Here is a 56,889-nt window from a genome sequence, read left to right on the forward strand (position 1 = left end):
TTTTGATACCTAATTTTCAACCTGTATAAAATTTTCAATGTTCTTCAATTTAGCCTTGACTTTTTATTTGCAGGCTTAATTAATGTCCCTTGACAAAATATGATGCCAGGGTCAAAAGCCTGAAACCACGATGTGCTTGCACAGGAGTGGTTTTATGGCTTAATGACCCGCCCCGATATGAGCATAAAAGTGGAGCGTAAGCTTCACGATATGCGAATATTTGGTAGAATTGTGGGAGTACGAAGTACGGAACAATTCGTATGGCATCTTTTGACCCCAACATCCAAAATATTTTACTATAATTTCTGATGAAAAGCAATGTATTCCTTACACCATTTCATGGTTTTGGCAAAAAAGAAGCAGAACAGTGGACAAATAGGTTTTCTTGCCGTATAATTGTTTAGAATGGGTCAAGGGAGAAACAGGTGCAAAACAGATGTCTGTATACGCACCTGTGTTTCTGGGATTTGCAAAAGTGCCACCTATGGCTCACAGAATGATGTCAGCCGCATCATTCACTATATTTCAAAGACAGGAGAAAACAAAATGAATGTGCCAAATACGTTAACGGTTCTTCGCGTCATTATGATTCCGTTTTTTGTACTGTTTATGCTCGGCGATATCACAAGTGTGGATAAGTATATTGCACTCGGTATTTTTATTGCAGCGAGCCTGACCGATACTCTGGACGGTTATCTTGCAAGAAAGAACAATCAGGTCACAAATTTCGGAAAATTTATGGATCCGCTCGCAGATAAACTGCTGGTATGTGCTGCAATGATCTGCCTTATGGATCTGGATCGCCTTCCAAGCTGGATCGTGATCATTATCATCAGCCGCGAATTTATCATCAGCGGATTCCGTCTGATCGCAGCAGATAATGGCATTGTGATTGCCGCAAGCTGGTGGGGCAAAGCAAAAACAATCTCTCAAATGATCATGATCATTCTTCTGGTTGCAGACTTTGGCGGTGTTTTTGATATGATCGGTCAGGTGATGATCTATCTTGCACTGGTCCTTACCGTAGTATCACTTGTGGATTATATCGCCAAAAACAAACAGGTTCTGAAAATGCAGAATTAAAAATACGTTAGGAGGTTTACAACATGGTTGTAGAACTGGTATGTGTTGGAACAGAACTGCTGCTTGGAAACATTGTCAATACAAACGCTGCTTTTCTGGCCAGACAGTGTGCCATGCTTGGATTATCCATGTATCATCAGTCTGTGGTCGGAGATAATGAAGAGCGATTAAAAGAAACGATCCGGACGGCACTTGACCGTTCTGATATCGTGATCCTCTGCGGCGGACTTGGTCCGACACAGGACGATCTGACCAAAGAGACGGCTGCTGCTGTGATGGGGTTTCCACTGGTAGAAGATGCACACAGCAAAGAACGCATCGAAGAATATTTTAAAAACAGTCCGTTTAAAATTATCACAGACAACAACTGGAAACAGGCTCTGGTTCCGGAAGGATGCATCGTCATCGACAACCACAACGGAACTGCACCCGGCATTATCATGGAAAAAGATGGAAAGTCCATGATCCTGCTCCCAGGTCCGCCAAATGAGCTGATCCCGATGTTTCATCAGGATATTTTTCCTTATCTGAACAGACTGCAGCCGGAAACTATTTATTCCGTCATGGTGAAATTGTGCGGTGTGGGAGAGAGCCTGGTAGAAACAGAGATTCTCGATCTGATCGAGGCACAGGAAAATCCAACGATTGCCACTTACGCCAAAACAGGCGAAGTCCATTTGCGTGTGACTGCCAGAGCCTCGGATGAAAAAGAAGCCAGAAAGCTGGTAAAACCGATGCTCAAAGAATTGAAAAAACGCTTCGGCAGTCATATTTATGCGACAGATGAGGCAACGACACTGGAAGAGAGCATTGTGGCACTTTTAAAAGAGAAAAATCTGACACTTACGACAGCCGAATCCTGTACAGGTGGTATGCTCTCAGCAAGACTGACCAATGTTTCCGGTGTTTCAGAAGTGTTCAAGCAGGGATTTGTTGCCTATTCCAACCGTGCAAAGCGGAAATTGCTCGATGTAAAAAAGAACACGCTGAAAACATATGGGGCGGTCAGTGAAAAGACAGCCAAAGAAATGGCCAAAAATGGAGCATTTATCACTGGTTCCGATATCTGCGTTTCCATCACCGGACTTGCAGGTCCGGACGGAGGGACAGAAACGACGCCGGTCGGGCTTGTCTATATCGCATGTGCATATCAGAATGAACTTCGCATCAGGGAATTTCATTTCAAAGGAAACCGTCAGAAGATCCGTGAGCTTTCTACGGTCAATGCCCTGACCTTACTTCGCAGCTGTATCCTGGAAAAAGAAACCGCTGGAAAATAAAACAAAAGCTTCCATTTCGGAGAAATCCGTCTGGAAGCTTTTTTATGCTTCTGTTATTTGATCAGACGCATCATCATGCGGATTTTTTCAATCCTGGCTATTTCTTCTTTTGATTTTCCCTGTTTCATAACTTCTATGATCAGATTGGTTTCTTCCGGTGTAAAGGTCATACCGTTTTGCCTGGAACGTGTGGCGACAGCCATAAGAAACGGCATCAGTTCATTCTGACTTTTCGATGCCCCCTGGCCGCTCATAGAAAAGAGCATCTGCAGCTTTGCCGGATCAATGCCGGAAAGCCTGCTGTCATTCATCCATGAGGTTTTGTTCTGGTTCAGTGATCCATTCTGTAGATTTTCTGAACTCGGATTCTGATTGCTCATCGTTATTTTCCCCTCCCGAAAAATCCTGCATCGTTTCCAGTAACTTCATCATCTCCATCATGCTCTGAAACTGTTCCATCATTTCCCTCTGTCCTCTCCGGCAAAAAGGTGCAATGCTCTGAAACAGATCGGTTACGGAATGAGAAGGAAGTGCCATTGCCGTAAGATCAGCGGCAGGATGTGTATGGTAATAATTCCGGATATTCTGGATTTCCATCCATTTAACCAGAAAAGCAGCCCCTGCCTGTTTTTGGGACGGCAAATAGGGCAGCAATGCTTTCAGAATCAAAAGAGAATTTCCATTTGCAATCTTATCAATCGGTGTGAGCGGGTAAGATTCTTCCTGCTGTTCTTCCATCATCCTGTCACCTGCCAAAATTTCTCTCTCTGTAAGATATGCCAGAATCCTCGGAATATGAATCCTGTATAGCATCTTTGCCAGATCGTGCATCCTCTTATATGCAGGCACGTGTGGATTTTGACCTTTTTCCTCCAGTATCATAAAATAGAATGTATCCAAAAAAGAAAGGCCAGGAGATGAGACAGAAAATTGTAAGAGAAGGAAATGCGTTCTATGAGATAGATGACGAATGTATGAGAAAAAAAGAAGAGCAAAAGAAGAAAAAAGAATTCCAGCCAAAAGACAGCACATCCTCCAAAAAAGAACATTAAAAAGCCCCCGCCAACAGGCGGGGGAATATCTTTAGCAGAGGGAGCATCCGCATCCGTTGCCGCAGCCGATTCCATTTCCACAGCCGCACAGGAGAAGCAGTACGATCAGGATACAGCAGTTGTCGCCGCCAAGACCGTTTCCACAGCCGATTCCATTTCCATTGCCACAGCAGCAAAGCAGAAGGATGATCCAGAGAATGGAATTGCATCCATTATTGTTGTTTGTGTTTCCACATCCATTGTTTTCGCATCCGCATCCACAGTTTGTAGCTGCTACATCACTCATGTTTTCATTCCTCCGGAATTGATCTACACTTCATAATATGTTGTAAAACAAAAGTGGTTACAGAAGCACCTGAAAAATCTGATAGAGATTTAACGTACCATAGCCCCATTCGCGGTTTGGATAAAGAAGATTGCTGCTTCTTGTAGCACCGCGGATCAAAAGGCTTTTGATCTCACGATTTGTAAAATAACGGGGCGGATCACTTTGCAGTCCCCAGTTGACAAAAAGTGCCGTCGCCCCGGCTGTCAGTGCCGCCGAGATACTGGTTCCACTCTCTCTGCCAAATCCCGGCTTTGCAAATTTCGAAGCAGACGAGCGTGCCCCGTATACCTCCACGCCAGGTGATGCGATATCCGGTTTGATGTTTCCGGTTCTTGTATAACCGCGGCTGGACTGGATGAACAATCCTCCGGTCGCATGGTTATAAGCAGCACAGGTGATGACTCCTTCTGCATTTGACGGGCAGACAATCGTTGTATCCGGATTGGAATTCAAAAAGCGGGTATTTTCCATGGCAAATCCCGAAATCGGAAGCCAGATATGGAAAATACCAGAAGAAATCTGCCTTGGATAGATTTGAAATCCCCAGATGCCGGGTGTTGGATTCTGTACTCTCAGAAAGACAAGCTGACCTCCGGATGCGATCTCCACCGGCTCATAGGAGACCTCGATCACCGTCTGTTCCAGCAGAAAGGAAATGCTGGTGACAGAGCCGGCTCTTGGTGGGATCGGCGGGATCGTCTCTCCAAGCGGTGAGATCATGCCGACTGCAAACAGATCCGGCGGCGAAGCCCAAAGTTCCATGGTAAATCCTCCCTCATTTTCCGGGACAAGTACCTCGACATTCTGATAATCGGAAGTATTTTCCATTTTTCCGTAAAAATGATGTCCCCTCCCGGCCTCATTCCCGGCGGCAGAAACGACATAGACAGTATTCATGCGGCTTATGGTATCAAGAGCCTCTGCAAGCGGCATATACCCGGAGTGGTCTCCCTGATTGGTTCCAAGCCCAAAACAGATCACAAGTGGTTTCTGAGCTTGCCTTGCACACTGAAGCAGATAGCGAAGTGCCAGCATGATGTCCGTTTCCTGATAGGCGACGGCTGACTCACGGATCAGGAAAAAATCCCGCAGATTCTCTTTGGCAGGTTTCAGTTTTACTGCCACAATTTCAGATTTGGGTGCCGCACCGGAAAAATCCTGCAAAGGAAGGGCTGTTCCGGCTGCTACACTGGCAAGAAAGCTCCCATGACCATTTTCATCCACACTTGGCACAGTTTCCAGCGGATCCTCCAGATTTAACGCAGCATTCAGATTTTCGTTTGTATACTCCGATCCGTAGAAAAATCCATCCGGAGCTGTTCCACTTTGGATTGTCTGATCCCACAGGCGATAAATCCTGCTTCTTCCGTCAGATGTACGAAATGCCGGATGCGTAAAATCAATTCCAGTATCCAGAAAACCAATCAGAACCCCTTCCCCCTGATAGCCAAGAAGCGGCTGTGTCTGCACTTTTAGGATTCCGGAACTTTCCAGTGCAGAAGTATCCATCAGGGTATAAAGTTTGGGAATATTGGAATATCCGATCACATTCAGAATATTATCCGGAAGAAACTGCCGGTTAATGTGAATGATACCGTATCCTGGAACAGCCGCCTGTGCCCCGAATCGGAAAAATGCCTCTTCAAAATCAGTATCGGAACCGGTAATGGGGACAATCAGATCAAAATAATCCTCCGACAGAATCTTTTCTGTAGTGGAAACAGGCATAAAGATTCCTCTTTCCATCGTCATTTCCATTATCTTATGAGTGAAAAGCAACATATAGTATAGTAATGAAAAAACGGTGGACACTTATGGATCAGGTCAGACGAAAAACCAATGCCACATCTGCATATCAAAGACATCTCACAGGAAAAGGCGTTACGGTAGCCTTTTTAGATACCGGTATCAGCATGCATCCGGATCTGCAGGGCAGGATCCTTGCTTTCCGTGATTTTCAGAACGGGAAAAAATATCCGTACGACGACAGTGGGCACGGCACACATGTGGCAGGGATCTGCTGCGGGAGCGGACAGCTTTCCAGAGGCCAGTATGCCGGAATGGCACCGGGAGCCGGGATTGTAAGTGCAAAGGTACTTGACTACCATGGGAACGGCATGCGGGAACAGGTGTTATCCAGTGTGTCCTGGATTTTGAAAAACAAAAACCGCTATCATATAAAAATTTTAAATGTTTCCGTCGGTGCGGTGAACAGCCTGAAGGAAAAGAATGCCGTACTGGCAGAATGTATGGAACATGCCTGGGATGCCGGACTTGTGGTGGTGGTTGCTGCCGGTAATATGGGGCCACACGCCGGCAGTGTAACAGTTCCAGGAACCAACAAGAAAGTGATCACAGTCGGAGCCTTTGATGACTGCATTTTTCCGGGCGGCTGCTATTCCGGGAGAGGACCGACACAGGAATGTATCTGCAAACCGGAGATCACGGCTCCCGGATCAAACATCCGATCCTGCAGCAGCACCTGGTATCTGGACGGCAGAAAATACTGTATCAAAAGCGGTACCTCCATGGCAGCACCCGTTGTCTCCGGTGCGATCGCCCTGCTTCTGGAAAAAGAACCACATCTTACAAACGTGGAAGTGAAAATGCGTCTTAAAAATTGTGCCCGAAATCTGAATCTGCCGAAATATCAGCAGGGATGGGGCATGATTGATGTAAATTTACTCTTGACATAAATGGTATAATTGTATACAATTATGCAAAAAGGGCAAAACGCCGAATCTACAAGTCAAGGAAGGTAATATAAATGGAAAACAGAAAAGTAAAATTTGATTCGCACACAAACCTGTTACAGCTTGAGGAGCATATGTACCCGCTGGTTGATGTCAAGACACCGAATGTGTTCCACAATCTGTTCCCATACGAAGAAGTTCCGAAGATCGCATTCAATGACCGTATCGTTCCGCATCATATGCCGGACGAGATCTGGATCACAGATACTACCTTCCGCGACGGACAGCAGTCACGTGCACCGTACACAACCGAACAGATCGTACGTATCTATGATTATATGCATCGGCTTGGAGGTCCGAAAGGAAAGATCCGTCAGTGCGAATTTTTCCTGTACAGCAAAAAAGACCGGGATGCTGTTTACAAATGTCTGGAGCAGGGTTATGAATTTCCTGAGATCACAAGCTGGATCCGTGCCAGCAAAAAGGATTTCGAACTGGTCCGTGATATGGGACTGAAAGAAACCGGTATTCTGGTAAGCTGCTCTGACTATCATATTTTTTATAAGATGAGAATGACACGAAAAGAAGCCATGGAGCATTACTTGAGTGTTGTCCGTGAATGTCTGGAGATCGGTGTCAGCCCGAGATGCCATCTGGAGGATATCACAAGAGCAGATATCTACGGTTATGTCATTCCGTTCTGTCTGGAGCTGATGAAACTGTCCAAAGAATATCAGATCCCGATCAAAGTCCGCTGCTGCGATACCATGGGTTATGGTGTCAATTATGCCGGTGCTGTGATCCCGCGTTCCGTACAGGGTATCATTTACGGTCTGATGGTCCATGCCGGTGTTCCTTCTGAAATGATCGAATGGCATGGTCACAACGATTTTTACAAGGCTGTCAGCAATTCCACAACGGCATGGCTCTACGGTGCGAGCGGAGTCAACTGTTCTCTGTTCGGTATCGGAGAACGTACCGGAAATACTCCGCTGGAGGCAATGGTGTTTGAATATGCACAGCTTCGCGGTACCCTCGACGGCATGGACACCACCGTCATCACAGAGATGGCAGATTATTATGAAAAAGAGATCGGTTATCATATTCCATCCCGTACACCGTTTGTCGGAAGCAACTTTAATGTAACAAGAGCCGGCATCCATGCGGACGGACTTCTGAAAAACGAAGAGATTTACAACATTTTTAATACTCAGAAATTCCTGAACCGCCCGGCCATGGTGGCTGTATCCAATACATCCGGGCTTGCCGGAATTGCACACTGGATCAACAGTTATTACCGCCTGCCGGATGAGAAAAAACTGACAAAGGATATGCCTCTTGTGTCTATGGTAAAAGAATGGGTGGACAAACAGTACGAAGAGGGCCGTGTCACCGTGATCACCGATAACGAACTGGTAAAAGTAATCGATGAAAGTTGCAAAAAGCTTTCCATTGCGTTAGTATAAGAGGTAGCGTATTTTGAGCAGTTATGAATTGGTTTATCAAAAACTTCGTGAAAACATTTTAAACGGTCATTATAAACATGGCGATGAACTGCGGGAAACTGCAGTCGGAAAAGAGATCGGTGTTTCCAGAACACCGGTCAGAGAGGCACTTCGTCAGCTGGAACTGGAAGGTCTGGTAACGATCATCCCCAATCGCGGTGCTTTCGTCAACGGAATCTCCGAACAGGATGTACAGGATATTTACCTGATCCGTGCAAGGCTGGAGGGGCTTTGTGCCAGGATGGCGGCAGAGCGGATCGATGAATCCACACTGGAAGAAATGGAAGAGACCATGATGCTGACTGCATTTCATGAAGAGCAGGGACATTACGATCAGCTCTTTAAACTGGACAGCCGTTTTCACAGTCTGCTCTACGAAGCATGCAAAAGTAAGATTCTGGAACATGAACTGAAGATCTTCCATCAGTATGTACAGCAGGTGCGCAAAAACGCCCTGAAAAAAGAAGCAAGGGCAGAACAGTCCACAAAAGAACATATGGCTGTTATGGAAGCCATCAAAGCCCACAATGCCGATGAAGCAGACCGCCTGGCAACCAGACATATATTAAATTCAATCAAAAACCATCATTATACCAAAATCGAAAAACTTCTGGAAGAACAGCCCGGAGGCGACGTTTCTTCCGATGAGGAATAAAATCAGCTTTCTGATAAGTCAAAGGAGGACATCATGGACAAAATCAAAATGACAACACCACTGGTTGAAATGGACGGAGACGAGATGACCCGTATCCTCTGGAAAATGATCAAGGATGAGCTTCTGCTCCCGTATATCGACCTGAAAACCGAATACTATGATTTGGGACTGGAGCACAGAAATGAGACGAACGACCAGGTTACCATTGACAGTGCACTGGCAAACAAAAAATACGGCGTGGCTGTAAAATGTGCAACGATCACTCCAAACGCAGCCCGCATGACGGAATACAATCTGAAAGAAATGTGGAAGAGTCCGAACGGTACGATCCGTGCGATCATGGACGGAACGGTTTTCCGTACACCGATCGTTGTAAAGGGCATCGAACCATGCGTACGCAACTGGAAAAAGCCAATCACACTGGCAAGACATGCTTATGGTGACGTTTACAAAGCTTCTGAGATCAAAGTACCTTGTGCCGGAAAAGCAGAACTGGTCTTTACCGCAGAGGATGGTACCGAGACAAGAGAACTGATCCATGAATTTGACGGTCCTGGTGTTCTGCAGGGCATGCACAATACAGAGAAATCCATCCGCAGTTTTGCAAAGAGCTGCTTCAACTATGCACTGGATACCAAACAGGATCTCTGGTTTGCTACCAAAGATACGATTTCCAAAAAATACGATCACACCTTCAAGGATATTTTCCAGGAAACCTACGAAAAAGAGTATAAAGAACGTTTTGCAGAGGCAGGTATTACTTATTTCTATACTCTGATCGATGACGCAGTTGCCCGTGTCATGAAAGCAGAAGGCGGATTTATCTGGGCATGCAAAAACTATGACGGTGATGTTATGAGCGACATGGTTTCTTCTGCCTTTGGTTCACTGGCGATGATGACTTCCGTACTGGTATCACCGGACGGCAATTTCGAGTACGAAGCAGCTCACGGAACGGTTCAGCGTCACTATTATAAATACCTGAAAGGCGAAGAAACATCCACGAACTCCGTGGCAACGATCTTTGCATGGACCGGGGCACTCCGCAAACGCGGTGAGCTGGATAAGATTCCGCAGCTTGGCGTATTTGCAGACAAACTGGAAAAAGCAACCCTTACCACGATTGAAAGCGGAAAGATGACAAAAGACCTGGCACTGATCACCAGCATTGAAAATCCTACCGTTCTGAACAGCGAAGGATTTATCAAGGCAGTACGTGAAGAGCTGGATAAGAATCTGTAAAAGAACGTGTAAAAAGTACATAACGCATTTTTATATTTCTATAAAAAAGCACCGGGGAAGAAAGTACCTTTCATTCTCCGATGCTTTTTGTTTTATTCTGCCAGTTCTTCCCAGCGTTCGTAGAGCTGTTCCAGTTCTTCATTGATCGCTGTTTTTTCTTTATTTAATTCCACACATTTTGCCACGTTTGTAAACACTTCTTCCTGCATCATCAGCTCATCGATCTCTTTATCACGGACTTCCAGCACATGGATGCGGTCTTCCGTTTTCTTCAGTTCATTCTGACGTTTGCGGATGCGTGCCTGCTCTTCTTTCTGCTGCTGCCAGGTCAGTTTTCCGGCAGTTTCCGCAGAAGAAGATGGAAGAGAAGCAGTTTCTTCTTCTGTGGCAGACGGCACATAGATTTTGGTGAGCTCATCTTTCTTTTCCAGATAATAATCATAATTTCCGATATAATTGACCAGCGTATTTCCGGTCAGCTCCAGGATCCTGGTTGCCGTCTGGTTGATAAAGTATCGGTCATGCGATACATAGAAAACTGTTCCGGTATAGCGGTTCAGTGCCTGCTCCAGGATCTCTTTTGATAAAATATCAAGGTGGTTGGTCGGCTCGTCCAGTATCAGGAAGTTGGCTTCCGACAACATCAGTTTGGCAAGAGAAACGCGGCCCCGCTCGCCACCGCTCAGATCAGAGATCCGTTTGAAAACATCATCTCCGGTAAATAAAAAGGCTGCCAGCACATTACGGATTTCCGTGTTAGTCAGTGTCGGATAATCATCGGAAATCTCTTCAAACAGCGTCTTTTCCATATGAAGGACATGATGTTCCTGATCATAATAACCGATACACACCTTGCTTCCAAGCGTAAAACTTCCGGCATCTGCAGCCAAAAGCTCATTGATGATCTTTAAGATCGTAGTCTTTCCGGTTCCATTATTGCCGATCAGTGCCACACGTTCGCCTCGTTTGATCTCAAAATCCAGATCCGTAAAGAGCGTGTGGTCTCCAAATGATTTCGCAAGACCTTCGACACGCAGCACATCATTTCCACTTGGAAATCTCGGTTCCAGAGAAAGCTTTAATTCCTGCACTTCCGTATCCGGGCGATCCAGGACTTCCATTTTCTCTAGCATTTTCTCACGACTTTCCGCACGTTTGATTGATTTTTCACGGTTAAAGGACTTCAGTTTGTCTATGACTTCCTGCTGATGTTTGATCTCACGCTGCTGGTTCATCCATACTTTTAACTGGGAATCACGCAGCTGGGCTTTTTTCTCAGAATAAGCAGAATAATTGCCAAGAAACGTGGTCGCCTTCGCATGGTCGATTTCAATAACCTTGCTTACGACACGGTTTAAGAAATAACGGTCATGGGCTACGATGATCACGGCACCGCTGTAATTGATCAGAAAATTTTCCAGCCATGCGATTGACTGCATATCGAGGTGGTTGGTCGGCTCGTCAAGCAGGATCAGATCCGGCTTTGCGAGCAGAAGCTTGCCAAGGGCAACCCTTGTTTTCTGTCCGCCGGAGAGGGTATCGACCTGCTTGGAAAATTCATCTTCCATAAATCCAAGCCCTTTTAACACACCGACAATCTCACTTTTGCAGGCATAGCCGTTTTTCTGTTCAAATTCCGTGTTCAGACGATTATAAAGCTCCAGCGTCTGTTCCAGCTCCCCGCCGCTCTGGGATTTCATCTGAAGTTCCAGCGTGCGGATATGACGCTCCAGCTCAAAAATATCCTGCTTTACCTCCAGAAGCTCTTCGTAGATCGTGTTTCCGGAAGATACCGCTTCGTGCTGGGCAAGATAACCGATCGTGCGGTCTTTTGCTAGGATCACTTCTCCGGAATCTGCCGGGATCTGCTTCATGATGATCTTGAGCAGTGTAGATTTTCCGGCACCGTTGATGCCGACAATGGCTGCTTTTTCTTTTTCTTCTATATGAAATGAGGCATCTTTCAAGATCACATTTGTGCCAAATGCCTTATTAATATTCTGACAGGCTAAAATCATAAATTCCTCCAAGTGTATATATTTTACAAAAATAATTTGTGTCTGCGAAGACCCTGACTCGTATTATCATAGCATATTTCTGCTTTTTGCACCAGCAAATTTCAAAAAATGCTCTGGACGAACCGCATATTTTGCGGTATGATTAAAGACAGCGTATATTTGCGTGACAGACAGATGCGGAATTTAGGAGGAATAAAAAGCATGAGAAAAGTAGTAAAATTTGGTGGAAGTTCTCTTGCAAGTGCAGAACAGTTTAAAAAAGTAGGAGATATCATCCGTGCTGATAAAGGAAGAAAATATGTTGTTCCGTCTGCTCCGGGCAAACGGTTTGATGGAGATATCAAGGTAACGGATATGCTTTATGCATGCTACGCAAAAGCAGAGAAAAAAGAAGACATCACAGCTTCAATTGCTGCGATCCGTGAAAGATACATGGAGATCATAAACGGTCTCGGACTTTCCCTGTCTTTGGATGATCAGTTTGAAGTGATCTCCGAAAACTTTAAAAAACTGGCAGGTTCCAATTATGCTGCTTCCAGAGGAGAATACTTAAACGGTATCATCATGGCAAATTACCTGGGATATGAATTTATCGATGCAGCTGAAGTGATCGTTTTCCATGAAGACGGCACATTTGATGCAGAAACAACCAATGAAAAGCTTTCTGCACGCCTGGCAGAATGTGACAATGCAGTCATTCCTGGATTTTATGGTGCAACCGCAGAAGGAAAGGTAACAACCTTCTCCAGAGGCGGATCCGATATCACAGGTTCTCTGATCGCAAAAGCAGTCCATGCTGATCTGTATGAGAACTGGACCGATGTATCCGGTTTCCTGATCACAGATCCACGTATCATCAAAAATCCGAAAGTGATCGATACTATCACTTATGTAGAGCTTCGCGAGCTGGCATACATGGGTGCTACCGTGCTTCATGAAGAAGCCATCTTCCCGGTAAGACAGGAAGGTATCCCGATCAACATCCGCAATACCAACCGTCCTCAGGATCCTGGTACGCTGATCGTTGAAAGTACCTGCAGAAAACCGCGTTATACGATCACCGGTATTGCCGGAAAGAAAGGATTTGCAGCCATCAACATCGAAAAAGATATGATGAACTCCGAAATCGGATTCTGCCGCAAAGTCCTGACCGTATTCGAAGACAATGGTATCTCCATCGAGCATATGCCTTCCGGAATCGATACCATGACGGTATTCGTACATCAGTCCGAATTCGAAGAGACCGAGCAGAAGGTACTGGCCGGTATCCACCGTGCTGTCAATCCGGATTCTGTCAATCTGGAATCTGACCTGGCACTGATCGCAGTCGTAGGTCGTGGCATGAAATCTCAGCGTGGAACAGCGGGACGTATTTTTTCCGCACTGGCACATGCAAGTATCAATGTCAAGATGATCGATCAGGGTTCCAGTGAGATGAACATCATCATCGGTGTGAGCAATCAGGATTTCGAGCGTGCGATCAAATCAATCTATGATATTTTTGTAACCGTACAGCTCTAAAAATCAAAGAGGGTACACAAAACCTGCGGCGGACATGGCAGGGATCTTGTGTGCCCGTCTTTTACGTTACTATACAACAGCATTTGACAGGGAGGTATGCAAGTGGAAGAGAAAGAAATTTCAAGAGCGGTCATCAAAAGACTGCCACGGTATTACCGTTATCTCGGTGAGCTGCTGGAATCCGGTACGGAGCGGATCTCATCCGGCGAGCTGAGCGAACGCATGCAGGTAACAGCATCCCAGATCCGGCAGGATCTCAATAATTTCGGTGGATTCGGCCAGCAGGGATATGGTTATAATGTAAAACATTTACATACGGAGATCGGGAAGATCCTGGGTCTGGATCAGGATTACAATATGATCATCATCGGTGCCGGAAATCTCGGACAGGCTCTTGCAAATTATGTAAAATTTGAAAAAAACGGTTTTCTGGTCAAAGGGCTGTTCGATGTAAATCCAAAGCTGAAAGGCGTTGCAGTCAGAGGAATTGTGATCCGTATGACAGACGAGCTTCCTGCTTTTTTGCAGGAGCATGACATTCAGATCGCAGCCCTGACACTTCCGAAACAGTATGCAAAGGAAATGGCAGACTTTCTGGTGGATCACGGCATCCGTGCAATCTGGAATTTTGCCCATACGGATCTTCATCTGCCGGAAGATGTGATCATCGAAAACGTACATCTTTCGGAAAGCCTGATGCAGCTGTCTTACAATATCAGCCGCTACAGCAGAGAACATAAATAAAAAGAACGCAGAGAAAAAAAAAAGAAAACTGTATATTCCATTTGGACGGGCAGACAGGAGGTATATCGCATATGAGGATCTTGTTATCAAAAGAAGACATGAAAACATGTGACCAGAATACCATAGAAGGGTTCGGCGTTCCATCCTGTGTACTGATGGAGCGTGCGGCACTTGCGTGTGTCGATGAACTGTACCGAAGCGGTGCTGCACTTGACCGCGTTCTGGTCATCTGTGGTTCGGGCAATAACGGCGGAGACGGATTTGCCATCGCCAGACTTTTGTTTCTGGATCAGGTACCGGTTTCCATCTGGTTTGTCGGAAAAGAGCAGTCCTGCACGGATCAGACACGCCATCAGAAAGAAATCTGTGAGAAATATGGGATAACTTTTTGTAGTAACCCGGAAATAAATGAATATACTGTTATAGTAGATGCACTGTTTGGAATCGGTCTTTCGCGTGACATCGAAGGCAGCTACCGGGACGCAATCGGGCGGATCAATAAAAGTCCTGCTTTTGTACTGTCTGTCGATATTCCTTCCGGCATTGACGGAAACACGGGTGTGATACGGGGGATTGCCGTAAAGGCTGACCTGACAGTGACATTTGCTTTTGAGCAACCGGGGCATTATATCGGAAAAGGGCGTGCCTGTACCAAAGAGGTACGTGTACGTCAGATCGGTATTACAAAAGAAAGCCTTCCGAAATGCCGGAAATCTTACGTCTGCTATGACAGTATGGATTTAAAGCGGCTGCCAGAGCGACTTGCCACAGAAAACAAAGGTTCCTGCGGCAAAGTTCTTCTGATCGCCGGGAGCCGGGACATGTGCGGTGCTGCAATCTTAAGTGCACGTGCAGCGTATCGAAGCGGAGCCGGTTATGTTCGCATCTACACAGACGAACACAATCAGTCCGCCCTTTTTCAGTCTATCCCGGAAGCAGTGGTAAGCTGCATCCATTCCAACTGGAAGAGAGAACTTGAAAACCTGCTTGCGTGGGCTGATGTGGTTGCAGTAGGTCCCGGCATCGGCATGGAAGCACAAAAGCTTGACATCCTGAATTATGTACTGGAACATGCGGATATTCCGGTCATTCTTGATGCCGATGCTTTGAATCTTGTGGCACGCCATAACCTTTCCCTGGATGGATATTCCATGCCGGTAGCTGTGACACCACATCTTGGGGAGATGGCAAGACTGTGCAGATCAACCATTTCCGATATTTCAGAGGATCTGATCGCAAGTGCCGAAATCTTTGCGAAAGAACAACATGTGATCTGTGTCTTAAAGGATGCCGGAACCGTTGTCAGCAACGGCAGTGAATCCTACATCAACACTTCCGGGAACAGCGGCATGGCAACTGCCGGTTCCGGCGATGTGCTGACCGGCGTATTTGCCGGACTTACCGCACAGGGTATGACGTTATTTGAAGCTGCAAAACTTGCTGTTTTTCTGCATGGATGTGCCGGCGATGCGGCCGCACAAAAATACGGAAAGCGAAGTATGACAGCAAATGATCTGGTGGAGGGACTGATCCGGGTTCTGGCAGATGCAGACGATAAAAATAAATGTAAGTAACGAAAGCAACGGTTACAAAAAACAATACAGGAAGGACTTGAAACATGATGAGCAGTAAATACAGCCGTGTCTGTGCCGAGATCGACATGGATGCCATTGCAGAAAATTTTCGGATCATGCACGAAGCGATCCACCCGGAAACCAAAATGGTTGCTGTAATAAAAACAGATGGTTACGGTCACGGTGCAGTGCCGATCGCACAGATGATACAGCCGGAAGATTATATCTGGGGATTTGCCGTCGCAACGATGACAGAAGCGATGATCCTGCGGAAAAACCAGATCACAAAACCGGTGTTGATTCTGGGCTATACATTCGAAGAAGACTACGAAGATCTGATCCGTTACGAGATCCGACCGATTGTGTTCAAACTGGATATGGCAAAGGAACTGTCTGAAGCAGCCGTTCATTTAAAGAAAACACTTTCTATACATATTGGACTGGATACGGGAATGAGCCGCATCGGTTTTTCTGATACCGAAGAGAGCATAGAAACAATCCGTAAAATCGCATCCTTACCGGGAATTGAAATAGAAGGCATGTTTACGCACTTTGCGAAAGCAGATGAACTGGATAAAACGGCTACAAACAGACAATTTGAACGTTATATGCATTTTGCACACAGACTGGAAGAGGCAGGCATTACGATTCCATTAAAACACGTATCAAACAGTGCCGCTCTGATGGAGCTTGCAGATATGAACTTAAATCTGGTGCGTGCCGGCATCAGCATTTACGGCATCTATCCATCCGCTGAAGTTTCCAGAGATTCTATGAAACTGACGCCTGCAATGTCCATTCACAGCCGCATCGTGTATATCAAAGAGATTGAAACGGGCACCGAGATCAGTTACGGCGGAACCTTTACCGCTCCGCATCCGATGCGGATCGCTACGATCCCGGTCGGCTATGGGGATGGTTATCCGCGGATGCTTTCCAATAAGGGATATGTTCTGATACACGGGAAACGTGCAAAAATCCTCGGAAGGATCTGCATGGATCAGTTTATGGTCGATGTGACGGACATTCCGCAGGCAAAAGAACTGGATGAAGTAATTTTAGTCGGCAGACAGGGAGACGAAGAGATCACCGTAGATGAACTTGGTGATCTTTGCGGTCGCTTTTCTTATGAATTTATCTGTGATATCGGCAAACGTGTACCGCGTATCTACACCAGAAATCACGAAGTCTATCTGGTACGTGACTGTTCCGGTACCAACTGATCCTGCCTTAAGGCGAACTGCATACACCAGAAAAATGTGGAAATACTAAGCTTAAAACCAGAAGCGGAGTGTGAAGTGTGTGTTGATTCGACGAGGGGATATTTTTTATGCGGACTTAAGACCGGTCATCGGCTCGGAACAGGGCGGTGTACGTCCGGTTCTGATCATTCAGAATGATACGGGAAACCGGCACAGTCCAACGGTGATCTGTGCAGCGATCACCTCCAAAATGAACAAAGCAAAGCTGCCGACACATGTGGAGATTGAATCTTCAAGATATAACATGGTACGTGATTCTGTAATCCTTCTGGAACAGCTGCGTACCATCGACAAAAAACGACTGAAAGATAAAGTATGCCATCTGGATACGGAAATCCTGGACCGCGTAAATCAGGCTCTCGCAGTCAGTCTGGATCTACATAGCTGATTGATCCTGGGAACTTGACTATTTTTCAGTGTGGTGTTATCATAATGGATATGCCTGCCTCCTGTGCAGGGAAATCAGGCCGTTAAGCGGCAGAATGAAGAAACAGATACTTGGAAGAGAAAGGAAGATTTCGAAATGTCAGGACATTCAAAATTTGCAAACATAAAGCACAAAAAAGAGAAAAACGATGCTGCGAAGGGAAAGATCTTTACCATTATCGGCCGTGAGATCGCAGTTGCCGTAAAAGAAGGCGGACCAGATCCGGCAAACAACAGCAAACTTGCCGCTGTTGTCGCAAAAGCAAAAGCAAACAACATGCCGAACGATACGATCGACCGTGGTATCAAAAAAGCAGCCGGAGATGCAAACTCTGTCAATTACGAGTATGTTTCCTATGAAGGATATGGTCCTTGCGGAATCGCGATTATCGTGGACGCATTGACAGACAACAAAAACCGTACTGCAGCCAATGTAAGAAGTGCATTTACAAAAGGAAACGGAAGCATCGGAACACAGGGCTGTGTTTCTTACATGTTCGACCGCAAAGGTCAGATCGTGATCGATAAAGAAGAATGTGATATGGATGCAGACGACCTGATGATGCTGGCTCTGGATGCAGGTGCAGAGGATTTTTCCGAAGAAGAAGACAGCTTTGAGATCCTGACATCACCAGATGATCTGGAGGCCGTAAGAGAAACTCTCGAAGCCCAAAAGATCCCGATGGCTCAGGCAGAAGAGACCATGATCCCTCAGAATTATGTTGCTCTTGATGATGAGACTGCTCTGAAGAACCTTCAGCGTACCCTGGATCTGCTCGAAGAAGACGATGATGTTCAGGCGGTATATACCAATCTGGACGAATAAAACGACAAGGCGGATAAAAAGTCCGTTTGATGAGGATTGTGATATATGAGCAGTAATTATACCATAGCTTTTGCGGGGATGCCGGCATTGCTGGATGAACAAGAACATGTCATGGAAAATTTCACGTTCGAACGCTATCCGGATTCATTTAAACGCTACTGCAACAAACACAAAGCGACATTAAAAGCAGTCGAGGATGGCTATCTTCAGGTTATTGATAAAGAACAGTTTCTGACCAATATGGCAGAAGAGCTTGCAAATTCTGCTGAAAAGCGAATTGCCGAAGAGGAAAAGAAAAATGCAAAAGAGAAACTGGCTGCAAACCTGAATATGTGCCTGGTAATCTATACGCTTCCGGCTGTTCTTGAGATGAACAAAGCACCTGCGAATCTTTTTTCCGAAAAGATTCTGGAAGCCTGGAAAGCACATTTTCCGAAAACCAATCTCAAAGCTTCTACTTTTAAGCAGATCAATTCTGGATTTAAACGGAAATTCTGTTACATCACTACAGCAGTGTGCAGAACATTTGGCAAACCGGATGATTGTTATGAGCTGAACCTTTTCCGAAATTACCGCGACCATTATTTGATGGAGCAGGAAAACGGAGAAGCGATCGTTTATGAATATTATGATCTGGCTCCTACCATTGTAAAACATATTGATCAGAGAAAAGATGCAAAAGAAATTTACCGGAACATATGGGATACTTATCTTTCCCCTTGCCTTGGTATGATCGAACGCGGAGAAAATGAGGCGTGCAAAGATCTTTATATTTCCATGGTCCGTGATATGCAGAAAAAATATTTCTTTGAAGAACAGTAATTCTACATCCTAAAAAACAGGCGGAACTTTTTTAAGAGTTCCGCTTTTGCTGATTCAAAAGAAAAGGAGGTGACCTATGTACAACGTATTAACAGCCATAAAAAACAATATGCTTCTGCAGGAACTGAAAAGGCTTCACATCTGGGGTGCGTCTACCGGTTTTGAGATCTGTGAGGTCACTTCTGATTTTGCGACACTGACAGAGCACCTGCGTAAAAACAGGTATCAACTGGTTTTGCTGGAAGCAACACCGGATTACCCGGTTTTAAACCTTCTGCAGACCATCCGGCAGGAAAAGCTCTGTCAGGCAATCGCGATGGTCGGGCAGACGGCGGAATTTAAGATCGTGCGAAAAAGTTTTCTGCTCGGTGTCGATGACTATCTGATCACGCCGTTTGAGATCAGTCAGTTTATCTCGCTGTTTGGCAAGATCGAACATGCGGAGCATGGAAAGATTGAGGCAGAAAACAGCCAGAAAGAATCCCTGCTTGACTGCTTCCGGACGATTGATTTTTCCATAAAAAAAGAACTCGACAATCTTTTGTACCATGCTCTTTCCGAATATTCAGATCCCTTAGAATCTTTTTCTTACCTGAAACGGATTTTGGATGACGTCACTTTGGAACTTTTCAGGCGACATCCGTGGCTGGAGCTTTATTTTCAGGCGGATGATTTTATTCTTCCAGAAACAGATTTTCCGGACTGTGAAGAACAGATCCAGAAAAGCGTCGATGATTTTTATTCCCTTTTTACAGAGTTTGCGGAACTGTATCCTGCACACAGTGAGGGAATGGACAAGATTTTGTTGTATATCCTGAACCGCCCGGAAGAAGACCTGAAGCAGAAAACAATATCAGAAGAACTTTACATAAACCGTTCCTATTTCAGTACGATGTTTACGGCTCAGATGCAGATTAATTTTGTTGATTACGTCAATATTGTGAAAATGAAACGTGCCGCATACCTTTTAAAACACACAAAGCGGAAAGTCATTGACATCGCCGGAGCACTGGATTACAAGGATATGGGGTATTTTCTGAAAAAATTCAAGGCAAAATATGGGGTGACACCATCCCAGTATCGAATCCCGGAGACGTATGAATTTCAAATATAACATTCAGTTTCTGTTATTTTTCTTACAAAAAGCAGAGAAAGGCGGTCGAAACTATGGCAAATATCTATCAGGAAATTACCGATATCGTCGGAAAAACACCACTTCTAAAACTTCAGAGATATATGGACGCAAATGCCTGTAAGGCAGATATTCTTGCAAAACTTGAATATCAGAATCCAGGCGGTTCCGTTAAAGACCGCGTTGCGATCCGCATGATCGATGAAGCGGAAAAAGCCGGTATCCTGCACAAAGGCGATGTGATCATCGAACCGACTTCCGGAAACACCGGAATCGGACTGGCATGCGTGGCAGCCGCCAGAGGCTATCATCTGATCATCACGATGCCGGAAACCATGAGCGTGGAACGAAGAAGACTGTTATCTGCATATGGGGCAGAGCTTGTCCTGACACCGGCATCCAAAGGTGTGAAAGGTTCGATCCGCAAGGCAAATGAACTGGCAGAACAGCTGCACGCTTTTGTTCCGAGCCAGTTCAGCAATCCCTATAACCCAAAATCTCACTACGAGACAACCGGCCCGGAAATCTGGGCAGATACGGACGGAAAGATTGATGTTTTTGTAGCTGGCGTCGGAACCGGCGGTACGATCAGCGGAACCGGCAGGTATCTGAAAGAAAAAAATCCAAACATCCAGATCGTGGCTGTTGAGCCTGCCGGTTCCCCGGTACTCTCTGACGGCATCCCGGGACGGCACAAGATCCAGGGCATCGGTGCCGGGTTCATCCCAGAAACACTGGATATGGAAATCTATGATGAGATCCTGACGGTAACCGATGACGATGCCTACCAGGCATGCCGGGAACTCGCAAGAAGAGAAGGCGTACTTTGCGGTATCTCTTCCGGTGCTGCATTATCTGCTGCAAAAGAGCTGGCAGTAAAGCCTGCGTATCAGGGGAAAACAATCGTTGCCCTGTTTCCGGACGGAGGTGAACGCTATCTTTCCAGCGGCGTTTTTGATGAATAAAATATGGATAAGATAAAAGTGCTTTTGGCCATGACGTTCTTATCCAATGGAAGAAGTGGAACTTTCCGCGGAACGTTTCGAAGAACTGAAACAGGTCTGTTCTTAAAAATCCGTATAAATTTTCTCTTTTCCGGTTATGCTGTCAGCAGAATGCCAAAGCTTGCATATCAGGTTCTGCATTATACAAAATGACAGACCTGGATCAGAAAGGGGATACACTATGGCGGAAAAAGAAAACAGCAAAAGCGAAAACACAGAAACTAAAAAAAATGAGCAGATCAGAGAATACGGTCAGACCAAACTGGAACACAACATTCACCTGCTTTCTGTGATCGGAGAGATCGAAGGACACGAATGCCTTTCCTCCAATACAAAAACTACAAAGTACGAGCACGTCCTTCCTCAGCTTGCTGCCATTGAGGACAGCAGTGATATCCAGGGACTGCTCGTTCTTTTGAATACTGTAGGCGGCGATGTGGAAGCCGGTCTTGCCATCGCAGAAATGATCGCATCAATCAACAAGCCGACTGTTTCTCTGGTACTTGGCGGCAGCCATTCGATCGGTGTGCCGATCGCTGTCTCTACCGATTATTCCTTTATTGTCCCGACCGGAACGATGGTCATCCATCCGGTCCGTATGAATGGAACAATCATTGGAGCCCCACAGACCTATGATTATTTCAAACAGATGCAGAATCGCATTTTAGGCTTTATTTCCGGTCACTGCGAGGCAAAGAGAGAACGTCTCGAAGAACTGATGCTCGATACCGGCATGCTAACAAAAGATCTCGGAACCATTCTGGTCGGAGAACAGGCTGTAAAAGAAGGAATCATCAATCAGATCGGCGGAATCCATGAAGCGATCACAAAACTGCATGAGATGATCCAGCAGAGCCACCAGGAAGCATAAGAAGTTTCCAAAAGAGCAGTTGCTGAAATTCAGGTCAAAGTAGATGCACTTTAATTGCTCTCTTTGCTGTACTGTTCAAAGATCTCGCGGACGTGACCATAAACGCGTCCGCCTTTTGAACTCTGAAATGCCTTAACCAGCTGATTGTTCAGCTCTGTTTTATTCTGGCTTCCGGAGATTGCACGGTAGACTACCGAATAGCTGCTCGGTGCAAGTTTATCCGATTTAACTGCCATCCGCACCTTTTTCCGCCATGCTTCCGGAAGATCCGGAGATGCGGAAGCCTTTGTTTTCCTTCCGGATGTGGCCGGTCTGGTCGGTGCTGCGGATGTCGATGCGACCGATGAGGTCTGTGCTGAAGCGGCATCTGGCTTTTGCTTCCGGACGACCATCTGCGGTGGAATATTTGCCGGAAGCGAGAGTGGAGCCGGAGGCACAATGGATTTCTGGCGGATGATATCGATATTTTTATCACTCCAGAAGTCGATCACGCTGTCATATCCGGTATCGTTCGTGATAATATAAACATGTTCCGGTTTGTCCTTTCCGATCAGGAAACCAAGATAAGTCGAGAGCTGGAAATCCAGATAATTTTTTCCGGTCTTTAAAATCTTAATGTATTCAAAATGAGCAGGAGACTGAGAAAGCTCAATGTGACGCTCAAAAGAAATATTCTTCGTATGCTGACTGTAGAAGACAATCACCGTGTCCTCGGCGGTCAGTTCTTTTACACCCATAAAACCGGTGTCTGTAACATTTTCATAATCAATCAGATATAAATTCATATTATCGCTGCCTTTCCAAACAAAAATTTCGTTATCTTTATTGTAAAAAAGAATGCAGAAACTGTCAAGTGACAGGGTGTGGCTGTTGACGAATATCCGATTGTGTTATATGATAAAAAAATGCGAAAAAATAATTTCTGCAAGTAACCGTCAACCAAATATACAGACTATGCACAGAAATAAGGATAAATGATTCAATGAGAAAATTAGCTTTAAGAGATGAAATTTTATTAAGTATAGAAAAACCTGCCCGTTATATTGGAAATGAAGTAAATGCCGTTATGAAGAGCAGGGACGTGGACATCCGCTTTGCCATGTGCTTCCCGGATGTCTATGAGATCGGTATGTCACATCTCGGTATTCAGATTCTGTATGATATGTTCAACAAACGGGAGGATACCTGGTGTGAGCGTGTCTATTCCCCATGGACCGATCTGGATGCCGTGATGCGCAAGGAACACATTCCGCTGTTTGCCCTGGAGTCCCAGGATCCGATCAAGGATTTTGACTTTCTTGGAATCACGATCCAGTATGAGATGTGTTATACCAACATTTTACAGATTTTGGATCTTTCCGGTATCCCGATGATGGCAGTTGACCGTACCTGGGACGATCCGATCGTGATCGGCGGAGGTCCATGTGCTTACAATCCAGAGCCTCTGGCAGATTTCTTTGATATTTTCTATATCGGAGAAGGCGAAGTCGTTTACGATGAACTGCTGGAACTTTTCAAAAAAGCAAAAAAGGAAGGCTGGAGCCGTGAAGAGTTTCTCCATCAGGCATCACATATTGCCGGTATTTATGTTCCGTCTCTTTATAAAGTATCTTATCACGAGGACGGTACCATTGCAGCCTTTGAACCGGTTTATGATGATGTACCGAAAACCGTCGAAAAACAGATCGTTATGGATGTGACAAATGCTTCTTATCCGAAAACACCGGTTGTTCCGTTTATCAAATGTACACAGGACCGTGTCGTACTGGAGATTCAGCGTGGCTGCATCCGCGGCTGCCGTTTCTGCCAGGCAGGTATGATCTACCGTCCGACCAGAGAGCGTGACCTTGAAATGCTCAAAGAATATGCCTATGCCATGTTAAAGAGTACCGGACACGAAGAAATTTCCTTAAGCTCTTTGAGTTCCAGTGACTACTCAGATCTTGTCGGGATTGTAAATTTCCTGATCGATGAGTTCGAGAAAACAGGTGTAAACATTTCCCTTCCGTCCTTGCGAATCGATGCGTTCTCACTGGACGTTATGAGCAAAGTTCAGGACATCAAAAAAAGCAGCCTGACGTTTGCACCGGAAGCCGGTTCTCAGAGACTGCGTAACGTCATCAACAAAGGACTGACAGAAGAAGTGATTCTGGATGGTGCCGGAAAGGCATTTGACGGCGGCTGGAATAAAGTAAAACTTTATTTTATGCTTGGACTGCCAACGGAAACCGAGGACGATATGAAAGATATCGCACATCTGGCAGATAAGATTGCAAGACGCTATTACGAAATCCCGAAAGACCAGAGAAACGGCAAGTGCCAGATCACGGTCAGCACTTCTTTCTTTGTTCCAAAACCATTTACCCCGTTCCAGTGGGTTCCGATGAACAACCGGGACGAATTTCTCGGAAAAGCCAAGATTGTAAATCAGGAAGTCAAAGACCAGCTGAATCGCAAGAGCATCAAGTACAACTGGCATGAAGCAGATGTCACCGTACTCGAAGGTATTCTGGCAAGAGGTGACCGCCGCCTGGCTCCTGCCATCCTGCGAGCATACGAAAAGGGAGCACTCTACGATGCCTGGGGTGAAAATTTCAAATACAGCCGCTGGAGTGAAGCATTTGATGAATTTCATCTTGATCCGGCTTTTTATACCGAGCGTGAGCGTTCCTACGAAGAAATCCTTCCATGGGATTTCATCAGGATCGGCGTTACCAAGAAATTTTTATGGAAAGAATGGGAACGTGCCCAGAAAGAAGAAGTAACGAAAAACTGTCGTGCCGGCTGTTCCGGATGCGGAGCAAGTGTATTTGGAGGAGGTGTATGTTATGAAGGTAAGAATTAAATTCCGCAAACAGGGTGTCATGAAATTCATCGGTCATCTGGATGTGATGCGTTATTTTCAGAAAGCAATCCGCAGGGCAGACATTGACATCGCCTACACAGAAGGATTCAGCCCGCATATGATCTTATCCTTTGCAGCACCGCTCGGTGTCGGACTGACCAGCAACGGCGAGTATGCCGACATCATGCTGAAGACACCGATTTCATCTGCCGAGGCAGTCAGACGCCTGAACGATGTGATGGTCGAAGGCATGGAGATCGTAAGTTTCCGTGAAATTCCGGATGAAAAGGCAAGCAATGCCATGTCTTTAGTTGCAGAGGCGGACTATACTGTAATATTTCGTGAAGGGATGGAGCCGCCTGCCGGATGGGAAGAAAAGCTTCTGGCATTTTATGAAAAACCTTCCATTCTTGTGACAAAAAAAACAAAGAAAAGCGAACGTGAAATGGATCTGAAGCCGCTGATTTATGAACTTTCTGTCTCTGACGGAAAAATTTTCATGACACTCTCCACCGGAAGTACCGACAACATCAAACCGGAGCTTGTCATGGAAGCATTCTGCCGGGAAATCGGTTATGATCTGCCTGCTTTTGCACTTCTTATCAACCGGGAAGAGGTCTACGCAGAAGGGCATATTTCACTGGAAGATCTGGGAAAAGACATTGGCTAATACACTGATCATCACAAAGAGAGATGAGCAGACCATTTGGATGGCGGCGTTATCCGGCACGCATGCCACAGATCTGCGTATTGCTTCTGCATCCGATGAAAGCACATCGCTTGTCGGAAACATTTATATCGGAAAAGTACGCAAAGTCCAGAAAAACATTGATGCAGCATTTATTGAAATTGCAGACCGACAGCAGTGCTATTTTAATATTGCCGCAAACCCGAATGCCATCTATACAAAAAAAGGCAATTCAAAAAAAATCGCAGAAGGAGATGAACTGCTCGTTCAAGTGATCCGTGATGGCTTAAAGACGAAACTTCCCGCCCTCTCCGGAAACCTCGAACTTCCGGGACAGTATCTTGTGCTGACCGGTAATGACAGTCGCATCGGTATCTCCGGCAAACTTTCACAGAGCACAAAAGAACGCCTGAAAGAATGGATGAAACCATTTGCACGCGAAAAATATGGCTTTATCGTGCGTACAAACGCCGGCGAAGCTTCCAGAGAAGAGATTGAAGCGGAAGCGAAAAAACTGGAAGAACAGTATCTGCATCTTTTAAAAACGGCACCTTATCGGACCTGTTTTTCTGCTTTAAAAACGTCAGAACCGGTCTGGATCGAGATGCTCCGCAATACTTACACTGCAGATCTGACCTCAATCATCACAGACGATCCTCAGATTTATAACTCTCTGGAACATTATCTGAAAGAAAACGATCTGCAGAATCTTTCCAAACTCCGTCTGTATCAGGATGATCTGCTTCCGCTCTACAAGCTCTGCCGCCTGGAACGAGAGATCGATCTGGCGACCTCCAGACAGGTCTGGCTGAAAAGCGGTGGTTATCTGGTGATCGATCCGACGGAAGCACTGACCGTCATTGATGTCAATACCGGTAAATATTCCGGTAAAAAACTGCGGCGTGAAACATTAAAAACAATCAATCTGGAAGCGGCGAAAGAAGCAGCAAGACAGATCCGCCTTCGGAACCTTTCCGGTATCATTCTGATCGATTTCATCAATATGGAAAACAAAGAAGATCAGAAGGAACTGCTTGCATTTCTGGAAAGCCGGCTGTTTGCCGATCCTGTCAAAACAAGACTGATCGATATGACAAAGCTGGAGCTTGTGGAGATCACCCGGAAAAAAGTCTATAAAACTTTAAAAGAGCAGATTGCAGCACTGGAAAGCGAAAAGGAGTCTCTTTCACAGAAAGATTAAAAATAATGAAATATTTTGCAAAAAACAGTTGACGTAAATTCTAAGACATGCTATCATGTAGCAGATGCCGCATAAAGAGGTTTAAATGTCATGCCGCAAGGCAGACTACCATATTTAGCGAGTAATGATAATAGGAGGTGCCATATGTACGCAATTATTGCAACAGGTGGTAAACAGTACAAAGTAGCTGAGGGCGATATCATTAACGTAGAAAAGCTTGGTGCAGAAGCTGGTGAAACAGTAACTTTCGAAAATGTTCTTGCAGTTAGCAATGACGGACTGAAAGTTGGTGCAGATGTAGCTGGTGCAACAGTAACTGCTAGCGTTGTTAAGAATGCAAAAGCAAGAAAAGTTATTGTTTACAAGTACAAGAGAAAGACCGGATATCATAAAAAGAACGGTCACAGACAGCAGTACACTCAGGTTAAGATTGAAAAAATTAACGGTTAATCCATATGATTACAGTTACAATCCATAGATCAAATGACAGTTATGCTGGTTTTAAAGTAGTCGGACATGCCGGTTATGCTGAAGAAGGTTATGATATTATCTGTGCGGCGGTATCCGTACTTGTTGTAAATGCTGTAAATTCGATTGAGACTTTTACAGACGATAAGTTTGCTGCCCGTGAAGATCACGGTATCGTAGAACTGATTTTGGAAGGCAGTGTATCCGATAAAACCACACTTCTGCTTGATTCTATGATTCTTGGTTTGAGAGATATTCAGACACAATACGGTAATGAATTTATACGATTGAAAATCGAGGAGGTGTAGACCATGTTGAAGATGAACCTTCAGGTATTCGCTCATAAAAAAGGTGTTGGTTCTACAAAGAACGGACGTGACTCCGAGTCTAAAAGACTGGGTGCAAAAAGAGCTGACGGACAGTTTGTAAAGGCTGGTAACATTCTTTACAGACAGCGTGGAACAAAGATTCACCCGGGCGTTAATGTTGGACGCGGCGGCGACGATACCCTGTTTGCTTTAGTAGACGGTGTTGTACGTTTTGAGAGAAAAGGCCGTGACAAAAAGCAGGTTTCAATTGTTCCTGTAGAGGCAAAATAATAAGTGGAACATGTGGCTTCAAATCGTGTACGGTTTGAAGCCATTTTTGATATAAAGGAGTATATATGTTTGCAGACAGAGCAAAAATATTTATCCGTTCCGGTAAAGGCGGAGACGGACACGTAAGTTTCCGAAGAGAACTTTTCGTGCCGAACGGCGGTCCGGACGGTGGTGACGGCGGCAAAGGCGGAGATATCATTTTCGAAGTCGATGAAGGACTTAATACCCTGAACGACTACCGGCACAAGGCAAAATACTGTGCTCAGCCGGGAGAAGAAGGCGGTAAAAAACGTTGTCACGGAAAAAATGGTACGGATCTCATTCTGAAAGTTCCGGAAGGAACCCTGATCAAAGATGCAGAATCCGGAAAAGTGATCGCTGACATGTCCGGTGACAACAAACGTCAAATTGTATTAAAAGGTGGACGTGGCGGCAAAGGAAACATGAACTATGCAACGGCTACCATGCAGGTTCCGAAATATGCCCAGCCCGGACAGAGTGCCAAAGAACTCTGGGTACAGCTCGAATTAAAAGTGATCGCAGATGTCGGTCTGGTCGGTTTCCCGAATGTCGGAAAATCAACCTTCCTGTCCCGTGTGACAAATGCAAGACCTAAGATCGCAAATTACCATTTCACAACCTTGAATCCGAATCTTGGCGTTGTAGATCTGGATGGAGGAAAGGGCTTTGTGATCGCGGATATCCCGGGATTGATTGAAGGAGCTTCGGAAGGTGTCGGACTTGGACATGAATTTTTACGCCACATCGAACGTACAAAGGTCATCATCCATGTCGTAGATGCAGCTTCTACAGAAGGCCGTGATCCGGTGGATGATATTTACAAGATCAATGAAGAACTCAAAGCCTATAATCCGAGAATGGCAACTCTGCCGCAGGTGATCGCTGCCAATAAAACCGATGTAATCTATTCTGAGGACGAGGATCCGGTTGAACGCATCCGTGCAGAATTTGAGCCTCAGGGCATGAAAGTATTTTCCATTTCCGCAGTAAGCGGCAAAGGATTAAAGGAACTTTTATACTATGTGCGTGAACTGCTGGATGCACTGCCAAAAGAAGCGGTCGTATTTGAGCAGGAATACGATCCGAACGAGTATAATCCAAATGACAACCTTCCTTATACCGTTGAGAAGTCAGAAGAAGAGGAAAACACTTACGTGGTAGAAGGTCCAAAGATTGAACGTATGCTTGGTTATACGAATCTGGATTCCGAAAAAGGCTTCCAGTTCTTCCAGAACTTCCTCAAAACAACCGGCATTCTCGACGAACTGGAAGCTGCCGGAATTCAGGAGGGCGATACCGTCCGTATGTACGGCCTGAAATTTGATTACTATAAATAAAGATTTGATATGATAAGCGAGGAATATAATTATGACAAGTAAGCAGCGTGCTTATTTAAAAAGTCTGGCTATGACCATGGATCCGATCTTCCAGATCGGCAAGGGAAGCCTGACACCAGAAAACACCAGTGCGATTGCTGAAGCACTGGCAGTACGTGAACTGATCAAGATCAATGTACTGCAAAACTGCATGGACGATCCGAAGGAACTTGCTAGAACCCTGGCAGAACGCACCCATTCACAGGTTGTACAGGTTATCGGCAAAAAAATCGTTCTTTATAAAGAAGGAAAAGACGACAAGAAAAAAATCGAACTTCCACGTTGAGGGGAGGCATTTTCTTGAAGAAAGAAAAAGCAAGAAAAATTGGGATCATGGGAGGAACCTTTGATCCCATCCACATCGGGCATTTGATCCTCGGCGAAAATGCCTGGCATCAGTTTGGGCTGGAGAAAGTACTTTTTATGCCTTCTGCCAATCCGCCTCACAAGCCAAACCGTATCGGCCGTGCGGATATTCAGGAACGTGTTGATATGGTTCGCGGTGCCATTGCAGACAATCCGCATTTTGAACTTTCTCTGGAAGAAGCCTTTCGGGAAGATTACTGTTATACAAGCGAAACTTTGCAGGAAATGACTGTAAAGCATCCGGATACGGAATACTATTTTATTATGGGAGCCGATTCTCTGTTTGCATTTGAAACCTGGCATGAGCCGCAGAAAATCTGTCAGAACTGTGTGATCGTTGCGGCGGTACGAGATCATGTATCGGCAGAACATTTTAAAGAACAGATAGAATATCTCACTCAAAAATATCAGGTGGATATCCGGATCCTTTCCACACCAAATATCGACGTTTCTTCGCACGAGATCCGGGAATGGATCCGAAAAGCGAATACTTCCCTGAAATATTATGTACCGGATAAAGTCATTTCGTATATTAAAGAAAAAAATCTGTATAGTGAGTGTAAAGAATGACAAATAGATATGATCTGATAAAAATACAGGAAAAACTGCAGAAGAAATTAACACCGGATCGCTATCAGCATACGCTTGGAGTCATGTATACCTGTGCAGCCCTGGCTATGTGCCACGGCTGTAATCTGGAGCGTGCGATGGTTGCCGGACTTTTGCACGACTGTGCAAAATGTATACCAAACGATAAAAAGATAAGCATCTGCGAAAAAAATAACATTGCTATCACAGAAGCAGAACGGAAAAATCCTTCGCTGCTTCATGCAAAAGCCGGTGTATTTCTTGCAAAATCCAAATATGACATTGAAGATGAGGATATTCTGGATGCGATTAGATATCATACAACCGGAAATGTCGATATGACACTTCTCCAGAAAATTACTTATCTTGCCGATTATATAGAACCATGGCGAAACAAGGCAACCAATCTGCCTGCGATACGTGAAGCTGCATTTCAGGATCTTGACAAGGCATTGTATATGGTACTTCATGATACACTTCAGTATCTTGAAACAATCCATGCCGAAGTCGATTCGACAACACAGCAGGCATATGAATTTTACAGACAACTGCAGGAAGAAAAACAGGATTGAGTGAGTTAAAGCTCAGAAAGGAGTACCCACATATGGAATCAAGAGAACTTGCAAAACAGATTTGTGAAGCTCTGGCTGATAAAAAAGGAGAAGATATTAAGATCCTTAATATCTCAGAAGTTACTGTACTTGCTGATTACTTCATCATCGCAAGCGGCTCAAACAGAAATCAGGTCCAGGCTATGGCAGATAATGTAGAAGAAACACTTGGAAAGCTTGGTCATGAGCCAAAACAGATCGAGGGCTATCAGAGCGGCAACTGGATCCTGATGGATTATCAGGATGTCATTGTCCATATCTTTGATAATGAAAACCGTCTGTTCTACGATTTGGAACGTATCTGGCGTGACGGCAAAAGCCTGACGGTGGAAGAACTGTAAAAATTATAAAGGTATAGAGTAGTAAGAGATTAAAACAATATGCTTTTTATTCTCAATATTATAAAGAATAATCATGCTCAGGGCGAGAATACCAAAGAAAGTATTTTCGCCCTGTTTTGTTTACAGTTATTTATTTCGAGTCGAATGCACGTAAAGCCTCGCATGCGATTCTCTCAGAGCATTTATATTAATCTAAGATTACGTTTAAGAAAAGAAACGAAATACTCCAATTACTTTTCCAAGAATATGAACGTCTTTCTCCTCGACAACAATCGGATCCATGGTATCGTTTTCCGGCTGAAGACGAATATGACCATTCTCGTGATAAAATGTTTTTACCGTCGCAGAATCATCAATCAAAGCTGCAACCATCTCGCCGTTTTCTGCGGTATCCTGCTGTTTGACAAGAATATGATCCCCTGAGAGCACACCGGCATTGATCATACTTTCTCCTTTTACCTCCAGTAAAAATGTCTGTGCATTCGGGAGGTATTCGGAAGGGATCGGGAAATAAGATTCAATATTCTCCACTGCCAGAAGCGGAGAACCGGCTGCGATCTTACCGACAATCGGGACATTCACCATTTCTTTTCTTAATAGCTGGAAACTGTCATCCAGAATCTCAATCGCTCTCGGCTTGGTCGGATCACGTCTGATATATCCCTTTCTTTCCAGAGACTCCAGGTGGGAATGTACAGACGAAGTAGATTTTAAATGAACTGCCTCGCAGATCTCACGCACTGCAGGCGGAAATCCTCGCTTTAAAATTTCTGATTTTATGTATTCTAATATTTCTTTCTGTTTTGCAGTAATAGTACCATCTGCCATATCTATCCTCCAATCTGTCTGAATATGCGACAGGACTTCAATTCCACTGTTTTTGTAAACGGTTAAGTACCTTCGCCAAATCATCACTGTTTTCTTTTATCATAACACAGGACTTTAAAAAAAGCAAACAAATATTCTCGAAAATATGTTCGTTTTTATATTGACAAACGTACGTTCCCGTAATATAATGATGTTAATCAAGAACAAACGTTCCTTGTTTTCAAAAACGATTGCTCTATATTCAGACAGAAGATCACACGACAGACAAACCACGAAAAGGAGAGAGACTATGACAGAAAAAAGTATGATTATGAATCGAAAAAGGAACCGGAAACAGTGTATGGTAAAAAGATATTCCTGCCTGTTTACAGCAATCTTAATAACCTTTCTGATCCTTGCTGTATCTTTAAGTATCTGTTTTACGGTAAATGCAGATCAGGAAAAGCCTAAAAGACATGCTTACAAGTATTACACAGACATCGTGATCCAGAAGGGGGAAAGCCTGTGGGATATCGCCAATGAGCATATGACAGAGGAATATGATTCTCCGAAAACCTATATCAAAGAAGTAAAAAGCATCAATTCCCTTACCGATGTCGATAAGATCTATGCCGGGCAGCGTATTGTCATTCCATATTATTCTACTGAATTAAAATAGCAGCTTTTTACTCATGCAAAACCATATTTTTTGTGTTATACTGTAACGAGAATTTTTGATCTTAATAATATGAACAAAATAAGATGAAAGGAAAATTTAACTATGAGACAGGAAAAATTCAAGATGGAACGTCCAAATCTGGTACAGATTGGAGATCATGTTGAAATAACTGAAATTCAGACGAATATGAATTTTAGTTACATTATAGAACCGGCTGTAGCGATGTCTGGATGTTTTAAAAATGCAAACCGCATCAAAGCACGTGAAGGTGTGATCGTCAACATTGAGCATACACCAAGAGGATTTATGGTAACCGCAGAATTTGAAGAATAAATAAAAGTGGAAGGCAATTCCTGAACAGTATAAATAGTAATACAAGAAGAAATGGAATAAATAATAAATAATAGAAAATAAATAACCGAAGAAATACATTTTATTATAGAAAACAGCGTAAATCAATATAAAAGGACGATTGCGGTGCTTTTCTATAAAATTTGGTCAATCTATTTGAAAAACTTGTGTTTGTCGTATAGATTAAAGCCGCTTCTTTTAGCACATTTCATTCGATTTATCTGTGTTTTTGCTTCAAAATATTTTTATCATTATTATTTATTTTTATGTATTCATTTATTTTTTAATGCTAACCACTCTGCACACTGCTGTTATCTCGAAGCATATAATTTTTACAGAAAGAAGGATTCCCTGTGGCTGCTAACATAACTTATCACGAACAAACCGACATGGACAATATCCGCAAACTTCGTGAAGTTTTGAAAACTTTACCTGCTTTTGCAAAGGATTATTTTCGTGCCATTGAACCTACAACTTCCACAAAAACCCGCATTTCTTATGCCTATGATATCCGGATTTTTTTCCAGTTTCTGATATCTCAGAATCCGTCTCTTGCAAAAATCGGGATTCCGAACTTAAACGTTTCCGTACTGGATCAGTTAAAACCGATCGATATTGAAGAATATATGGAATATCTGAAGCTCTATGACAGTCCGAATGACCAGATGACAATCACAAACGGGGAACGTGGATTAAAGCGAAAAATTTCTTCTCTTCGAAGCTTTTATACTTACTATTATAAAAGACAGGCAATCGAGACCAATCCGGTCCAGCTGGTCGATATGCCAAAGATCCATGACAAAGCCATTATCCGCCTCGACGCCGGTGAAACGGCTGCACTGTTGGATTATATTGAACACTGCGGTGATCAGCTCACCGGTCAGCGAAAAGCTTATTACGAAAAAACAAAACTGCGTGATCTTGCCATTGTCACTCTCCTGCTTGGTACCGGTATCCGTGTATCTGAATGTGTCGGACTGGATGTGGAAGACATTGACTTCCGTAACAACGGTATTCGCCTCATACGCAAAGGCGGTTCTGAGATGGTAGTCTATTTTGGCCCTGAAGTGGAAAAAGCTTTAAAAGACTATTTAGAGGCACGTAAAGCGATTTCCCCACTGGAAGGACACGAGCACGCTCTCTTCTACTCTACCCAGCGAAAACGTATCGGCGTTCAGGCGGTGGAAAATCTGGTCAAAAAATATGCCCGTGCCATCACAACTACAAAAAAAATCACACCACACAAACTGAGAAGTACTTATGGTACCACTTTATATCAGGAAACAGGAGACATTTATCTGGTTGCCGATGTGCTCGGGCACAAAGATGTGAACACCACCAAAAAGCATTATGCTGCCATGGATGATGCCAGAAGAAGAAAAGCTGCCACTGCAATCCGCCTTCGTGAAGACTAATACTTGTGGACGCAAGAGACGATAATGTAGTATCAAATTAAAAATCTCCGTTGTCTTTTATGTGGGTCTAGCAAACCACATAAAAGACAACGGAGGTATCCATGGATAATCAAAGTTTAGCAAATTGCTGAATAGTTACTGTTTTTTTAACCGGTTACTGTAATTCTATCAGTCCAGTTTCTTTCCGGTCAGCATTTCATATCCCTGCAGATATTTTTCAATTGTTTTGTCTACGATCTCCTGCGGAAGTGTCCAGTCATTGTCTGGATTTTCTTTTAACCAGTCACGTGCAAACTGTTTATCAAAAGACGGCTGTCCATGTCCTGGTTCATATCCTTCGGCAGGCCAGAAACGTGAGCTGTCCGGTGTCAGCATTTCATCACCAATTGTAATATTTCCGTTCTCATCCAGTCCAAATTCAAATTTCGTATCTGCGATGATAATTCCTTTTTCCAGAGCATAAGCTGCACATTTCTTATACAATGTGATCGTATAATCACGAAGTTTCTCTGCATATTCTTTTCCTTTTCCAGGATAATATTTCTCCAGGTGCTCTACACTCTGTTCAAAAGAGATGTTTTCATCGTGATCTCCAATCTCAGCCTTTGTGGACGGTGTATAGATTGGTTCAGGCAGTTTATCAGACTCTTTCAGACCTTCCGGAAGCTCAATGCCACATACTTTTCCTGTTTTTTTGTAGCTTTCCCAGCCGCTTCCTGTAATATAACCACGTACAATACATTCCAGTGGAAGCATATCAAGTTTACGGCACATCATGCTGTTTCCATCAAACTGATCCTGCTGAAAATATTCCGGCATATCTTTTACGTCTGTAGATATCATATGATTTGGCAAAATATCTTCTGTCATTTCAAACCAGAATTTAGACATCTGTGTAAGAACCGTTCCTTTTTTTGTAACTACGTTGTTCAAGATTACATCAAAACAACTGATACGATCTGTAGCTACCATGATCAGACTGTCACCATTGTCATAAATCTCGCGTACTTTACCTTCTTTTATCGGTTTCATTTCCTGCATAATCCATACCTCGCCATATTCTTATTGTATTTACAAATAATTCCGGTACAAACGTACCACCTTTTACCCCTGATTGTCAAGAGTCAAATTTCTTCTTTTCCATTCTTTTCGCTCTTAATCATAGTATTTTCCTTCTTTTTTACCTTCGTATTTGAACCTTTAGTTCTTTTTATTTACACTTTTAGTTCATGTATAGATATTCTTTTTATCGTTAAAATAGAAAAGATAATGTAATTATCCTGCTGATCACAATAATGGACAATACAGCAGAAAACAATCGCAGGTTATCTGCTATTTTTTACAAAGGGGATTAGAGGTATGTTAGATTTGTATACTATGAGCGAACGTATCCGTCAAGCACGTGAGGATATGGGCTATACAAGAGAAACTTTTTCTGAAATGGCGAATATAACACCTCGTTTCTGTTATGATATTGAATCCGGAAAGAAGGGCGTATCCATTGATACTCTGAAAAACATCTGTGAGGCACTGAATCTTTCTGCTGATCATTTGCTTGACCTGAAGCCACTGGATACAGATGCTTATGATTATACGATTTTTCACGTTTTGATGGAGCAGTGTCCGAATTCTTATCGCGATGGTCTTTACCGGGTTATGTCCGCATATGTCCAGTCTGTTTCAGAAGCATTGAAAAAAGAAGGTTCCTGATACGTTTTTCTTCGTATCATGAAATCTTCTTTTTCTTTCTGCTTTTCTTGTGTTTTTTATTTTTGACAAATCCAGTCTGATCTACATCAGTTCTTTTGAATCCACAATCACCGTGAATGGTCCGTCATTCAGCAGTTCTACTTTCATATCTGCTCCAAAGCTTCCCGTCTCAACAACCGGTATCTGCTTTTTACATTCTGCAATGATATACTCATACAATGCATTCGCCTCTTCCGGATTCTTTGCCTCAATAAAACTTGGGCGATTTCCTTTTTTACAGTTTGCATAAAGCGTAAACTGAGAAATGAGCAAAAGCTCACCATCCACATCTTTTAAAGCCAGATTGGTCTTTCCATCCTGATCTTCAAAGATACGAAGGCCGCACATTTTCCGCACCAGAAGATCTGCTTCTTTTTTTCCGTCTTCTGCTCCGATACCAATCAGTACCAGAAAACCCTTGTTGATCTTTCCGATAACAGCTCCATCTACGGAAACACTTGCTCTGGAAACTCTCTGTATAACAAACTTCATATGTATTTTATCCTTTTATTTTTTCTTTTAATGCAACAAAGTCTTTGATAAGCTGAACCGTTCCGTCAATACCGCATACTCCACTGTCTATGCACATATTGTAACTGGAACCGTCTCCCCACTTTTTATCCGAATAGTAGTTGTAGTAGCTGGCACGCTTTTTATCAGTTTTTAGAATCTGATCACGTGCTTTTGCTTCTGTCAATGCATATTTTGATGCTATACGCTTGATACGTTTATCCATATCGGCATGCACAAAAATGCTGATGCAGTTATCAAAATCTGCCAGTGCATAGTCCGCACAACGGCCGATCATAACACAGGAACCTTCCTTTGCAATCTGTTTGATTGCATTGAACTGAGCCAGAAAAACCTTATAATTTAAAGGCATTTCGGTATATCCGGATGCTGCCCCGTTCATGGAATATGTATCCATTACAAGGGAATATAGAAAACTGTTCGTCGGCCTTTCATCGTGATGCTCAAACAATTCCTGGCAGATTCCGCTCTCTTTTGCAGCACGGTCGAGAAGTTCCTTATCATAACATTTTATTCCAAGTTCTTTTGCCAGTTTCTGGCCAATCTCATGTCCGCCGCTTCCATACTGTCGTCCGATCGTAATAATTGATTTACATGTCATATAGAACCACCCTTTCTTTCTGGCAGATAAAATCTGCCGTATTTCTTCTCCTTATAAGAGTGATTATACATCATTGAGTAGACAATTTACAAGCATTTTTTGAATCTTACAAACAATTTCTGCATTTTCTGTACTTTATGGAAGTTTATGAAGCAACTCCTCAAAATATGCCGGCAACGGAGCTGAAAACTCCATATATCCTCCGGTAGACGGATGAATAAACCCGATGGTCATCGCATGAAGTGTCTGTCCTTGCAGTTTATAAGGTGATTTTGCCGGACCGTATACCGAATCTCCGAGAAGCGGATGCTGTAGAGAAGCCATATGAACACGAATCTGATGTGTACGGCCGGTTTCCAGCTCACATTCAATATACGTGAACTGTCGGAAACGTTTTAATACCTTAAAATGCGTCACCGCCCGTTTTCCATTCTGCTCATTGATCGCCATCTTCTTTCGATCGGTGGGATTTCTTCCGATCGGTGCATCGATCACACCGGAATCTTCTTTAATCACACCATGTACAATGGCACGGTAACATCTATGGATAGAATGTTCTTTTAATTGTGCTGCAATCACTTTGTGTGCCATATCCGTTTTGCAGACGATCAAAGAGCCTGTGGTATCCATATCAATTCGATGCACAATACCGGGACGCAATACCCCATTGATTCCGGAAAGACTGTCCTTACAATGATACATCAGTGCATTGACCAGTGTTCCGCTGTAATGACCATGAGCCGGATGTACCACCATGCCTTTCGGCTTGTTTACCACAAGGAGATCCTGATCTTCATACAGAATATCCAGCGGAATGTTTTCCGGAACAATATCCGGCTTCTGGGCATCCGGGATTGTAAGTGCGATTTCTTCTTCTCCGGTAATGCGGTAACTCGCCTTGATCGGCGTGTTCTGAATCTGTATCTGATCGTCCTTGAAAAGTTTCTGAAAGAAGCTCCTTGAATACTGCGGAAGCTGAACTGCCAGATATTTATCTGCACGCTCACCAATCGATTCTTCTTCCGGTAATAATATCAGTTCCTGCATAGTTTCTCCTGCAATCTGATTTACGCTTTTTCTGATCCGTGCAGTTTCAGAAAATGAAAATCATCATCCTTATAAATTGTCAGTATCAATATAAACAATACAACCATAGCGACCGTCACATAAATATCTGCAACATTGAAGATTGGAAAATCAATCAACGAAAAATACAGAAAATCAATGACATAGCCGTTAAGCAACCGGTCGATCATATTTCCGATCGCACCTGCCGCAATAAAAACAGCCAGCACTGCAAGCGGACGGTAATGTGCTTCCTTCGGAAAACGGATGAAGCACCATAAAAGTACTGCGAGCACAAAAATAACAATCAGTATAAAGAACCATCTCTGATTTTGCAGTGCTCCAAAAGCCGCTCCTCTGTTTTCAAGATACTGCAGTTCAAAAACACCCGGAATCAGCGAAAATGCTTCTTTTCCTTTTAAACATTTTACCGCAGCAAATTTTGTGACCTGGTCTATAAGAACAAGCAGAAACAGCGAGACAACTGCAACAATAGTCCGATATCCTTTTTTCATAATCTTAACCTTTCTCTGTTACAGAAGCGTGATATTTTCAAGATATTTTACCGCATCTTCCATCTCCTGATCGGTAACACTTCTGTCAATACAGGCATCTCCAATACTGTTTAACAAAATAAATTTTACTTTTCCGGCTTCCATTTTTTTATCAGAACGTGTTGTTGCCACAACCTCTTCCGGTGTCACTCCTTCAACAGATACCGGAAGACCAAAAGCGATATTCGCTTCTTTGATCGCAGTCAGCTCTGCTTCTGTTATCTGTCCACGCCTCATGGAAAGATAGGAAGCAGCCAGACTTCCAAGTGCTACACATTGTCCATGCATCAAAGAGAAGTTTTTTAGCTTTTCAATGGCATGTCCAAGTGTATGTCCAAAATTCAAAAGTGCACGATCTCCCTTTTCTGTCGGATCTTTCTCTACTACATCACGTTTGATCTCACAGCTTCTGGAGATCATTTCTTCCAGAACTTCCAAACTGCGTTCCATTATTTCCTGTCTGTGACAGATTGTCCACTCATAATATCCCTGATCTTTGATCAGGCCATGTTTTAAGATTTCTCCCATGCCACAGGCAAACTGTTCGTCTGTCAGCGTCTTCAGGGCAGACAGATTCATATACACCAGTTTTGGCTGATGAAAGGCTCCGACCATATTTTTATAACAGTTAAAGTCCACGCCTGTCTTACCGCCAATGCTGCTGTCCACCTGTGAGAGCAGTGTTGTCGGAATTTGAACAAAATCAACGCCTCGAAGATAAGTCGCTGCAGTGAAACCGGCCAGATCCCCAACAACGCCTCCTCCAAGAGCAACCAGCATATCTTTTCGTTCAAAATGATGCAGGATCAGATGCTCATACAAATCCTGCACAGTATTGAGATTTTTGTTTTCTTCTCCTGCCCGAAAAACAAAGCGGGTAACTTCCTTTGCACAGGATGCAAGAATTTCTTCTACCTGATCTCCGTAATATTGATCCACGGTAGAATCGGTAACAATACATAACCTTCGGTTTTCCGGCTTACAAACCTTCAAACGCTCTGCAAGCATCCCAAAATCTTTTTCAAGATAAATTTCATAGGCAAAAATCCCATCTTTTTTAACCGGTATCTGTGTGCGGTATTTTGTAGTATCCATTGTTTTTACCTCCTGTTCCATTCATCGAATACATGCGGAATCCGATTTTCCAGAATCGCTGAGCTGTTTAAACATATTTTTCAAGTTTTACAAGGTAACGTCCCTTTTTGGTCTGTGAAAGTATGCCTTCGTATACAAATCTTCCCATACCTCTGGCTGATATCAGATCATTCTCTTTTACATGATATCCATTTGAAGTAATGCATTTTCCATTTACAAAAACGCGGCCATCTTCAATCATTCCGACCAGACTGCTTCTGGAAGTTTTCCATGCTAGGGCAAGCAGAGTATCCAGACGTACAGAAGCAACCGTTCCTTCTATTTTTTCCGTACGCAGTGGGATTTCTTTTCTTTCTCCCTCAAACACCTGACATAAAACCGTTGTATGCCGGATCCGTGTCAGGTTATCACACAGAAAATCTGCTATTTTCTGCATACAGAAAAGATAGGCACATTCCTCGTCAATCAGGATATCACCGGTAACCGAACGGTCTATGCCCAGATTCAAGATGGCTCCAAGATAATCTCTGTGTGAAAGTTTCTCTGCAAATTTCAGATTCAGGGGCCTGATCTGAAGACATACGATTGGAAATGGTATAGCATCTTCATCCGAATCGCCTTTTTGCGAAAAATCATAACGAAAATAAAGAGCATCAGGGATAAACGCTGCCAACTGACGCTCTGCTTTTGCATAACCGCCGAAAAGTTTCCATCGAACAAATGGAATCTTTCCGACCGTGCTGTGAAAAATATTTAATTCATTCAGATTCATAAAATCTGTGTAAGTGATGATTCCTCTTCGATCTGCCAGATTTGCCAGATCCAGGATACGCTGCCTTGTGCGTTCCTCCATCTTATCCATTTACTTTCTCCTAAAACTTGTTTCCAAGAGACGGCATATCAACACCATTCAAAATTTCCTGAAAATCTCCGGAAACTTCCACACCGGATGGCGTAATGATAAAAATAAAATTGCTGACTTTCTGAAGATTACCGTCGATTGCATAGCAGGAACCAGATGAAAAATCAATGATTCTCTGTGCAATATCAACATCAAGACCTTCCATATTCAGTACAACTGTGCAATTTGCAAGCAGTGTATCGGTAATCTCTCTTGTGTCTTCCATAGAACGCGGTTTGATTACACATACTTCCATTCCGGCAACGGATTTTTTTGTCGTACGCATCTGAGAAATCTTACCGGAGTTGCTGGTCTTTGCAGATGATGTACTGTACGGACGAGGAGAAGAAGTGCTTCCGGATTTCTGGAAAGATTTTGCCTTGCTCTTTTCTTTTCCGGAAGGCACTTTCTCATCCATATCCAGATCACCTAAATCGTCTTCTTCATTCTGCTTTTTGAAGAATCTCTTTTTTGGAGCTTCTTCTTCGAAATCATCCATTTCGTCATCCAGAAAGTCATCGTCATCAAATCCATCATTGTCATTCAGTTTCATGGCATTTAAGAATCTATCTAATACTCCCATTTTGTTCTCCTATCTGCTTTTATCACAAATTGTAATTGCGTTCTCCGAAGATACCTGTTCCGACTCGAACCATGGTAGCACCTTCCTCGATTGCAACCTCATAATCTCCGGTCATACCCATACTGAGATCACGCATATTAACATTATCTATGTTTTTGGCTGATATGTCAACTGATAATTCTCTTAATTTTGCAAAATATTTGCGATTATCCTCGGCGTTTTCTACAAAAGGTGCAATCGTCATCAGTCCTTCTACAGAAATATGCTCCATTTTGGCAATGTTTTCGATGAAATCTGCACATTCTTCTACACGAACACCAAACTTACTCTCTTCTGATGCAACATTTACTTCCACCAGAACCGGCATCACAATTCCTTTTTTCTCCGCTTCCTGGTCTATCGCCTCTGCCAGTCGGACAGAATCCACGGAATGAATCAGAGCTGCACGCCCTACCACATATTTTACTTTATTTCTCTGTAAATGACCGATCATATGCCATTTGATATCTTTTTCCATTTCTTCGTATTTGTCACGCAGCTCCTGCGGCTTGTTTTCTCCAAATCTGCGAATTCCTTCCGCATAGGCCTCTTCGATCATCGACACCGGTTTTGTTTTGCTGACGGCGATCAACTGTACCTCACTGCGGTCTCTTCCGCTTCTCTTACAAGCTTCACAGATACGTCTCTCTACTTCCTGCAAATTTTCTTTTATCATGTTTCTTATACCTCCACTATCTTTTTCTCTGTAAACAGGATCATAACAGCTGATCGTCGGAAACCGTATCCGCATCCAGTGCAATATGATCGTACTGTGCCAGTCCAAACGTATCGTCATCTGCCACAATACAGTATTCCTCGTTCTCTGCGATCACAGTCACTTCACGGAAAACAGCATAACCTTTGTTGATATTATAGACTCCCTGAAGGGATGCAGTCTCTTCGATTCGATACTTGTTGCTGGAATTCTTCCGAACGATATAATCGCCCTCTGAAAATTCATTGATATCCACATAGTAGTTATCATCCACTTTTTCGTAAACCGTTGTTGTTTTATATTTTTGTTCTGATTTTCCACTGTTTGTATAGGTTTCCACCAGAACTGTAACCTCATTGCTGTCATCGTTATTGGAAATCACATATTCCTGCGGAATAATATAGAAATTCCGCTGTTCGATTGCAGTTTTTGGTATTTTCAATCCACTCTTCTTATTTAAAAGTAATTCAATATCCAGAAAGCGATCCGATGCAAAACGCACAACAGAATGATCCATATCCAGCTTTGCAAAATAGGTATTCTTGTTCTGAACAACCGACACTGTAGCATCTGCCGTTGTACCATCTTTCAGAAAACGGATCGTAACAGAGCTCTGATCCGTCAGTTCGGAAACAATTTTATTGTCAATTGGCAGAATCAGAGACCAGTTATCCTCTGTCACCAGTTTATATAACGGATCTCCACTTTTGGCTGTTCCGTTCAGACGAAGATTTTCTTTGTGATATGCCTTCATAGAAAACATATCAGTTGTCACATCTTCCGCCTTTACATCTTCAAAGCCATCCACCGAATAAACCACAATACCAGGTCCATCCGTTCGACATACATTGAACAAACTGCCTTCGTCTGCATTTCCGTAAACATCTTCTGTATAGAGATCTAAAACGGCACTTTCTACATCCGCCTTCATATCATATGCTTTCTGAAAGTTCTGACCTGAAAAAGCAGACGCATATCCGGCAGCCGCAGCACACAGTTTTTTTGCATCTGCGGCAGATAGTGTTCCGCTTTCGGAAGTATCTGTAGTTTGCAATGCATCCTCTTTTTCATCTGTACTTTCAGTCGTTGTTTCTGTCTCAGCGGAACTTTCTGTTGTACTTTCAGACAATTCCGTACTTTCTGTGAGCGATGCTGACTCTGTAGTCTGTGATGATGCCGATGTCCGTTCTGTTCTTGTTGTTCCGTTTTCGTTGATAGAACAGATCACACCATTTTTACCGATTTCTGTTCCTTCTCTTGCATAGTAAGTAACAGCTCCGGATTCCGGTGCTTCTACAACTGTTTCTGATTTCAGTGCGAGTGCTGTATATTTATAATTTCCGGACAGACTGCCTTTTTTTACTTCATATGGTGCAATGTGCGTCGAAGTCAGATACATGACGATACAGACCATCATATAAACAAATACAATTCCAAACAGCAGTGTACCAATATTTATGCCAATATATTTTTTATACTTTACAATCTTCTTACTATTCTTTTTTGCAATCAACCAATACGCCTCCTTATTTTCATCTTAGCTGAGAAATTTTTGAACAGATATCATTCTACCACGTTCTTGTTTCAGAAACAATGGAATAAATATTTAATTTCAGGAAAAAATAGAGATAAACGATGAAAGGAGTTAAAATATATGAATGTAAAAGGACTGGACTATACTTGTCTTACACTTTCTATTATCGGAGCGATCAACTGGGGACTGATCGGCATTTTCCGCTTTGACCTGGTCGCTTTCCTCTTTGGAGACATGAGCTGGCTCTCCAGGATCATTTATACACTGGTCGGTCTGTCAGGATTGTATCTGATCAGTACTTACGGACGCATCTGCCAGGTTGATGATGCCAGATAAAGATTTTCAGTGTAAATATTTTACAGAACCCTTTCCTCTGAATTAGAAAGGCAGGACGGAAAACCGTCCTGCCTGCAAAGATTGCTTGCTGCATCCATAGAAAATCAAAGCTTTTCGCTTATAAAGATACAATGACTTTTGATTTTGCATTTTCTGGAAGATCATCTGCATCCAGAGAAATACTTAAAACAAAAGTTATATTATATTTCTCGCCCAGCTCATCCAGTTTATCGATGGTCTCTGTGATATCTGCATCTTCCAGTTTGGCAATTTTCAGAAAGCTGTCCAGATACATCTGCTCCAGATCGTGATCCTGTGAAATAATGCCACAGATAAATCCGATAAATCCATCACTGCTTGACAAACCAAATTCTGAAGTATCGATCAGACGAACTTTGTTGTTCAGCTCGTACATATGTTTAGAACTCTTATCGAGATAAACAATATTTCCGTGCACTTCTTTTACTTCTGCATTTACTTTGTCCAACAGATGTTTTGTTTTTCCTTTACCCTTTTTGCCTGCAATGATCTGTATCATTATAATCTCCTCCTTTAGTCCGGCGACCTAAATATTATATGTTGATTATAGTGTATATTTAGAAAAATTACAACCTTTAATTGTTAATTTTAGACAATAATTTATTCATTTCGGCATATAATGTTTCTTTATCACCTGCATTGAGGATAATTGAGACATGAGAATCCCCATATTTATCTTTTGCGAGCAGACAGAGGCAACTTCCGGCCTCATCCGTAGTACCTGTCTTACCGCCGATCACCTCTACATCCTGAGGCGGAGTTGCCTCTCCGATGTGATAATAGTTCGTTGACTGCCACATGATACCATACTTGTCATTATCGCGGATAAAGATACTATAGTATTCAGATGAACCGATAATTTCCTGAAAGGCATCATACTTTAATGCTTCCTGAAACATCAAATAAATATCATATGCCGTTGTATAATGATTTTCGTCATGAAGACCATGCGGATTTGCAAAATGTGTCCCGGTCGCTCCAAGAGATGCCGCCTCTTCGTTCATCATATTGACAAAATTGTCAACGGTACCGCCGACATAGACAGCTAAAGACATGGCAGCATCGTTTCCGGAATTCAAAAGCAGACCGTATAAAAGCTGCTCAACGGTAAGCTGATCTCCCGGCTCGATCATACAGACGGAGGATCCGCTTTCAATATCCTGACATTCCTCTCCAACTGTTACGGTTTCATCCAGGCTGCAGTTTTTCAAAGTCACAAGAGCCGTCATGACTTTTGTGATACTTGCCGGATACATCTTGTTAAAAATATTCTGTGCATAGTCTACTTCCCCGGATGCCAGATCAAAAGAACCAGCTGCTCCTGAGGTAAGATTTAAGGAAGAATCGTCTTCTGTTCCATCCGGTACACACAGATTTTCAGAAAAAGCAGCCGCTCTGTTGGCATTGAACTGAACTTTCTCTATCCCAAAAACCGCATTGCTTTTGTCGTAAAGATTGGAAAGGTGAATCTCTCTGTTTTTGATCACTGTTACTACGGAAACGGAGCCGAGAACAAGTGCTATCACGATAAGAAACGAAATGCCAACCTTCATCAGGCTGATCTTATGTTCTTTTTTCGGCGGCTGTACCGGTGTGCGACGATTGCGTTCCCGTCTTGTATTTTTTCCTGTTGATTCCATTATTTGTACATCTCCCGCCATTCAAGATCTCCTCGGTCGAGGGATTTTATCAGCAGTTCTGCTGTTGCCAGATTGGTGGCAAGTGGGATATTATGCATGTCACAGAGTCGAAAGATATTCTTCGTATCCGGCTCATGTGGTTTTGCTCCCATCGGGTTTCTCAGAAAAATCATAAGGTCAATCTGATTATTCTCAATCTGGGCTCCCATCTGGTGTTCTCCTCCCAGATGTCCGGCAAGAAATTTGTGGACGTTCAAATTGGTAACCTCCTCCACAAGCCTTCCTGTCGTTCCTGTTGCATATAATTCATTTTTACATAATATTCCTCTGTAGGCAATGCAGAAATTCTGCATCAGCTTCTTTTTGGAATCATGTGCAATAAGTCCTATATTCATAAATCAGACCTCCTTTGTATCTTCTCCATTTTAATATTTTCGTACCTGCAGTCCTATATTCAGAACCATGCCAATCCCAATGTAAAGACTGATCAGTGATGTCAGTCCGTAACTTACAAATGGCAGCGGCAGTCCGGTGTTCGGCATCAGGCCGGTCGCAACGCATATATTGATAAAACTCTGAAATGCAATCAAAGCCGCCATGCCGCAGCATATCAGCGTCCCGGAAACATCCCTTGCATTTTTCCCGACCATAATACACTCCAGTGCGATCAGAAATTCCAGTGCAACGATCAGACAGCAGCCTAAAAATCCAAGCTCTTCTCCTGCAACTGCAAAAATAAAGTCTGTCTGCGGTTCTGCGATAAAATTACCGTTCTTTACAGAATTGACATCACTGTTGTTCAGCCCTTTGCCATAAAGCTGGCCGGAACCAATTGCAATTTTAGAGTTTGTCTGCTGATAAGAAATGTCAGGATATTTTTCAGGCTGAAGCCACCCCATAATTCGATCGTGCTGATACCCCTTCAGAATCTTCTGATCCGGCTGTGTCACAAGCATCGCTCCGATGACTACAAGCGGTATGCATATCAGTATCATACCACCGATTATTTTAGAACTCAAGCCTGCAATAAAATATATTGTGCAGAAAATCAGAAGCACAACGATACTGGTAGACAAATCCGGCTGTTTATAAATAAGGAACCATGGGATCGCCACCAGTCCGACAGCTTTTAAAATAGTCTGAGGTTTATTGAGATCCTCTTCATGCTTCATGAAAAAACGAGTAAAAAAGATGATTACCACAATCTTCATGATATCAGATGGCTGAAAGCTAAAACCGCCAAAGTCAATCCAACGCTTTGCACCGTTTACCTCTGTTCCGAAGAAACGTACTGCGATCAGAAGCACCAGACCGCCAATATAGTAGATCCAGTAAAAATTGCTGATCCACAAATAATCCATCAAAGACACCATGATCATAAAAACAATTCCGACGCCCATACCGATCATCTGTTTCATCTGATAATTGCTATTCGCACTGCCGATCACCATGATACCGATTACTGACAGGATCAAAACCCAAAGAACCAGTCTGAATTTATAATCTTTCAATTTGTATTGTCTTAACATCTTTAACCCCTTGCCTTACTTCTCTTTTGATATCCATGCGGATACTGACATCCGCATTTTCAATATTCAGGTACTTTTCGATCACTTTTCTTATGTCACGTTTCAGATATTTTACCGTATCTTCCGGGCAGTCCAGGCGATCCATATAAAGAATGGAAGCCATCCTCTGTCTGGCAAGTACAGCAGATCTCTGTGGAAAACAGAAAAGAAATCGTTTCAATCTAACTTACTCCCTTCTTCCTCTTTTCAGCAGCTCGCCAAGATGTCTCCAGAATCCATCCCTCTGTTCAAAATCCATAAGTGGAACCGCTTCACCATATATCCGGCGACAAATATTGGAAAATGCCTGTCCGGCCAGACTTTCCGATGCAGCAAGTGCTTCGCCCTGATTAGTCGCGATCACTACGCTGTCATCATCCGGAATCGCCCCGAGAAGATTTACGGAAAGAATCTCGACAACATCTTCCACAGACATCATATCACCACGCTTTACCATGCCCATCCGCAGCCGGTTGATAATAAGATCAATGCGATCGATCTCATTTGCTTCCAGAAGACCTATGATCCTGTCTGCATCACGGATAGCGGAAACTTCCGGCGTAGTCACTACGATCGCCCTTTTTGCACCTGCGATCGCATTGAAAAATCCCTGCTCGATCCCAGCCGGACAGTCTAAAAGGATAAAATCAAACTTTTCCTGAAGATCATCCGTAAGCTTCTTCATTTGCTGCGGAGTCACCGCGGATTTATCTCTTGTCTGAGCAGCCGGCAGAAGAAACAGACTGGGATTGTTTTTATCCCGGATCAACGCCTGCTTCAGCCTGCAGTTTCCTTCGATCACATCAACCAGATTGTAAACAATCCGGTTTTCCAGTCCCATAACAACATCCAGATTGCGAAGGCCAATGTCTGTATCGATCAGAACGACTCGTCCGCCGAGCATAGACAGCCCTGCTCCGAGATTCGCAGTCACCGTTGTTTTTCCGACACCGCCTTTTCCGGAAGTTACCACAATAATCTCACTCATTACACATTCCTCCATAAATCTTTTCAAGTCGAACTTGTGATTGTCCCACAGCCTTTTCAACGAAAATGATTTGTTCCGGCGTTTTGGCCGTTTGTCCTGTGTACATTGTGAACTGCTTTGTGTCTTCACAGTTATTTTTAGATTTCTTCTGCTGACCCATAAACGGCATCCCATGTATCTTGGCTCATAGGTTCCACATGGATATGATTTTCTTTTATATAAGCAATTTTCGGTTCCGGCTTGTATTCTGTCTGATCCGAATATTTGGTGATTGCACTGCGTGCAGCTTTGTCGGCAATACGGATCTGAACCGGTTTCATCACAAAGGCGGCAATAAAACAGTTGCGATCCCCCGTCGCTCCCGCGTAAACGCTGCCGCGACAGGATCCGAGTATGACAATGTTGCTTTTTGACACAACTTTGGCACCAGAATGTACATCTCCAAGAATCACCACACTTGTCTCTGTTTCCAGGACTTCGCCATTTGAAAGAGTCCCTCGATAAAACAGGCCATCCACTTTTTCCTGCTCTTCCAGTGCCGCATTTAAAATCCTGCGGTAATGCTCCTGACTGACGGCGTCCTCATCCACCACACAGAGGATATGGATGCCGCAGTGATCTACGATCGTCTCGATCACCTGCCGTTCTTCTTCCCGGTTCAGTACTCTTCCACGGAATGTCACAGCCATTTTTGCATTTCTGAAAAAATTGGCAGATTCCTGAAATTTATCCGCAATGTCAAGAAGGAGTTCCTGAAACGGCATCTTGTCATCCAAGATAACGGTCAGGCCGTATTTATTACTCTTAATGATCACGGATTTACGGTTCATACGCTCGCCTCCCCCGACTGTTAGTCCGCAAAACTGTTACTTACATTTACATTTGCTGCAGTATTTGTAATAATATCGCTTTCATCTTTCAGTTTAAAGTAATAACTTACAATATCTTTTGCAACGGACGCCGCGTTCGTGGAAGAATAGCCGTTTGTAATACGCACTGCCATGGCAATTTCCGGTGTATCATACGGTGCATAGCCGATAAAGAGTGCATGGTTTGGTTTGTCCTGATTCTCCTGTGCAGTACCTGTCTTTCCGGCCATATTGAAAGAACTCTTTATGTCCGTAAATGCGGCGTTATTCTGATAAACTCCATTCATACCGGAATGGATCACATCCCAGAGATCTGACGAAAGATCCACAGTGCTGTGCACAACCGGCTCCGGCTCTTCCAGCGTATTATTATCGCTGTCTGTGATACGGTCAAGCAGAGTCAGATCATAACAGGTTCCATTGTTTGCGATCGTTGCCGCATAACGTGAAAGCTGACTGGTCGTAAAGGTATTGCCTGCCTGTCCCATTGCAGTTCTGGCACCATCCGCAGTGGAAACATGCGGTGCTGTCTCATCTATTTCAATGCCCGTATTGGCATCAAAACCATACATTGCAGCATACTTGGTAAGTGTGCTGATCGCCTGTGCGTCATTATAAGTGGAAGACTGTACGACATTTCCATCCGCATCGGTCTCCGGTGTAAGATTGGTAAAATCCGAGGTCTTTCCAAGCATATAACCGACTGTATTGAAATAAAAGTTACAGGATTCCGTGATCGCCTGTGACAAAGTCAGAGGACCATGAGATCCGCTCTTATATCTTTCTGAATAGATCCAGCAGTTTACATCCGGAGGGATCAGCTGGAACTTTCCGGTACAGTTGATCGTATCATAGGCACCTACAACACCTTCCATCACACCTGCAGTTGCCGCCACAATTTTAAACGTAGAACCAGGTGCTGTCACTTCCTGCGTTGCTTTATTATAGAACGGAGAAGATTTGTCGCTGTTCAGTTTATAGAAATAATCATCATCCATATTGTTTGCCAGACGATTGTTATCATAGCCCGGATATGTAACACATGCCAGAACATCGCCGTTGTCCGGATCGGTGATCACGGCTGAACCGGTACACGGCTCCAGTGCAAGCATTGCCGGTGTGATCTCAAGAGAATAAATCTTCGCCATGATAAAATCATAAGCCGAAACTGCTCCGTTTTCCAGAGCACTGTAATCTTCCTCATTCATCTTCAGAATACCCTGATCAAACAGTAGCAGACAGATATCCTTTCCGCTGATCTGATAATTCTGTATCATATATTTATATACCTGGCGGCTGAATGCATCACTCTTTGAAAGATAGTCCGTCACATAATCGGCAAGTGCACCTGTGATTTCACTGGTGTCAAGGTATGTAGTATCGCTGTTTACTTTTGTGATATCGATCCAGTTCTTGGAGATCGCATAACTTAAAAACTCATTCAGACTGACGGATCCGTCATTGCTCCATTTTGTCCACATCTCGTCATTGGTATCGATCTTGTCTTTATCAAGGACTTCTGTTCCTTCGATCAGAACATCGTCCACAATAAAGCTTTCATATACCTGCATCTCCTCGGAAAGATCCTGATATGCCGTTGCTGAAGAGGATGTCATCTGACCCCGTATTTCAGAGAAAATCTCTTCTTCCCGGCTCTGAAATTCACTGTAGATACGTTTTTCATTATCGCTTGCATCGTCAGAAGCCAGATGATCTGCATCCAGCACATTATTCTCAAAAAGGCTGTAATACACATCGTAGATCGGGATCAGGATGTCATCCTCTGATGAAATGCTGTCTTTATCAAATTTCTCGGCATCAAAAATCTTATTGTATACAATTCCGGCAATATACTGCTCCAGAATCTTATATACTGCGATCTGAAGATTGCGGTCAATGGTAAGATGGATATCATTTCCGGCCTGCGGTGCAACTTCAGAATCTTCTTTCAATACTTTTCCAAGGTTATCCACATAAACCGTTTTTGTTCCGTTCTGTCCGCGAAGCTCTTTTTCAAAATACTTCTCGAGTCCGGACTTTCCGACGATATCACTGCTGCTGTACTGACCGTTTCCGTTTTCACCATTAAGTTCTTCCAGTTCTTCTGCGGAAACCTGACCGGTATAACCGATCAGTGGTGCCATATAAAGACCGTCCTCATAAACCCGGATAGAATCTTCTTCCACATCCACGCCCGGATAGCGGTCTTTGTTTTCCATAATAACAGCAACCGTATCTTTAGAAATATCTTTTGCGATCGTAGTCGTCACATACTTCTGATAGCTGTTCTGTGCAACCGCACTTCGCAGTGCAGTCAGCTTTAACTGCTCTTCTTTTGTAAAACTGGATGGAAGGCCGTACTCCTGCAGCTCTTCTTCCGTGTAAACGGAAAGGTCGATTCCGTACCATTTTTTCGTAGAAAGTGTCTGCATCATCTCTTCTGCCGTACAGTTTCTCTCATCGGTTTTCAGATCTTCCGTATCTGCGTATCCGAAAATATCTGCCCGAAAACGCAGAAGATTAAAGCCTTCCCTTGTAAACTCATACTGGCCGTCACTTCCAATGTCGATCGCATAGTTGGTATAAACCTGGTCACCGCCATCTTCGATCACTTTCATGATCTGATACAGGCTGCCGTTCATCGCAAGATTTCTCTCTCTTGTCGTATCATAGCTGCCTACATCTTCATAGGTGACATTATATGCGAGCTTGTTGTATGCAACCGCATTTCCGTCGCGGTCATAAATATTGCCCCGCGTACTTTTCAGTGTTGTTTCTTTTTTGATCTGCATGGTAAAATCCGTCAGATACTTTTCACCGTTGATGATCTGCATGGTATACAGACGCTGGATCAGTATGCCTGCAAGCAATGCAAACAGGACAACCAGAACGATCAGCCTGGACTTTATCAGTTTGGACAGTGAATTTTTAACATAATTAAACAAAGCTACCTACACTCCTTTGTTCTGCCTTTTCAAGTTTATGGTTCAATGCCAGAAGCAGGCGGTATACAACCAGCGTGATCAGTGCAGTATAGATCACTTCCGGTATAATGATCCTTCTCAGATAGAAGAACAGGCTGATCCTTCCGCGAAAGAAAAACTGAAAAAGATAAACCACCAGATCATAGACCAGATCGCTGAATGCGATCAGAAGTACCGGCATCTTGATATCATCATCATAAAAAATGCGATAACAGAAACCGTTGAAGTATCCGACATAGGTGAAGAGGAGCATATGAAATCCCAGCACCGGTCCGTAAAAAATATCCATCAGGATACCAAAAAATGCACCCACAAACATCCCCTCGCGTTTTCCACGCATCAGTGCAAAAGAAACCGTCAGGATGATCGGAAGATTCGGGGAGACGGATGCAATGGCAAATGTCTGCATCAATGTCGTCTGCAGAACAAATGTCAGTAAGATCAAAATAATCATTATGACTCTGCGTTTCACTGTTCTCCTCCTGCCTGCTTACTGCTTTCTGTCTGTTTTCCGGTTTCTGTTTCCAGAATCATCTCTGTCTCACTCTGTGCCTGAGATTGGATATCTTTCTGTGCCTCATCGGTATTTTTCAGCTGTGTAATGACCAGCACTTCGTGCAGATGTCTGAAATCAACAACCGGTGTAATGCTTCCTGATTTTGTCAGGTTATTGGAATCCATCCCGATCTCGCTGACATAACCGATCAGAATCCCCGGAAGGAAGCGGTTACTGATTTCTGATGTCACCACTTTGTCACCGACTGTCACCTTATTATCCGCATCCGTCAGCTTCACAAGGCTAATCTTGCCTTCATCGATCAGTTTCAAATTACCGGCAATGATGCAGTTGTCGGAAGTGGAGCTGATCTCGGCACTGACGTTGCTGTAATCGTCTATGATTGAACGAACAGTCGCCCAGTTTGATCCTACCGAAGTTACAATCCCGACAAGACCTCCGTCTGCAATGACATTCATATCTTCCTGAATCCCGTCTTTCGACCCTTTGTTGATCGTAAATACATTGAACCAGTTTCCGGAATCTTTTGCGATAATGCGTGCGGCGATCGTCGGATAGTTGCTGTATTCATCTTTCAGATCCAGCAGATCTTTTAATCTTTCATACTCATCCTGATTCTGCAGCAGATTACTGTTTTCTGCGGTCAGCTCGTCCACTTTTTTCTGCAGTCCGGCATTTTCACTTCGCAGATCTGTTGTATGGAACAGGTATTCTCCCTTGTCCGAGATCCATGTGCCGATTGCGTTCATTCCACTCTGGATCGGCGTGATCACTCCTGTGACATAATGAAGTGGCCCGGATACTGCATCTGTCGTAAAAGACAGAATGATCAAAACGACACATACCGCTGTCAGAATTGTGAGTACCAGTTTGCTTTTTCCTGAATCATTCATCTTTTTTTTCATTGCATTTCCTCTTTTATATCAGATTGCCGACATAATCCTTCAAAGAAAATGTCAGCTTTTTCAGTTCTTTGTCATTCATAATCTCCACAAGACCATTCATCGTGTTATAGACAGGATCTGGAACATTATAAACCGGAAATGTTACCTTTTCCTGTATATAGCTGGCAATATTCGGTGTCAGTGACACACCTCCCGCCAGATAAATACCATTCTGCTGTATATTTTCAAGCAGCTGAGGCGGTGTCCTCTGCAGTGTCATCTTCACGGCATCGGCAATCGCATCGGCCGTATCGGTTATCGCCTTGCTGATATCTTCGGACGGTATCCTGGCAGAACTTGGGACTCCGCTGATCGTGTGGATACCGTAAACTTCGCTGCTCTTTGCTTCCCCGTTCATAAGATACCCCATAGCAACACGGAGCTTCTCTGCCGTCTTTTTGCCGATTGCAAGATTATGCTCGCGGCGTACCATCGTGATGACGGCCTGATCCATCGCATTTCCGCCATACGGATACTGTCTTCCGATGATCACTTTTCCATCTGAGATCACAGAAATCCCGGTTGTGGAAGCTCCGATGTTGACCACCATACTTCCCGTCTGGGCAAGAACCGGCATACCGATGCCGACCGCATCTGCAACTCCTTTTTCCACAAGAGCGATCCTTCTTACTTTCAGTCCGGTCAGTACTTTATAAAAAGCACGCATCTCAATCTCCGACAGCTCCATCGGAACCGTCACCAGAATATCCGGCCTTTTTGTAAAAACACTCGAAAAACGCTTTAATAACCGTGCCAGAATAAAGCCGAGATTCCCGCCGTCTGCGATCGCTCCGTCAACCATCGGACTGTCCGCTGTTACGCAGAGGGGCGTCTTTTCGTACATTTCGTATGCACGCTGGCCGACTGCGATCACATAGGTTTTATCCCGCACCGCGATCATATTTTTTTCACAGACCACTTTTTTGTTTTTTTTATCGGCGATCTTTATCGTGTCACTTCCAAGATCGATCCCGCATTTTTTTCGAAACAACATGTACTCAAACTCCTTATCTCAAAGGATTTTCATTTCCCTGAAACTGGCATAACACCGATCTCCCACAATAATATGATCCAGAAGACGTATCCCAACCAGCTCACCGCCAAGTGAAATCCTTTTTGTAAGGCTTTTGTCCTCTTCACTCGGAGTCGGATCTCCACTTGGATGATTGTGCAGAAGTATAATAAAAACCGCATGATGCTGCAGGGCCAGCAAAAAAATCTCACGCGGCGTAATGACAGAACAGTTTACACTGCCCTTGGATATGGATTGCCTCGCAAGAAGACGGCATTTTGTGTCAAGCATCAGAAGAATCATCTGCTCCTGCTCCAGATGACGCATCTCCTCCATAAAATAATCTGCAATGCTGGCAGCATCTTTGAAGTTCAGGGCACTCCAGGCGGATTGACCGGCAATCCTTCTGGAAAGCTCCGCAATACATTTGAGCTGTACTGCTTTTACTTCTCCGATACCGCGTATCTGGCATAACTGTGGAATTGTCATATGATACAGGCCAAGAAGTCCATTTCTTGGTGCTCCTGCATCCAATATTTTTCTGGAAAGTTCCAATGCATTGATCCCCTTTGATCCTGTACGCAAAATAACGGCGAGAAGCTCTGCATCACTTAGCACTTCCGCACCTTTGTTTATGCATTTTTCATATGGCAATTCATCTGCCGGCAGTTCTGTCATTTTACAGTTGTTTTCTTTCATAAAATACAACCGGCCCTCTTGTCCCCCTGATACCCGTATCGCAGTATCCATTTTCTTCCGATAGGCTATTGTATCATAAATAGTGCGAAGTGTACACACTATTTAATCTTAAATTTTTTTAAAATAGCTTCCGCAACCTTCAGTCCATCCATGGCTGCGGAAGTGATCCCGCCGGCATATCCTGCTCCTTCCCCGCATGGATAAATACCGGAAATGCTGCTCTCCAGCGTCTCTTTTTCCCGCTCGATCCGCACAGGTGAAGACGTTCTGCTCTCTACTGCGGATAAAATCGCGTCTCCTCTGTCAAATCCTCTGATCTTTCTTCCAAAGACTTTGACCGACTGCTCGATTGAATCTCCGATCTCTTTTGGAAAACAGTCTCTTACATTTCCGAATGTCCATGCTCCTTTCATGGAAGGCGTGGTTTCTCCAAGTGATTCACTGACCTGCTTTTTGCAGAAATCATGATACAGCTGCACAGGGATCTTCCCATCTCCGGCTTCATATGCCGCCGCTTCCAGTTTTCTCTGAAATTCTACGCCGGCAAGCACATCATCTCCCGGGAAATCTTTCGGTGTCACCGTAACAACAATGGCACTGTTCGCATTGTCACCATTTCGGCTGTGATAACTCATACCATTAACGGCAAGTTTTCCTTCCTCGGAAGAAGCATTTACGACATATCCGCCAGGACACATACAAAAAGAGTATACACCTCGTCCGTTCGGAAGTTGACAGGTCAGCTTGTAATCTGCTGCCGGAAGCGTTCCCCGCTCTTTTCCGTACTGGGACTGATCGATCAGATGCTGCGGATGTTCCATGCGGACACCGACCGCAAAAGCTTTCGGTGACATAGAAAACTGTCTTTTTTTCAACAGTGCAAACGTGTCTCTCGCACTGTGACCGATTGCCAGAACGGCCGCCTCACATTCCAGCCGTTCCGCTCCATTGATGATCAGTGCCCGAAGTTGTCCTTTCTGGATTTCAAAATCGGTGACCTGTGCTTCAAAACGCACGTCTCCTCCAAGACGCAGGATCTCTTTTCTGATATTTTTAATGACTTCCCTGAGAAGATCGGTTCCGATGTGTGGTTTGTTCATCCACAGGATTTCTTCCGGTGCACCGAATTCCACAAAGGTTTTCAATACAAACGTATTTCTTCCGGTGGCATCTTTTACGGCTGTATTCAGTTTTCCATCCGAAAAAGTGCCGGCTCCGCCTTCTCCGAACTGGATATTGCTTCGTTCATCCAGTTGCCCTGTTTGCCAGAATGTTTCAACCATCTCCTGTCTGCGGTCGACATCCATGCCTCTCTCTAAAAGAATCGGTGCAAAACCGGTTCTTGCAAGAGAAAGTGCACAGAAAAGCCCCGCAGGCCCCATGCCGATCACAACCGGACGATGTTTGAATGGAATTGTGCCGCTCTGCTCTGGGGCGTAGATGACTTCTTTTGCTCTGGTAACTTTGTTGCTTTTACATCTTCGCAGTATTTTTTCTTCGTCATTTACTTCCACATCTACCGTATAGACATA

Annotated in this window: 64 protein-coding genes (1 of these 64 only partly in view); 33 read left to right on the plus strand and 31 right to left on the minus strand. The window is 43.8% G+C overall.

Annotated features, from left to right (window positions below; translation table 11 throughout):
* The first annotated feature begins 546 nt into the window (after window positions 1-546).
* On the plus strand, window positions 547-1,083 hold the full coding sequence (pgsA, locus tag GPK60_RS13710) for a CDP-diacylglycerol--glycerol-3-phosphate 3-phosphatidyltransferase (protein ID WP_022118798.1): 537 nt from the start codon (window positions 547-549) through the stop codon (window positions 1,081-1,083).
* 23 nt (window positions 1,084-1,106) lie between these two features.
* Entirely contained in the window at window positions 1,107-2,363 is a 1,257-nt protein-coding gene (locus GPK60_RS13715) for a competence/damage-inducible protein A (protein WP_173866492.1), read from the plus strand.
* Window positions 2,364-2,416: 53 nt separating this feature from the next.
* On the opposite strand, the gene GPK60_RS13720 is transcribed toward GPK60_RS13715, so the two are convergent.
* Together GPK60_RS13720 and GPK60_RS13725 are read right to left on the minus strand one after the other, a co-directional pair.
* Window positions 2,417-2,674, minus strand: a complete 258-nt coding sequence (locus GPK60_RS13720) for a hypothetical protein (RefSeq protein WP_215660758.1) — start codon at window positions 2,672-2,674, stop codon at window positions 2,417-2,419.
* Window positions 2,667-3,119: a hypothetical protein gene (locus GPK60_RS13725; protein ID WP_215660761.1), complete on the minus strand. Its 453-nt coding sequence runs from the start codon at window positions 3,117-3,119 to the stop codon at window positions 2,667-2,669. The genes GPK60_RS13720 and GPK60_RS13725 overlap by 8 nt, the downstream gene beginning before the upstream one ends.
* Window positions 3,120-3,280: 161 nt before the next feature.
* Here GPK60_RS13725 and GPK60_RS15590 point away from each other — a divergent pair, with 161 nt between their 5' ends.
* A complete protein-coding gene (locus GPK60_RS15590; RefSeq protein ID WP_022118802.1) occupies window positions 3,281-3,415 on the plus strand; it encodes a hypothetical protein in 135 nt (44 codons plus the stop codon).
* A gap of 31 nt (window positions 3,416-3,446) precedes the next feature.
* Here GPK60_RS15590 and GPK60_RS13730 read toward each other — a convergent pair whose 3' ends face one another.
* Both GPK60_RS13730 and GPK60_RS13735 read right to left on the minus strand, forming a co-directional pair.
* A complete protein-coding gene (locus GPK60_RS13730; protein WP_147631504.1) occupies window positions 3,447-3,701 on the minus strand; it encodes a chorion class high-cysteine HCB protein 13 in 255 nt (84 codons plus the stop codon).
* A 57-nt stretch (window positions 3,702-3,758) separates the two neighbouring features.
* Window positions 3,759-5,489: a S8 family peptidase gene (locus GPK60_RS13735; protein WP_173866494.1), complete on the minus strand. Its 1,731-nt coding sequence runs from the start codon at window positions 5,487-5,489 to the stop codon at window positions 3,759-3,761.
* Between the two features lie 47 nt (window positions 5,490-5,536).
* On the opposite strand from GPK60_RS13735, the gene GPK60_RS13740 reads away from it, so the two are divergent.
* The 4 genes from GPK60_RS13740 to GPK60_RS13755 all read left to right on the plus strand — a co-directional run bounded on the left by GPK60_RS13740 (window position 5,537) and on the right by GPK60_RS13755 (window position 9,838).
* On the plus strand, window positions 5,537-6,439 hold the full coding sequence (locus GPK60_RS13740; protein ID WP_346727798.1) for a S8 family peptidase: 903 nt from the start codon (window positions 5,537-5,539) through the stop codon (window positions 6,437-6,439).
* A gap of 71 nt (window positions 6,440-6,510) precedes the next feature.
* On the plus strand, window positions 6,511-7,902 hold the full coding sequence (locus GPK60_RS13745; RefSeq protein ID WP_022118806.1) for an hMGL-like protein: 1,392 nt from the start codon (window positions 6,511-6,513) through the stop codon (window positions 7,900-7,902).
* Window positions 7,903-7,915: 13 nt separating this feature from the next.
* Window positions 7,916-8,596, plus strand: coding sequence for a GntR family transcriptional regulator (locus tag GPK60_RS13750; RefSeq protein WP_022118807.1), 681 nt, complete (start codon window positions 7,916-7,918; stop codon window positions 8,594-8,596).
* 33 nt (window positions 8,597-8,629) lie between these two features.
* Window positions 8,630-9,838: an NADP-dependent isocitrate dehydrogenase gene (locus tag GPK60_RS13755; RefSeq protein ID WP_022118808.1), complete on the plus strand. Its 1,209-nt coding sequence runs from the start codon at window positions 8,630-8,632 to the stop codon at window positions 9,836-9,838.
* 92 nt (window positions 9,839-9,930) lie between these two features.
* Here GPK60_RS13755 and GPK60_RS13760 read toward each other — a convergent pair whose 3' ends face one another.
* Window positions 9,931-11,856 (minus strand): ABC-F family ATP-binding cassette domain-containing protein, encoded by a 1,926-nt coding sequence (locus GPK60_RS13760; protein ID WP_215660764.1) that lies wholly within the window; start codon window positions 11,854-11,856, stop codon window positions 9,931-9,933.
* 201 nt (window positions 11,857-12,057) lie between these two features.
* Here GPK60_RS13760 and GPK60_RS13765 point away from each other — a divergent pair, with 201 nt between their 5' ends.
* The 10 genes from GPK60_RS13765 (at window position 12,058) to GPK60_RS13810 (ending at window position 22,038) form a co-directional block, all read left to right on the plus strand.
* The gene (locus GPK60_RS13765) at window positions 12,058-13,377 is read left to right on the plus strand and encodes an aspartate kinase (RefSeq protein ID WP_173866497.1); all 1,320 of its coding nucleotides are present in this window, start codon (window positions 12,058-12,060) and stop codon (window positions 13,375-13,377) included.
* A gap of 102 nt (window positions 13,378-13,479) precedes the next feature.
* Window positions 13,480-14,121: a redox-sensing transcriptional repressor Rex gene (locus GPK60_RS13770; RefSeq protein ID WP_022119733.1), complete on the plus strand. Its 642-nt coding sequence runs from the start codon at window positions 13,480-13,482 to the stop codon at window positions 14,119-14,121.
* A gap of 71 nt (window positions 14,122-14,192) precedes the next feature.
* Entirely contained in the window at window positions 14,193-15,695 is a 1,503-nt protein-coding gene (locus GPK60_RS13775; RefSeq protein ID WP_215660766.1) for an NAD(P)H-hydrate dehydratase, read from the plus strand.
* Between the two features lie 44 nt (window positions 15,696-15,739).
* Window positions 15,740-16,918, plus strand: coding sequence for an alanine racemase (gene alr / locus GPK60_RS13780; protein ID WP_022119736.1), 1,179 nt, complete (start codon window positions 15,740-15,742; stop codon window positions 16,916-16,918).
* Between the two features lie 79 nt (window positions 16,919-16,997).
* The gene (locus GPK60_RS13785) at window positions 16,998-17,345 is read left to right on the plus strand and encodes a type II toxin-antitoxin system PemK/MazF family toxin (RefSeq protein WP_022119737.1); all 348 of its coding nucleotides are present in this window, start codon (window positions 16,998-17,000) and stop codon (window positions 17,343-17,345) included.
* Between the two features lie 135 nt (window positions 17,346-17,480).
* Window positions 17,481-18,209 (plus strand): YebC/PmpR family DNA-binding transcriptional regulator, encoded by a 729-nt coding sequence (locus GPK60_RS13790; RefSeq protein WP_215660768.1) that lies wholly within the window; start codon window positions 17,481-17,483, stop codon window positions 18,207-18,209.
* Between the two features lie 45 nt (window positions 18,210-18,254).
* Window positions 18,255-19,031, plus strand: a complete 777-nt coding sequence (locus GPK60_RS13795; protein ID WP_215660771.1) for a CFI-box-CTERM domain-containing protein — start codon at window positions 18,255-18,257, stop codon at window positions 19,029-19,031.
* A 76-nt stretch (window positions 19,032-19,107) separates the two neighbouring features.
* Window positions 19,108-20,145, plus strand: coding sequence for a helix-turn-helix domain-containing protein (locus GPK60_RS13800; RefSeq protein WP_022119740.1), 1,038 nt, complete (start codon window positions 19,108-19,110; stop codon window positions 20,143-20,145).
* A 53-nt stretch (window positions 20,146-20,198) separates the two neighbouring features.
* Window positions 20,199-21,128 (plus strand): cysteine synthase A, encoded by a 930-nt coding sequence (gene cysK / locus GPK60_RS13805; protein ID WP_173866501.1) that lies wholly within the window; start codon window positions 20,199-20,201, stop codon window positions 21,126-21,128.
* Window positions 21,129-21,348: 220 nt separating this feature from the next.
* Window positions 21,349-22,038, plus strand: coding sequence for an ATP-dependent Clp protease proteolytic subunit (locus tag GPK60_RS13810; RefSeq protein WP_173866502.1), 690 nt, complete (start codon window positions 21,349-21,351; stop codon window positions 22,036-22,038).
* A 50-nt stretch (window positions 22,039-22,088) separates the two neighbouring features.
* On the opposite strand, the gene GPK60_RS13815 is transcribed toward GPK60_RS13810, so the two are convergent.
* Entirely contained in the window at window positions 22,089-22,823 is a 735-nt protein-coding gene (locus tag GPK60_RS13815) for a PIN domain-containing protein (RefSeq protein WP_147631493.1), read from the minus strand.
* Between the two features lie 197 nt (window positions 22,824-23,020).
* Between GPK60_RS13815 and GPK60_RS13820 the strand changes: the two genes are divergently transcribed.
* The 11 genes from GPK60_RS13820 (at window position 23,021) to rsfS (ending at window position 31,142) form a co-directional block, all read left to right on the plus strand.
* Window positions 23,021-24,883 carry a TIGR03960 family B12-binding radical SAM protein gene (locus tag GPK60_RS13820; RefSeq protein WP_215660774.1) on the plus strand — a complete coding sequence of 621 codons (1,863 nt, stop codon included), beginning with the start codon at window positions 23,021-23,023 and terminating at the stop codon, window positions 24,881-24,883.
* Entirely contained in the window at window positions 24,867-25,553 is a 687-nt protein-coding gene (locus GPK60_RS13825) for a TIGR03936 family radical SAM-associated protein (protein ID WP_147631491.1), read from the plus strand. The genes GPK60_RS13820 and GPK60_RS13825 overlap by 17 nt, the downstream gene beginning before the upstream one ends.
* A complete protein-coding gene (locus GPK60_RS13830; protein ID WP_252191415.1) occupies window positions 25,546-26,772 on the plus strand; it encodes a ribonuclease E/G in 1,227 nt (408 codons plus the stop codon). Before GPK60_RS13825 ends, GPK60_RS13830 begins: the two co-directional genes overlap by 8 nt.
* A 144-nt stretch (window positions 26,773-26,916) precedes the next feature.
* The gene (gene rplU, locus GPK60_RS13835) at window positions 26,917-27,222 is read left to right on the plus strand and encodes a 50S ribosomal protein L21 (RefSeq protein WP_022119748.1); all 306 of its coding nucleotides are present in this window, start codon (window positions 26,917-26,919) and stop codon (window positions 27,220-27,222) included.
* Window positions 27,223-27,227: 5 nt separating this feature from the next.
* Window positions 27,228-27,548: a ribosomal-processing cysteine protease Prp gene (locus tag GPK60_RS13840; RefSeq protein WP_022119749.1), complete on the plus strand. Its 321-nt coding sequence runs from the start codon at window positions 27,228-27,230 to the stop codon at window positions 27,546-27,548.
* A gap of 3 nt (window positions 27,549-27,551) precedes the next feature.
* On the plus strand, window positions 27,552-27,839 hold the full coding sequence (rpmA, locus tag GPK60_RS13845) for a 50S ribosomal protein L27 (RefSeq protein WP_022119750.1): 288 nt from the start codon (window positions 27,552-27,554) through the stop codon (window positions 27,837-27,839).
* 65 nt (window positions 27,840-27,904) lie between these two features.
* Window positions 27,905-29,197 (plus strand): GTPase ObgE, encoded by a 1,293-nt coding sequence (gene obgE / locus GPK60_RS13850; protein ID WP_022119751.1) that lies wholly within the window; start codon window positions 27,905-27,907, stop codon window positions 29,195-29,197.
* Between the two features lie 31 nt (window positions 29,198-29,228).
* Window positions 29,229-29,522 carry a ribosome assembly RNA-binding protein YhbY gene (gene yhbY / locus GPK60_RS13855; RefSeq protein ID WP_022119752.1) on the plus strand — a complete coding sequence of 98 codons (294 nt, stop codon included), beginning with the start codon at window positions 29,229-29,231 and terminating at the stop codon, window positions 29,520-29,522.
* 14 nt (window positions 29,523-29,536) lie between these two features.
* On the plus strand, window positions 29,537-30,172 hold the full coding sequence (gene nadD, locus GPK60_RS13860; protein ID WP_022119753.1) for a nicotinate-nucleotide adenylyltransferase: 636 nt from the start codon (window positions 29,537-29,539) through the stop codon (window positions 30,170-30,172).
* Window positions 30,169-30,762, plus strand: a complete 594-nt coding sequence (gene yqeK, locus GPK60_RS13865) for a bis(5'-nucleosyl)-tetraphosphatase (symmetrical) YqeK (protein ID WP_022119754.1) — start codon at window positions 30,169-30,171, stop codon at window positions 30,760-30,762. The genes nadD and yqeK overlap by 4 nt, the downstream gene beginning before the upstream one ends.
* Before the next feature lie 32 nt (window positions 30,763-30,794).
* Window positions 30,795-31,142 carry a ribosome silencing factor gene (gene rsfS, locus GPK60_RS13870; RefSeq protein WP_022119755.1) on the plus strand — a complete coding sequence of 116 codons (348 nt, stop codon included), beginning with the start codon at window positions 30,795-30,797 and terminating at the stop codon, window positions 31,140-31,142.
* Window positions 31,143-31,346: 204 nt separating this feature from the next.
* On the opposite strand, the gene lexA is transcribed toward rsfS, so the two are convergent.
* A complete protein-coding gene (gene lexA, locus GPK60_RS13875; protein WP_022119756.1) occupies window positions 31,347-31,970 on the minus strand; it encodes a transcriptional repressor LexA in 624 nt (207 codons plus the stop codon).
* A 340-nt stretch (window positions 31,971-32,310) separates the two neighbouring features.
* Between lexA and GPK60_RS13880 the strand changes: the two genes are divergently transcribed.
* The 3 genes from GPK60_RS13880 (at window position 32,311) to GPK60_RS13890 (ending at window position 34,394) form a co-directional block, all read left to right on the plus strand.
* Window positions 32,311-32,628, plus strand: a complete 318-nt coding sequence (locus tag GPK60_RS13880) for a LysM peptidoglycan-binding domain-containing protein (protein ID WP_147631664.1) — start codon at window positions 32,311-32,313, stop codon at window positions 32,626-32,628.
* A gap of 102 nt (window positions 32,629-32,730) precedes the next feature.
* Window positions 32,731-32,961: a hypothetical protein gene (locus GPK60_RS13885; RefSeq protein ID WP_022119758.1), complete on the plus strand. Its 231-nt coding sequence runs from the start codon at window positions 32,731-32,733 to the stop codon at window positions 32,959-32,961.
* Window positions 32,962-33,368: 407 nt separating this feature from the next.
* Complete coding sequence (locus GPK60_RS13890) at window positions 33,369-34,394, plus strand: tyrosine-type recombinase/integrase (protein ID WP_179963775.1); 1,026 nt, start codon at window positions 33,369-33,371, stop codon at window positions 34,392-34,394.
* A gap of 168 nt (window positions 34,395-34,562) precedes the next feature.
* Here GPK60_RS13890 and GPK60_RS13895 read toward each other — a convergent pair whose 3' ends face one another.
* On the minus strand, window positions 34,563-35,435 hold the full coding sequence (locus GPK60_RS13895) for a phosphoribosylaminoimidazolesuccinocarboxamide synthase (protein ID WP_022119760.1): 873 nt from the start codon (window positions 35,433-35,435) through the stop codon (window positions 34,563-34,565).
* A gap of 318 nt (window positions 35,436-35,753) precedes the next feature.
* Between GPK60_RS13895 and GPK60_RS13900 the strand changes: the two genes are divergently transcribed.
* The gene (locus tag GPK60_RS13900; protein WP_215660777.1) at window positions 35,754-36,104 is read left to right on the plus strand and encodes a helix-turn-helix transcriptional regulator; all 351 of its coding nucleotides are present in this window, start codon (window positions 35,754-35,756) and stop codon (window positions 36,102-36,104) included.
* Between the two features lie 81 nt (window positions 36,105-36,185).
* On the opposite strand, the gene dtd is transcribed toward GPK60_RS13900, so the two are convergent.
* The 9 genes from dtd to GPK60_RS13945 all read right to left on the minus strand — a co-directional run bounded on the left by dtd (window position 36,186) and on the right by GPK60_RS13945 (window position 43,740).
* The gene (gene dtd, locus GPK60_RS13905) at window positions 36,186-36,635 is read right to left on the minus strand and encodes a D-aminoacyl-tRNA deacylase (RefSeq protein WP_022119762.1); all 450 of its coding nucleotides are present in this window, start codon (window positions 36,633-36,635) and stop codon (window positions 36,186-36,188) included.
* Between the two features lie 7 nt (window positions 36,636-36,642).
* On the minus strand, window positions 36,643-37,275 hold the full coding sequence (locus tag GPK60_RS13910) for a cytidylate kinase-like family protein (protein WP_173865614.1): 633 nt from the start codon (window positions 37,273-37,275) through the stop codon (window positions 36,643-36,645).
* Window positions 37,276-37,410: 135 nt separating this feature from the next.
* Entirely contained in the window at window positions 37,411-38,322 is a 912-nt protein-coding gene (locus GPK60_RS13915) for an RluA family pseudouridine synthase (protein WP_022119764.1), read from the minus strand.
* A 20-nt stretch (window positions 38,323-38,342) separates the two neighbouring features.
* The gene (gene lspA / locus GPK60_RS13920) at window positions 38,343-38,855 is read right to left on the minus strand and encodes a signal peptidase II (RefSeq protein WP_022119765.1); all 513 of its coding nucleotides are present in this window, start codon (window positions 38,853-38,855) and stop codon (window positions 38,343-38,345) included.
* An 18-nt stretch (window positions 38,856-38,873) separates the two neighbouring features.
* Window positions 38,874-39,989 (minus strand): 3-dehydroquinate synthase, encoded by a 1,116-nt coding sequence (gene aroB / locus GPK60_RS13925; RefSeq protein ID WP_147631486.1) that lies wholly within the window; start codon window positions 39,987-39,989, stop codon window positions 38,874-38,876.
* Window positions 39,990-40,056: 67 nt separating this feature from the next.
* Window positions 40,057-40,851, minus strand: coding sequence for a YlmH/Sll1252 family protein (locus tag GPK60_RS13930; RefSeq protein WP_215660780.1), 795 nt, complete (start codon window positions 40,849-40,851; stop codon window positions 40,057-40,059).
* Window positions 40,852-40,861: 10 nt separating this feature from the next.
* Complete coding sequence (locus tag GPK60_RS13935; RefSeq protein ID WP_022119768.1) at window positions 40,862-41,473, minus strand: cell division protein SepF; 612 nt, start codon at window positions 41,471-41,473, stop codon at window positions 40,862-40,864.
* A gap of 22 nt (window positions 41,474-41,495) precedes the next feature.
* Complete coding sequence (locus tag GPK60_RS13940; protein WP_022119769.1) at window positions 41,496-42,188, minus strand: YggS family pyridoxal phosphate-dependent enzyme; 693 nt, start codon at window positions 42,186-42,188, stop codon at window positions 41,496-41,498.
* 40 nt (window positions 42,189-42,228) lie between these two features.
* Window positions 42,229-43,740, minus strand: a complete 1,512-nt coding sequence (locus GPK60_RS13945) for an HlyD family efflux transporter periplasmic adaptor subunit (protein ID WP_022119770.1) — start codon at window positions 43,738-43,740, stop codon at window positions 42,229-42,231.
* 141 nt (window positions 43,741-43,881) lie between these two features.
* Here GPK60_RS13945 and GPK60_RS13950 point away from each other — a divergent pair, with 141 nt between their 5' ends.
* Complete coding sequence (locus GPK60_RS13950; RefSeq protein ID WP_022119771.1) at window positions 43,882-44,097, plus strand: DUF378 domain-containing protein; 216 nt, start codon at window positions 43,882-43,884, stop codon at window positions 44,095-44,097.
* A 118-nt stretch (window positions 44,098-44,215) separates the two neighbouring features.
* Here the strand turns inward: GPK60_RS13950 and GPK60_RS13955 are convergent, their stop codons facing one another.
* The 14 genes from GPK60_RS13955 to GPK60_RS14020 form a co-directional block, all read right to left on the minus strand.
* Entirely contained in the window at window positions 44,216-44,635 is a 420-nt protein-coding gene (locus GPK60_RS13955; protein WP_022119772.1) for a hypothetical protein, read from the minus strand.
* 76 nt (window positions 44,636-44,711) lie between these two features.
* On the minus strand, window positions 44,712-45,776 hold the full coding sequence (locus GPK60_RS13960; RefSeq protein ID WP_252191416.1) for a serine hydrolase: 1,065 nt from the start codon (window positions 45,774-45,776) through the stop codon (window positions 44,712-44,714).
* Window positions 45,776-46,171 carry a methylglyoxal synthase gene (gene mgsA / locus GPK60_RS13965; protein WP_022119774.1) on the minus strand — a complete coding sequence of 132 codons (396 nt, stop codon included), beginning with the start codon at window positions 46,169-46,171 and terminating at the stop codon, window positions 45,776-45,778. Before mgsA ends, GPK60_RS13960 begins: the two co-directional genes overlap by 1 nt.
* A 30-nt stretch (window positions 46,172-46,201) precedes the next feature.
* Complete coding sequence (locus GPK60_RS13970) at window positions 46,202-47,305, minus strand: FtsW/RodA/SpoVE family cell cycle protein (RefSeq protein WP_173865611.1); 1,104 nt, start codon at window positions 47,303-47,305, stop codon at window positions 46,202-46,204.
* Entirely contained in the window at window positions 47,274-47,525 is a 252-nt protein-coding gene (locus GPK60_RS13975; RefSeq protein ID WP_022119776.1) for a cell division topological specificity factor MinE, read from the minus strand. The genes GPK60_RS13970 and GPK60_RS13975 overlap by 32 nt, the downstream gene beginning before the upstream one ends.
* A gap of 6 nt (window positions 47,526-47,531) precedes the next feature.
* On the minus strand, window positions 47,532-48,332 hold the full coding sequence (gene minD, locus GPK60_RS13980; RefSeq protein WP_022119777.1) for a septum site-determining protein MinD: 801 nt from the start codon (window positions 48,330-48,332) through the stop codon (window positions 47,532-47,534).
* Entirely contained in the window at window positions 48,325-48,492 is a 168-nt protein-coding gene (locus GPK60_RS13985; protein ID WP_215660783.1) for a hypothetical protein, read from the minus strand. Before GPK60_RS13985 ends, minD begins: the two co-directional genes overlap by 8 nt.
* Window positions 48,470-49,162 carry a septum site-determining protein MinC gene (locus GPK60_RS13990; RefSeq protein ID WP_215660785.1) on the minus strand — a complete coding sequence of 231 codons (693 nt, stop codon included), beginning with the start codon at window positions 49,160-49,162 and terminating at the stop codon, window positions 48,470-48,472. Before GPK60_RS13990 ends, GPK60_RS13985 begins: the two co-directional genes overlap by 23 nt.
* Before the next feature lie 20 nt (window positions 49,163-49,182).
* Window positions 49,183-52,146: a penicillin-binding transpeptidase domain-containing protein gene (locus tag GPK60_RS13995; RefSeq protein ID WP_173865609.1), complete on the minus strand. Its 2,964-nt coding sequence runs from the start codon at window positions 52,144-52,146 to the stop codon at window positions 49,183-49,185.
* The gene (gene mreD / locus GPK60_RS14000; protein WP_147631481.1) at window positions 52,139-52,657 is read right to left on the minus strand and encodes a rod shape-determining protein MreD; all 519 of its coding nucleotides are present in this window, start codon (window positions 52,655-52,657) and stop codon (window positions 52,139-52,141) included. Before mreD ends, GPK60_RS13995 begins: the two co-directional genes overlap by 8 nt.
* Window positions 52,654-53,607 (minus strand): rod shape-determining protein MreC, encoded by a 954-nt coding sequence (gene mreC, locus GPK60_RS14005; protein ID WP_022119782.1) that lies wholly within the window; start codon window positions 53,605-53,607, stop codon window positions 52,654-52,656. Before mreC ends, mreD begins: the two co-directional genes overlap by 4 nt.
* Before the next feature lie 13 nt (window positions 53,608-53,620).
* Window positions 53,621-54,640 (minus strand): rod shape-determining protein, encoded by a 1,020-nt coding sequence (locus GPK60_RS14010; protein ID WP_147631479.1) that lies wholly within the window; start codon window positions 54,638-54,640, stop codon window positions 53,621-53,623.
* An 18-nt stretch (window positions 54,641-54,658) separates the two neighbouring features.
* On the minus strand, window positions 54,659-55,336 hold the full coding sequence (gene radC, locus GPK60_RS14015; protein ID WP_248834580.1) for a DNA repair protein RadC: 678 nt from the start codon (window positions 55,334-55,336) through the stop codon (window positions 54,659-54,661).
* A 119-nt stretch (window positions 55,337-55,455) separates the two neighbouring features.
* Window positions 55,456-56,889: the 3' portion of an FAD-dependent protein gene (locus GPK60_RS14020; RefSeq protein WP_215660795.1), read on the minus strand. Its footprint extends 156 nt past the window's final position; the window shows 1,434 of its 1,590 coding nt (coding positions 157-1,590); its start codon lies beyond the right edge, outside the window; the stop codon is at window positions 55,456-55,458.

Source organism: Ruminococcus sp. MCC718 (assembly GCF_018783905.1).
Taxonomy (GTDB): Bacteria; Bacillota; Clostridia; order Lachnospirales; family Lachnospiraceae; genus Hominisplanchenecus; species Hominisplanchenecus faecis.

Excerpts from the sequence above, each read along its gene's own strand:
- pgsA (WP_022118798.1), top strand. The coding sequence starts at position 547 with ATGAATGTGCCAAATACGTTAACGGTTCTTCGCGTCATTATGATTCCG.
- GPK60_RS13715 (WP_173866492.1), top strand. The coding sequence starts at position 1,107 with ATGGTTGTAGAACTGGTATGTGTTGGAACAGAACTGCTGCTTGGAAAC.
- GPK60_RS13720 (WP_215660758.1), bottom strand. The coding sequence starts at position 2,674 with ATGAATGACAGCAGGCTTTCCGGCATTGATCCGGCAAAGCTGCAGATG.
- GPK60_RS15590 (WP_022118802.1), top strand. The coding sequence starts at position 3,281 with ATGAGACAGAAAATTGTAAGAGAAGGAAATGCGTTCTATGAGATAGAT.
- GPK60_RS13730 (WP_147631504.1), bottom strand. The coding sequence starts at position 3,701 with ATGAGTGATGTAGCAGCTACAAACTGTGGATGCGGATGCGAAAACAAT.
- GPK60_RS13735 (WP_173866494.1), bottom strand. The coding sequence starts at position 5,489 with ATGGAAAGAGGAATCTTTATGCCTGTTTCCACTACAGAAAAGATTCTG.
- GPK60_RS13740 (WP_346727798.1), top strand. The coding sequence starts at position 5,537 with ATGAAAAAACGGTGGACACTTATGGATCAGGTCAGACGAAAAACCAAT.
- GPK60_RS13745 (WP_022118806.1), top strand. The coding sequence starts at position 6,511 with ATGGAAAACAGAAAAGTAAAATTTGATTCGCACACAAACCTGTTACAG.
- GPK60_RS13755 (WP_022118808.1), top strand. The coding sequence starts at position 8,630 with ATGGACAAAATCAAAATGACAACACCACTGGTTGAAATGGACGGAGAC.
- GPK60_RS13760 (WP_215660764.1), bottom strand. The coding sequence starts at position 11,856 with ATGATTTTAGCCTGTCAGAATATTAATAAGGCATTTGGCACAAATGTG.
- GPK60_RS13765 (WP_173866497.1), top strand. The coding sequence starts at position 12,058 with ATGAGAAAAGTAGTAAAATTTGGTGGAAGTTCTCTTGCAAGTGCAGAA.
- GPK60_RS13775 (WP_215660766.1), top strand. The coding sequence starts at position 14,193 with ATGAGGATCTTGTTATCAAAAGAAGACATGAAAACATGTGACCAGAAT.
- alr (WP_022119736.1), top strand. The coding sequence starts at position 15,740 with ATGATGAGCAGTAAATACAGCCGTGTCTGTGCCGAGATCGACATGGAT.
- GPK60_RS13790 (WP_215660768.1), top strand. The coding sequence starts at position 17,481 with ATGTCAGGACATTCAAAATTTGCAAACATAAAGCACAAAAAAGAGAAA.
- GPK60_RS13795 (WP_215660771.1), top strand. The coding sequence starts at position 18,255 with ATGAGCAGTAATTATACCATAGCTTTTGCGGGGATGCCGGCATTGCTG.
- GPK60_RS13800 (WP_022119740.1), top strand. The coding sequence starts at position 19,108 with ATGTACAACGTATTAACAGCCATAAAAAACAATATGCTTCTGCAGGAA.
- cysK (WP_173866501.1), top strand. The coding sequence starts at position 20,199 with ATGGCAAATATCTATCAGGAAATTACCGATATCGTCGGAAAAACACCA.
- GPK60_RS13810 (WP_173866502.1), top strand. The coding sequence starts at position 21,349 with ATGGCGGAAAAAGAAAACAGCAAAAGCGAAAACACAGAAACTAAAAAA.
- GPK60_RS13815 (WP_147631493.1), bottom strand. The coding sequence starts at position 22,823 with ATGAATTTATATCTGATTGATTATGAAAATGTTACAGACACCGGTTTT.
- GPK60_RS13820 (WP_215660774.1), top strand. The coding sequence starts at position 23,021 with ATGAGAAAATTAGCTTTAAGAGATGAAATTTTATTAAGTATAGAAAAA.
- GPK60_RS13825 (WP_147631491.1), top strand. The coding sequence starts at position 24,867 with ATGAAGGTAAGAATTAAATTCCGCAAACAGGGTGTCATGAAATTCATC.
- rplU (WP_022119748.1), top strand. The coding sequence starts at position 26,917 with ATGTACGCAATTATTGCAACAGGTGGTAAACAGTACAAAGTAGCTGAG.
- GPK60_RS13840 (WP_022119749.1), top strand. The coding sequence starts at position 27,228 with ATGATTACAGTTACAATCCATAGATCAAATGACAGTTATGCTGGTTTT.
- rpmA (WP_022119750.1), top strand. The coding sequence starts at position 27,552 with ATGTTGAAGATGAACCTTCAGGTATTCGCTCATAAAAAAGGTGTTGGT.
- obgE (WP_022119751.1), top strand. The coding sequence starts at position 27,905 with ATGTTTGCAGACAGAGCAAAAATATTTATCCGTTCCGGTAAAGGCGGA.
- yhbY (WP_022119752.1), top strand. The coding sequence starts at position 29,229 with ATGACAAGTAAGCAGCGTGCTTATTTAAAAAGTCTGGCTATGACCATG.
- yqeK (WP_022119754.1), top strand. The coding sequence starts at position 30,169 with ATGACAAATAGATATGATCTGATAAAAATACAGGAAAAACTGCAGAAG.
- rsfS (WP_022119755.1), top strand. The coding sequence starts at position 30,795 with ATGGAATCAAGAGAACTTGCAAAACAGATTTGTGAAGCTCTGGCTGAT.
- lexA (WP_022119756.1), bottom strand. The coding sequence starts at position 31,970 with ATGGCAGATGGTACTATTACTGCAAAACAGAAAGAAATATTAGAATAC.
- GPK60_RS13880 (WP_147631664.1), top strand. The coding sequence starts at position 32,311 with ATGGTAAAAAGATATTCCTGCCTGTTTACAGCAATCTTAATAACCTTT.
- GPK60_RS13885 (WP_022119758.1), top strand. The coding sequence starts at position 32,731 with ATGAGACAGGAAAAATTCAAGATGGAACGTCCAAATCTGGTACAGATT.
- GPK60_RS13890 (WP_179963775.1), top strand. The coding sequence starts at position 33,369 with ATGGACAATATCCGCAAACTTCGTGAAGTTTTGAAAACTTTACCTGCT.
- GPK60_RS13895 (WP_022119760.1), bottom strand. The coding sequence starts at position 35,435 with ATGCAGGAAATGAAACCGATAAAAGAAGGTAAAGTACGCGAGATTTAT.
- GPK60_RS13900 (WP_215660777.1), top strand. The coding sequence starts at position 35,754 with ATGTTAGATTTGTATACTATGAGCGAACGTATCCGTCAAGCACGTGAG.
- dtd (WP_022119762.1), bottom strand. The coding sequence starts at position 36,635 with ATGAAGTTTGTTATACAGAGAGTTTCCAGAGCAAGTGTTTCCGTAGAT.
- GPK60_RS13910 (WP_173865614.1), bottom strand. The coding sequence starts at position 37,275 with ATGACATGTAAATCAATTATTACGATCGGACGACAGTATGGAAGCGGC.
- GPK60_RS13915 (WP_022119764.1), bottom strand. The coding sequence starts at position 38,322 with ATGCAGGAACTGATATTATTACCGGAAGAAGAATCGATTGGTGAGCGT.
- lspA (WP_022119765.1), bottom strand. The coding sequence starts at position 38,855 with ATGAAAAAAGGATATCGGACTATTGTTGCAGTTGTCTCGCTGTTTCTG.
- aroB (WP_147631486.1), bottom strand. The coding sequence starts at position 39,989 with ATGGATACTACAAAATACCGCACACAGATACCGGTTAAAAAAGATGGG.
- GPK60_RS13930 (WP_215660780.1), bottom strand. The coding sequence starts at position 40,851 with ATGGATAAGATGGAGGAACGCACAAGGCAGCGTATCCTGGATCTGGCA.
- GPK60_RS13935 (WP_022119768.1), bottom strand. The coding sequence starts at position 41,473 with ATGGGAGTATTAGATAGATTCTTAAATGCCATGAAACTGAATGACAAT.
- GPK60_RS13940 (WP_022119769.1), bottom strand. The coding sequence starts at position 42,188 with ATGATAAAAGAAAATTTGCAGGAAGTAGAGAGACGTATCTGTGAAGCT.
- GPK60_RS13950 (WP_022119771.1), top strand. The coding sequence starts at position 43,882 with ATGAATGTAAAAGGACTGGACTATACTTGTCTTACACTTTCTATTATC.
- GPK60_RS13955 (WP_022119772.1), bottom strand. The coding sequence starts at position 44,635 with ATGATACAGATCATTGCAGGCAAAAAGGGTAAAGGAAAAACAAAACAT.
- GPK60_RS13960 (WP_252191416.1), bottom strand. The coding sequence starts at position 45,776 with ATGGAATCAACAGGAAAAAATACAAGACGGGAACGCAATCGTCGCACA.
- mgsA (WP_022119774.1), bottom strand. The coding sequence starts at position 46,171 with ATGAATATAGGACTTATTGCACATGATTCCAAAAAGAAGCTGATGCAG.
- GPK60_RS13970 (WP_173865611.1), bottom strand. The coding sequence starts at position 47,305 with ATGTTAAGACAATACAAATTGAAAGATTATAAATTCAGACTGGTTCTT.
- minD (WP_022119777.1), bottom strand. The coding sequence starts at position 48,332 with ATGAGTGAGATTATTGTGGTAACTTCCGGAAAAGGCGGTGTCGGAAAA.
- GPK60_RS13985 (WP_215660783.1), bottom strand. The coding sequence starts at position 48,492 with ATGGGTCAGCAGAAGAAATCTAAAAATAACTGTGAAGACACAAAGCAG.
- GPK60_RS13990 (WP_215660785.1), bottom strand. The coding sequence starts at position 49,162 with ATGAACCGTAAATCCGTGATCATTAAGAGTAATAAATACGGCCTGACC.
- mreC (WP_022119782.1), bottom strand. The coding sequence starts at position 53,607 with ATGAAAAAAAAGATGAATGATTCAGGAAAAAGCAAACTGGTACTCACA.
- GPK60_RS14010 (WP_147631479.1), bottom strand. The coding sequence starts at position 54,640 with ATGTTGTTTCGAAAAAAATGCGGGATCGATCTTGGAAGTGACACGATA.
- radC (WP_248834580.1), bottom strand. The coding sequence starts at position 55,336 with ATGACAGAACTGCCGGCAGATGAATTGCCATATGAAAAATGCATAAAC.